Origin of the sequence: Butyrivibrio sp. VCB2001, assembly GCF_000423965.1 — a bacterium.
Classification (GTDB): Bacteria; Bacillota; Clostridia; order Lachnospirales; family Lachnospiraceae; genus Butyrivibrio.
On the sequence record NZ_AUIZ01000001.1, the window covers coordinates 461,371 to 519,041 of the forward strand.

54 protein-coding genes, 1 tRNA gene and 1 pseudogene (2 of these 56 only partly in view) are annotated in these 57,671 nt (G+C 43.1%); 12 read left to right on the top strand and 44 right to left on the bottom strand.

Features of this window, described 5'->3' with window-relative positions:
• Together G589_RS18575 and glyA are read right to left on the bottom strand one after the other, a co-directional pair.
• Positions 1 to 1,031, bottom strand: the 5' portion of a protein-coding gene (locus tag G589_RS18575) for a glycoside hydrolase family 3 N-terminal domain-containing protein (RefSeq protein WP_051192122.1). Its footprint begins 256 nt before the window's first position; 1,031 of the gene's 1,287 nt are visible here — the first part of the coding sequence; its start codon is at positions 1,029 to 1,031; its stop codon lies beyond the left edge, outside the window.
• Positions 1,032 to 1,758: 727 nt separating this feature from the next.
• Positions 1,759 to 2,997 carry a serine hydroxymethyltransferase gene (glyA, locus tag G589_RS0102100; protein ID WP_026520916.1) on the bottom strand — a complete coding sequence of 413 codons (1,239 nt, stop codon included), beginning with the start codon at positions 2,995 to 2,997 and terminating at the stop codon, positions 1,759 to 1,761.
• A 155-nt stretch (positions 2,998 to 3,152) separates the two neighbouring features.
• On the opposite strand from glyA, the gene G589_RS0102105 reads away from it, so the two are divergent.
• Complete coding sequence (locus tag G589_RS0102105) at positions 3,153 to 4,130, top strand: diacylglycerol/lipid kinase family protein (RefSeq protein ID WP_026520917.1); 978 nt, start codon at positions 3,153 to 3,155, stop codon at positions 4,128 to 4,130.
• Between the two features lie 41 nt (positions 4,131 to 4,171).
• On the opposite strand, the gene G589_RS0102110 is transcribed toward G589_RS0102105, so the two are convergent.
• From G589_RS0102110 to holA, 4 genes are all read right to left on the bottom strand, one after another.
• On the bottom strand, positions 4,172 to 4,888 hold the full coding sequence (locus G589_RS0102110; RefSeq protein ID WP_026520918.1) for a serine/threonine protein phosphatase: 717 nt from the start codon (positions 4,886 to 4,888) through the stop codon (positions 4,172 to 4,174).
• 132 nt (positions 4,889 to 5,020) lie between these two features.
• Entirely contained in the window at positions 5,021 to 6,046 is a 1,026-nt protein-coding gene (locus G589_RS0102115; RefSeq protein ID WP_026520919.1) for a glycosyltransferase family 2 protein, read from the bottom strand.
• A 3-nt stretch (positions 6,047 to 6,049) separates the two neighbouring features.
• Positions 6,050 to 6,664 (bottom strand): DUF1653 domain-containing protein, encoded by a 615-nt coding sequence (locus G589_RS0102120; protein ID WP_026520920.1) that lies wholly within the window; start codon positions 6,662 to 6,664, stop codon positions 6,050 to 6,052.
• Positions 6,665 to 6,739: 75 nt separating this feature from the next.
• A complete protein-coding gene (holA, locus tag G589_RS0102125; RefSeq protein WP_051192123.1) occupies positions 6,740 to 7,765 on the bottom strand; it encodes a DNA polymerase III subunit delta in 1,026 nt (341 codons plus the stop codon).
• Between the two features lie 99 nt (positions 7,766 to 7,864).
• Here holA and G589_RS0102130 point away from each other — a divergent pair, with 99 nt between their 5' ends.
• Complete coding sequence (locus tag G589_RS0102130) at positions 7,865 to 8,554, top strand: anaerobic ribonucleoside-triphosphate reductase activating protein (protein ID WP_026520922.1); 690 nt, start codon at positions 7,865 to 7,867, stop codon at positions 8,552 to 8,554.
• A gap of 166 nt (positions 8,555 to 8,720) precedes the next feature.
• On the top strand, positions 8,721 to 11,129 hold the full coding sequence (locus tag G589_RS0102135) for a ribonucleoside triphosphate reductase (protein WP_026518757.1): 2,409 nt from the start codon (positions 8,721 to 8,723) through the stop codon (positions 11,127 to 11,129).
• Between the two features lie 71 nt (positions 11,130 to 11,200).
• On the opposite strand, the gene surE is transcribed toward G589_RS0102135, so the two are convergent.
• The 13 genes from surE to argC all read right to left on the bottom strand — a co-directional run bounded on the left by surE (position 11,201) and on the right by argC (position 25,949).
• Positions 11,201 to 11,923, bottom strand: coding sequence for a 5'/3'-nucleotidase SurE (surE, locus tag G589_RS0102140; protein WP_026520923.1), 723 nt, complete (start codon positions 11,921 to 11,923; stop codon positions 11,201 to 11,203).
• Between the two features lie 32 nt (positions 11,924 to 11,955).
• Positions 11,956 to 13,344, bottom strand: coding sequence for a sodium-dependent transporter (locus tag G589_RS0102145; RefSeq protein WP_051192124.1), 1,389 nt, complete (start codon positions 13,342 to 13,344; stop codon positions 11,956 to 11,958).
• A 40-nt stretch (positions 13,345 to 13,384) separates the two neighbouring features.
• The gene (locus G589_RS0102150) at positions 13,385 to 15,667 is read right to left on the bottom strand and encodes a DNA internalization-related competence protein ComEC/Rec2 (RefSeq protein ID WP_081668900.1); all 2,283 of its coding nucleotides are present in this window, start codon (positions 15,665 to 15,667) and stop codon (positions 13,385 to 13,387) included.
• 21 nt (positions 15,668 to 15,688) lie between these two features.
• Complete coding sequence (locus tag G589_RS0102155) at positions 15,689 to 16,606, bottom strand: GerMN domain-containing protein (protein ID WP_196811833.1); 918 nt, start codon at positions 16,604 to 16,606, stop codon at positions 15,689 to 15,691.
• Positions 16,607 to 16,639: 33 nt separating this feature from the next.
• On the bottom strand, positions 16,640 to 18,139 hold the full coding sequence (locus G589_RS0102160) for a sensor histidine kinase (protein ID WP_026520927.1): 1,500 nt from the start codon (positions 18,137 to 18,139) through the stop codon (positions 16,640 to 16,642).
• Between the two features lie 3 nt (positions 18,140 to 18,142).
• A complete protein-coding gene (locus G589_RS0102165; protein ID WP_026520928.1) occupies positions 18,143 to 18,823 on the bottom strand; it encodes a response regulator transcription factor in 681 nt (226 codons plus the stop codon).
• Positions 18,824 to 18,843: 20 nt separating this feature from the next.
• Complete coding sequence (locus G589_RS0102170) at positions 18,844 to 19,494, bottom strand: helix-hairpin-helix domain-containing protein (protein ID WP_026520929.1); 651 nt, start codon at positions 19,492 to 19,494, stop codon at positions 18,844 to 18,846.
• Between the two features lie 63 nt (positions 19,495 to 19,557).
• Entirely contained in the window at positions 19,558 to 21,069 is a 1,512-nt protein-coding gene (locus G589_RS0102175) for a sugar ABC transporter substrate-binding protein (RefSeq protein WP_026520930.1), read from the bottom strand.
• A complete protein-coding gene (locus tag G589_RS0102180) occupies positions 21,066 to 22,265 on the bottom strand; it encodes an aspartate aminotransferase family protein (RefSeq protein WP_330366630.1) in 1,200 nt (399 codons plus the stop codon). The genes G589_RS0102175 and G589_RS0102180 overlap by 4 nt, the downstream gene beginning before the upstream one ends.
• A gap of 17 nt (positions 22,266 to 22,282) precedes the next feature.
• Positions 22,283 to 23,179, bottom strand: a complete 897-nt coding sequence (gene argB / locus G589_RS0102185; RefSeq protein ID WP_026520932.1) for an acetylglutamate kinase — start codon at positions 23,177 to 23,179, stop codon at positions 22,283 to 22,285.
• Positions 23,180 to 23,190: 11 nt separating this feature from the next.
• Positions 23,191 to 24,414, bottom strand: a complete 1,224-nt coding sequence (gene argJ / locus G589_RS0102190) for a bifunctional glutamate N-acetyltransferase/amino-acid acetyltransferase ArgJ (RefSeq protein WP_026520933.1) — start codon at positions 24,412 to 24,414, stop codon at positions 23,191 to 23,193.
• A gap of 9 nt (positions 24,415 to 24,423) precedes the next feature.
• Complete coding sequence (locus G589_RS0102195; RefSeq protein ID WP_026520934.1) at positions 24,424 to 24,867, bottom strand: GNAT family N-acetyltransferase; 444 nt, start codon at positions 24,865 to 24,867, stop codon at positions 24,424 to 24,426.
• Between the two features lie 29 nt (positions 24,868 to 24,896).
• Positions 24,897 to 25,949 carry an N-acetyl-gamma-glutamyl-phosphate reductase gene (gene argC, locus G589_RS0102200; protein WP_026520935.1) on the bottom strand — a complete coding sequence of 351 codons (1,053 nt, stop codon included), beginning with the start codon at positions 25,947 to 25,949 and terminating at the stop codon, positions 24,897 to 24,899.
• A 212-nt stretch (positions 25,950 to 26,161) separates the two neighbouring features.
• Between argC and G589_RS0102205 the strand changes: the two genes are divergently transcribed.
• Genes G589_RS0102205 through G589_RS0102220 form a run of 4 tightly spaced genes read left to right on the top strand, consistent with a single transcriptional unit; the run spans position 26,162 to position 28,957 of the window.
• Complete coding sequence (locus tag G589_RS0102205) at positions 26,162 to 27,385, top strand: argininosuccinate synthase (protein WP_022767381.1); 1,224 nt, start codon at positions 26,162 to 26,164, stop codon at positions 27,383 to 27,385.
• A 3-nt stretch (positions 27,386 to 27,388) separates the two neighbouring features.
• Positions 27,389 to 27,682: a DUF1294 domain-containing protein gene (locus G589_RS0102210; RefSeq protein ID WP_022767382.1), complete on the top strand. Its 294-nt coding sequence runs from the start codon at positions 27,389 to 27,391 to the stop codon at positions 27,680 to 27,682.
• A gap of 12 nt (positions 27,683 to 27,694) precedes the next feature.
• Positions 27,695 to 28,435 (top strand): LytR/AlgR family response regulator transcription factor, encoded by a 741-nt coding sequence (locus tag G589_RS0102215; RefSeq protein WP_026520936.1) that lies wholly within the window; start codon positions 27,695 to 27,697, stop codon positions 28,433 to 28,435.
• Positions 28,436 to 28,459: 24 nt separating this feature from the next.
• Positions 28,460 to 28,957, top strand: a complete 498-nt coding sequence (locus G589_RS0102220; protein ID WP_026520937.1) for a DUF5721 family protein — start codon at positions 28,460 to 28,462, stop codon at positions 28,955 to 28,957.
• A 9-nt stretch (positions 28,958 to 28,966) separates the two neighbouring features.
• On the opposite strand, the gene G589_RS18580 is transcribed toward G589_RS0102220, so the two are convergent.
• The 5 genes from G589_RS18580 to rpmE all read right to left on the bottom strand — a co-directional run bounded on the left by G589_RS18580 (position 28,967) and on the right by rpmE (position 32,701).
• On the bottom strand, positions 28,967 to 29,326 hold the full coding sequence (locus G589_RS18580; RefSeq protein ID WP_022767385.1) for an Hpt domain-containing protein: 360 nt from the start codon (positions 29,324 to 29,326) through the stop codon (positions 28,967 to 28,969).
• A gap of 110 nt (positions 29,327 to 29,436) precedes the next feature.
• On the bottom strand, positions 29,437 to 30,507 hold the full coding sequence (gene prfA / locus G589_RS0102230; RefSeq protein WP_026520938.1) for a peptide chain release factor 1: 1,071 nt from the start codon (positions 30,505 to 30,507) through the stop codon (positions 29,437 to 29,439).
• 51 nt (positions 30,508 to 30,558) lie between these two features.
• Positions 30,559 to 31,398, bottom strand: coding sequence for a peptide chain release factor N(5)-glutamine methyltransferase (gene prmC, locus G589_RS0102235; protein ID WP_026520939.1), 840 nt, complete (start codon positions 31,396 to 31,398; stop codon positions 30,559 to 30,561).
• 6 nt (positions 31,399 to 31,404) lie between these two features.
• Positions 31,405 to 32,412, bottom strand: coding sequence for a DUF1385 domain-containing protein (locus G589_RS0102240; RefSeq protein ID WP_026520940.1), 1,008 nt, complete (start codon positions 32,410 to 32,412; stop codon positions 31,405 to 31,407).
• Between the two features lie 82 nt (positions 32,413 to 32,494).
• Positions 32,495 to 32,701: a 50S ribosomal protein L31 gene (rpmE, locus tag G589_RS0102245; RefSeq protein WP_022765874.1), complete on the bottom strand. Its 207-nt coding sequence runs from the start codon at positions 32,699 to 32,701 to the stop codon at positions 32,495 to 32,497.
• A gap of 269 nt (positions 32,702 to 32,970) precedes the next feature.
• Between rpmE and G589_RS0102250 the strand changes: the two genes are divergently transcribed.
• Positions 32,971 to 34,125 (top strand): hypothetical protein, encoded by a 1,155-nt coding sequence (locus G589_RS0102250; protein ID WP_026520941.1) that lies wholly within the window; start codon positions 32,971 to 32,973, stop codon positions 34,123 to 34,125.
• Here G589_RS0102250 and sigH read toward each other — a convergent pair.
• From sigH to G589_RS0102320, 14 genes are all read right to left on the bottom strand, one after another.
• A complete protein-coding gene (sigH, locus tag G589_RS0102255; protein ID WP_026518741.1) occupies positions 34,122 to 34,751 on the bottom strand; it encodes an RNA polymerase sporulation sigma factor SigH in 630 nt (209 codons plus the stop codon). The two genes, G589_RS0102250 and sigH, sit on opposite strands and share 4 nt — an antisense overlap.
• A 9-nt stretch (positions 34,752 to 34,760) precedes the next feature.
• The gene (rlmB, locus tag G589_RS0102260) at positions 34,761 to 35,516 is read right to left on the bottom strand and encodes a 23S rRNA (guanosine(2251)-2'-O)-methyltransferase RlmB (RefSeq protein WP_022767391.1); all 756 of its coding nucleotides are present in this window, start codon (positions 35,514 to 35,516) and stop codon (positions 34,761 to 34,763) included.
• 20 nt (positions 35,517 to 35,536) lie between these two features.
• Positions 35,537 to 35,971: a Mini-ribonuclease 3 gene (locus G589_RS0102265; RefSeq protein ID WP_026520942.1), complete on the bottom strand. Its 435-nt coding sequence runs from the start codon at positions 35,969 to 35,971 to the stop codon at positions 35,537 to 35,539.
• Positions 35,956 to 37,386, bottom strand: a complete 1,431-nt coding sequence (cysS, locus tag G589_RS0102270) for a cysteine--tRNA ligase (RefSeq protein ID WP_026520943.1) — start codon at positions 37,384 to 37,386, stop codon at positions 35,956 to 35,958. The genes G589_RS0102265 and cysS overlap by 16 nt, the downstream gene beginning before the upstream one ends.
• On the bottom strand, positions 37,379 to 37,882 hold the full coding sequence (gene ispF, locus G589_RS18585) for a 2-C-methyl-D-erythritol 2,4-cyclodiphosphate synthase (protein WP_022767394.1): 504 nt from the start codon (positions 37,880 to 37,882) through the stop codon (positions 37,379 to 37,381). The genes cysS and ispF overlap by 8 nt, the downstream gene beginning before the upstream one ends.
• 33 nt (positions 37,883 to 37,915) lie before the next feature.
• Complete coding sequence (locus G589_RS0102280; RefSeq protein WP_026520944.1) at positions 37,916 to 38,221, bottom strand: AzlD domain-containing protein; 306 nt, start codon at positions 38,219 to 38,221, stop codon at positions 37,916 to 37,918.
• Positions 38,218 to 38,946, bottom strand: a complete 729-nt coding sequence (locus G589_RS0102285; protein ID WP_026520945.1) for an AzlC family ABC transporter permease — start codon at positions 38,944 to 38,946, stop codon at positions 38,218 to 38,220. The genes G589_RS0102280 and G589_RS0102285 overlap by 4 nt, the downstream gene beginning before the upstream one ends.
• Positions 38,947 to 38,980: 34 nt before the next feature.
• On the bottom strand, positions 38,981 to 40,162 hold the full coding sequence (locus G589_RS0102290; protein ID WP_026520946.1) for an alanyl-tRNA editing protein: 1,182 nt from the start codon (positions 40,160 to 40,162) through the stop codon (positions 38,981 to 38,983).
• A gap of 54 nt (positions 40,163 to 40,216) precedes the next feature.
• Entirely contained in the window at positions 40,217 to 40,735 is a 519-nt protein-coding gene (locus G589_RS0102295) for a CarD family transcriptional regulator (RefSeq protein WP_026520947.1), read from the bottom strand.
• A 106-nt stretch (positions 40,736 to 40,841) separates the two neighbouring features.
• The gene (locus G589_RS0102300) at positions 40,842 to 41,408 is read right to left on the bottom strand and encodes a GNAT family N-acetyltransferase (protein ID WP_026520948.1); all 567 of its coding nucleotides are present in this window, start codon (positions 41,406 to 41,408) and stop codon (positions 40,842 to 40,844) included.
• 11 nt (positions 41,409 to 41,419) lie between these two features.
• Complete coding sequence (locus G589_RS0102305) at positions 41,420 to 41,857, bottom strand: hypothetical protein (RefSeq protein WP_026520949.1); 438 nt, start codon at positions 41,855 to 41,857, stop codon at positions 41,420 to 41,422.
• Positions 41,854 to 43,683, bottom strand: coding sequence for an EAL domain-containing protein (locus tag G589_RS0102310; protein WP_026520950.1), 1,830 nt, complete (start codon positions 43,681 to 43,683; stop codon positions 41,854 to 41,856). The genes G589_RS0102305 and G589_RS0102310 overlap by 4 nt, the downstream gene beginning before the upstream one ends.
• A gap of 79 nt (positions 43,684 to 43,762) precedes the next feature.
• Complete coding sequence (locus G589_RS0102315) at positions 43,763 to 46,207, bottom strand: hypothetical protein (protein ID WP_026520951.1); 2,445 nt, start codon at positions 46,205 to 46,207, stop codon at positions 43,763 to 43,765.
• Positions 46,208 to 46,319: 112 nt separating this feature from the next.
• Entirely contained in the window at positions 46,320 to 47,624 is a 1,305-nt protein-coding gene (locus tag G589_RS0102320; RefSeq protein WP_026520952.1) for an alpha-amylase family glycosyl hydrolase, read from the bottom strand.
• Positions 47,625 to 47,806: 182 nt separating this feature from the next.
• Between G589_RS0102320 and G589_RS0102325 the strand changes: the two genes are divergently transcribed.
• A tRNA-Met gene (locus G589_RS0102325) sits at positions 47,807 to 47,880 on the top strand.
• A gap of 148 nt (positions 47,881 to 48,028) precedes the next feature.
• On the opposite strand, the pseudogene G589_RS0102330 reads toward G589_RS0102325, so the two are convergent.
• Both G589_RS0102330 and G589_RS18590 read right to left on the bottom strand, forming a co-directional pair.
• Positions 48,029 to 48,247 (bottom strand): annotated as a pseudogene (locus tag G589_RS0102330) (DegV family protein); the annotation flags it as partial.
• A complete protein-coding gene (locus G589_RS18590) occupies positions 48,243 to 49,730 on the bottom strand; it encodes a radical SAM protein (RefSeq protein WP_022767405.1) in 1,488 nt (495 codons plus the stop codon). The pseudogene G589_RS0102330 and the gene G589_RS18590, both read right to left, overlap by 5 nt.
• A gap of 164 nt (positions 49,731 to 49,894) precedes the next feature.
• Between G589_RS18590 and G589_RS0102340 the strand changes: the two genes are divergently transcribed.
• Both G589_RS0102340 and G589_RS0102345 read left to right on the top strand, forming a co-directional pair.
• Positions 49,895 to 50,479: a TetR/AcrR family transcriptional regulator gene (locus tag G589_RS0102340; RefSeq protein WP_026520954.1), complete on the top strand. Its 585-nt coding sequence runs from the start codon at positions 49,895 to 49,897 to the stop codon at positions 50,477 to 50,479.
• 520 nt (positions 50,480 to 50,999) lie between these two features.
• On the top strand, positions 51,000 to 52,376 hold the full coding sequence (locus tag G589_RS0102345; RefSeq protein WP_026520955.1) for a sensor domain-containing diguanylate cyclase: 1,377 nt from the start codon (positions 51,000 to 51,002) through the stop codon (positions 52,374 to 52,376).
• Between the two features lie 67 nt (positions 52,377 to 52,443).
• Here G589_RS0102345 and G589_RS21815 read toward each other — a convergent pair whose 3' ends face one another.
• From G589_RS21815 to G589_RS20840, 4 genes are all read right to left on the bottom strand, one after another.
• Complete coding sequence (locus G589_RS21815) at positions 52,444 to 52,581, bottom strand: hypothetical protein (RefSeq protein WP_155832485.1); 138 nt, start codon at positions 52,579 to 52,581, stop codon at positions 52,444 to 52,446.
• 114 nt (positions 52,582 to 52,695) lie between these two features.
• Entirely contained in the window at positions 52,696 to 54,159 is a 1,464-nt protein-coding gene (locus G589_RS22060; protein ID WP_051192127.1) for a GDSL-type esterase/lipase family protein, read from the bottom strand.
• Positions 54,160 to 54,316: 157 nt separating this feature from the next.
• Positions 54,317 to 56,473, bottom strand: coding sequence for an ATP-dependent helicase (locus tag G589_RS0102360; protein ID WP_026520956.1), 2,157 nt, complete (start codon positions 56,471 to 56,473; stop codon positions 54,317 to 54,319).
• A gap of 211 nt (positions 56,474 to 56,684) precedes the next feature.
• On the bottom strand, positions 56,685 to 57,284 hold the full coding sequence (locus G589_RS20840; RefSeq protein WP_026520957.1) for a hypothetical protein: 600 nt from the start codon (positions 57,282 to 57,284) through the stop codon (positions 56,685 to 56,687).
• 314 nt (positions 57,285 to 57,598) lie between these two features.
• On the opposite strand from G589_RS20840, the gene G589_RS0102370 reads away from it, so the two are divergent.
• Positions 57,599 to 57,671, top strand: the start of a protein-coding gene (locus G589_RS0102370) for a sensor domain-containing diguanylate cyclase (RefSeq protein ID WP_026520958.1). Its footprint extends 1,679 nt past the window's final position; the window shows 73 of its 1,752 coding nt (coding positions 1-73); the start codon lies at positions 57,599 to 57,601; the stop codon falls past the right edge of the window.

The following is a 57,671-nucleotide window of genomic DNA, read 5'->3' on the forward strand; positions in this document are numbered from 1 at the left end:
TTAAATCCAAGTGCTCCTCTAAGTTCATCCTCCACGATCTTATCTGAAAGACAAGCCGGTGTGTTGTCTCCGGTAAGTTCCGGGAGTGAAATGTTTGATACCATCATTGCTCCGATTCCGGAATCAATGGCGTTTTTGAAAACCTCATACTCTCCTATGACTAGATCTTCTCTTGTGGCTTCACTAGTTGCCATTCCCGAAGCCGTATCGCCTTTTAGCGGGAACAGATATCCGCAGGAAGTAACTCCTGCATCCTGCATACCTGTCATATAAGCGCTTGTCAGCTCTTTTACCGTATCTATGTCAGCTCCGAACAACGCTTCTTCAGATACTTCCATATCAGGCGTTATTGCGAAATTGAAACCGTTCTTAAATAGTTCAGAACCTGCTTTATTGCCGGCATTCATCGATGTTTCCGTATCGGTTATCTCTGCATCCGGCTCAGTCCCCAAAGTGGTCTTAACCGAATCTGCCGCAGCCGATTGTTCCGAAAGGATGGTGAATATCGGATACTTACTCATCGTAGCTGTGGTCTCCAGCATCTCTTTTATCTGATCTGTAGACTTTATATTCTTGGGAGCATATATCACTCCGCCAACTGCGTATGATGCAAGAGCTTCCTGTGTACCGGTTCCTGCCTTGACAGCTGTATCAACTCCCGTCAGCTGCTCAGGCGTAACCAGGAAAAGACCTGCCACCTTATCCTCTAAAGTCATCTCCGAGAGAATATTTCCGAGCACCTCGTCCATCAGTTCTTCTTCGGTGTATTCCTGTACTTCTTCCGTTTCCTCAGGAGTTTCTATTACTGCAGGCTCAGAAGATACCTCTTCTGTTGCCTCCACTGTAGCCTCTTCTGCAGCAGGCTTGCTGCCCAAAGCTTTCCTCAGCATGTGAATGCCGAATATCAGGAGTCCTAATACTACTACAACGATCACACCCAAGGTTATATATGCAGCCATCTGGCTCTTTTTTCTACGCGCTCTGCGAGCCAGTCGCTTCTCATCAAAGTCCTGTTCGTCAAATCGTGCCATCTGTTTCCCCATTCAAACTTTTTTCTCATATATATGATAGCACAAATTTAGCACTGCGCATATATAAAGCAAGCATGACGTTTTTTGACTTTGGATTCCTATATGCGCGCAAAAATCGAGGGCAGAAGCTTCATCCATATTACCTGCTTCTGCCCTTATGCCGAGTACTCATCAAATTCAATTGTTATTACGTCCAACGGACTAATCCTCCAATTCTCAGCCTCATCGTTCCATTAACTTTTGCATTCATATGCTGTGGTTGCAAGGTGGAGATATTGTCATAACCACTAATCATGTACTTGAAGTGCTGTAGTTCTGATACTTACTTTCTTTCTAACTAAATACTTCTAAAAACTTTTTATAAAACTAACTTAGTATGCTGGTGGAGTGTACCATCCTTTCCTTGAATATTTTAATTACCTATCCCTTTGGAGTGTACCTGCCTTTCTTTCTCCCCGGCTCTGTTTGTTCTATATACCTGGGGCGAAGTATTTTCGATATCTTATAAGTATCTCTTGATGGTTTTATTATATTCACAGCCCTCTAATTTGTCAATACATTTTTTAATATTCTGGTGATTATTTAGAAACTATCGTTTAAATTGTAGTATTTTCTGTTATTTATTCTAATTGTATATTCTTTTTGTACAATTCTGTAAATAAAAGAACTGCTACATCAAAGCCTTGATATAGCAGTTCAAATATTATGTCAATTCAGATTTGATAAATTAGTCAAGGGGATATTTGTCAGTCAATTTTTTAATAATTGCTCTTGCTTCGTCGTTCTTCTCACCCTTGTTCTTGATAACAATTGCGATAGCCTCTGCGATCTGATCCATATCCTCAGTGTTCATGCCTCTTGTGGTTACAGCAGGTGTTCCGAGTCTTATACCGCTTGTAACAAATGGAGACTGCTGCTCGTTGGGAATTGTGTTCTTGTTGGCTGTGATATGTGCATCGTCAAGCCAGGCTTCAACTTCTTTTCCTGTAAGACCAAAGTTTGTGAGGTCGATGAGCATAAGGTGGTTATCTGTTCCGCCTGATACAATCTTGATTCCACGGCTCATAAGTCCGTTGCAAAGAGCCTTTGCATTGTCGATAATGTTCTGAGCGTACTGTTTGAATTCAGGTGAAAGAGCCTCTTTGAAGCAGATAGCCTTAGCTGCTACTACATGCTCAAGTGGTCCGCCCTGGATACCAGGGAATACAGCCTTGTTGAACTTGTACTTATCCTGAGCTTCCTGATTCCAAAGGATAAGTCCTCCTCTTGGTCCACGAAGAGTCTTGTGAGTTGTTGTGGTTACAACATCTGCGTATGGGAATGGGCTTGGATGAAGTCCTGCTGCAACAAGTCCTGCAATGTGAGCCATATCTACCATGAGAACTGCTCCGCAGGCATCTGCTGCTTCTCTGAATTTTTTAAAGTCAATTGTTCTGCAGTAAGCTGAAGCACCTGCGATGATGAGCTTGGGCTTATGTTCTACTGCAAGCTTGTACATATTGTCGTAATCAAGAATTCCGTTATCATCTACACCATAAGGAACAATGTTGTAGTATGTTCCGGAAATATTGGCGCTGCTTCCGTGGGTAAGATGTCCGCCCTGTTCAAGGTCCATACCCATGATAGTGTCGCCGGGCTTAAGGAGTGCAAACTGAACAGCCAGATTTGCCTGAGCTCCTGAGTGAGGCTGAACGTTAACGTAGTCGCAGTGGAACAGCTCTTTTGCTCTTTCTCTTGCTATGTTCTCAACCTTATCTACAACATAGCAGCCGCCATAGTATCTTTTCCCCGGGAGACCCTCGGCGTATTTGTTTGTAAGCGGACTTCCCATAGCTGACATAACAGCCTTGCTGGTCCAGTTCTCTGATGCGATCAGCTCGATGTGGTCATTCTGGCGAGCTACTTCTTCCTCGATCAGGGAAGCAATTTCCGGGTCAACCTTCCTAACTTCTTCCAATGAATACATTTACCAAATCCTCCTGAATCTTTACATAAGACTTTACGCATTTACAGTTTAATGCGTTAAAGCAACATCCCCGTTATAGTATCATACTCTCTCTAAAAATTCTATAGTTTTTATGCTACAATTTAATACGAAAATATTTCGATTGGGGGATGAGCATGTATTACTGTATAGTTAACCCTTCTGCCAGATCCGGCAAAGGAAAAGATATCTGGGAATTACTTGAAAAGAAATTCATAGAAAAAGGTCTTGAGTACAGAGCTGTATTTACCAAGGGACCCGGGCATGCGACAAAACTTGCAAACAGCCTTACCGAGCCCAAGTCTTCAGACAGTGATGCAGATTCACCGATCAAACTCATTGTCCTTGGCGGAGACGGAACTCTGAACGAAGTCATAAACGGGATACAGAATTTCGAGAAAACTCTCGTGGGCTACATACCCATCGGCTCCAGCAATGATTTTGCAAGGGACTTGTCATTTCCAAAAAAGCTCGATGACCTGATCGCACAGATCCTAAAGGCCGAAAATGTAAGGACGCTGGATCTTGGAAAGCTCACCTATAACTCAATGTCCAGGGAGACTTCAAGACTTCATGAGGATCGCATATCAGTCACAAGGCTCTTTGACGTCAGTGCAGGAATCGGATTCGATGCTGCAGTATGTGAACAGGCTCTCTCATCAAATACCAAGAATTTCCTCAACAAGATAGGGCTTGGCAAACTCACCTACGGCTCCATCGCTTTAAGACAGCTCTTTGGCGCCGAGAAAGTAGCCTGTGAGATAACCCTTGATGGCAAAAAGACAATTCGCCTAAATCGCTTTATCTTTATAGCAGCCATGGTTCATCACTACGAGGGCGGAGGTTTTAAGTTTGCTCCGGGTGCTGATCTCACCGACGGAAAGTTTGATCTTGTCTATGCCGGCGATATGCCATCAGCCAAGATGCTCCTTGCGCTTCCTTTATCCTTTATAGGTCACTACTTCTGGATAAAAGGCATTGGACATCACGTTGTTCAGAAGGTATCCATAAAGACACAAAAGCCGCTGTGGGTTCATACAGACGGAGAAGTATCAGTTAAGTCTGACCATATAACTTTCGAGTGCCTTAAGCAAAAACTCAGAATGATGAATTAATAAAAAAGCTCCCTGCTTGTTCTTAAGCAGGGAGTTTTAATTTAATCCAGGTTATATCGAACTGCCACTCTCTCTTCCTGCCTTGAGCAGAAGTTCTCGAGAAATGGTGAGTGATAAAATACCATATAGAATATTGTTGCCATGATGAAGGCTGTGATCACATCATATACAGAATGCTGTTTGATAAACATTGTAGAGAGAATAATTGAAATGCCAATAAGATCACTTACTATCTTGGCTGCCTTATTGCATCTCTTGCAGTGGTGAACAGCAATCATTGTTCCGAGTGAGTTATATACATGGATGCTGGGCCAAAGGTTTGCCGATGAATCCGTACTGTATATTATCTGCACAAGGTGTGTAAATACATTGTCCCTTGGCATCACTACAGGTCTTAAGTGGTGCATATTCGGAAACAGTGTTGATACGACAAGGAACACTGTCATTCCGGTTGCCAGGAAAATGAAATTCTTGTAATAGTCCTCAACTTCAAACGAGAAAAGGAAAAACAAGAGTGTCAATGATACATACAAAAACCATGTATAGTAAGGTAAAACAAAAACTTCTACAAATGGGATCACGTCATCGACAGCTGTATGTATGATTGAATAGTGTGTAAATGTGTGCTTCTCGATGGCAATAAACCAAATCATATAGATGGGCGCATAAATCAGGATAGGCAGGGCAAGATGCAAAATATCGGCCATCCATGCCTTATCTACCGTCCTTCCGGCCCACTTTTCGTATTTCTTTTTCATAATATTCCTCAATAACAAATTCTAGCCAAAACACAATGATGAAGTTTATTCTAGCACTTTAAACGGTGATGTAAATCATCAGAATCACCATAAAATATGCTAAATAGCGTTAAGTTTTAGGAAAATTATCCATTAGTTGAAGTGGAAAATCTTCTGTAATAACTTATATCCGGCCAGTGTGATCTTTCTTCCTCCCTTGCCGGGCAGATAGATGTAAGTACCCTCAATACTGTATCTGATCTTGGTATAGAGCAGGAAATTCTTCTCTTTTATGTAGTCAAGGAGCTCCTGTCTCTTGGCCAGATTCTCTTTTGTATCCTCTGTGATCAAAAGAACTGATGAAATAGCTGTTATTATCTCGAGATAATTGAACATATATTTATGGCGCTCTCTCTGTGAACGGATCATGCCATAGTTCTCTACATAATAATCAACCATGAGCTTGTTGACCTTGAGCTGCTGATCTATACGGGAGAGCATGATCTGCTGATTAACCGACTGATCTTCTCTTCCGATGTAGTAATAGTAGAAGTTCACATCAAGGTAGTACATGTTCTTAACAAAAGGAAGCGGATTAAACACGTAAATATTATCTACATAGAAGGTATGCTCAGGAAGCTTAAGTCCGCACTGTCTAAGAAGCTTGGTCCTGTAAATAACCGAATGCATAAGAAGGTAATGTCCCTTTGGAGTTCTCTTTACATCCTTCCAGGTAAAGAGCTGTTCAATGGGGAACATTGACTTATAGCGCATTACCTTGTGGCGCTTCTCTCCGACTTTGTTGTATACGAAGTTACTGATAAGAAGATCAAGCTGCTTATCACCGCCTGCAAGCTCAGCAAGGGTGCTGAGTATCTTTCTGTATGCAATCTCTTTTACCCAGTCATCGGAATCCACAACCTTAAAGAAAAGTCCTGTGGCATTCTCAATACCGGTATTAACAGCTGAACCGTGTCCGCCGTTGGGCTTGTGGATAGCTCTGCAGATTGTGGGATACTTAGCCTCATACTGGTCTGCTATCTCTGCTGTTCTGTCCTTGGAACCGTCATCAACAATGAGGATCTCAACCTCTTCCCCGCCAACTAGCAGTGAGTCGATGCACTTCTCCATATAATCCTGTGAATTGTAACAAGGTACTGCAATTGATAATAACTTCATTGATTAACTCCTTAATCTGGTACTCTCAAATTTCTCCATGGTAGTAAGGCAGGTGCGAAGGTCATTGTATCTGTCATACACATCTCCCTCATTGACCACAACTCCGACCGAAAGGGCCATGATATCAATCATATCATTTGTTATTATTGGCCTTAGTTTAGCTAAAATGTCGTTCTTCTCAGATGCAAGATCCGCATCCATAAACTGAATGACCAGCGGATCAAGGTTCAGCTCCTGAGCTTCCTCATCCACACTCTTTTCCATGATAACGGATTTCTCGGTGGGTTTGAAGTTGAACATAGGCTTCTTGGCCGGCTGCTTCTCAGGTTCTTTTTCCGGTTCTTCTAAAGGCTTTGGTGTAACCACCCTTTCTGATCTGTCATCTGTGGGAGTTACCTTTTCAAACCTCATCTTCTGTTTGACATCCGGATACTTGTCTCTGTCAACCTCCGACATGAACATATCAAGAGGTCTTACATAAACCTTGTAATCTCCGTACAAAGCCTGATACACTACCATCTCTTCTCTGGTCTCGGAATGAATTGCGATGGTAAGGACCTGGTACATATTGCCCTTAAAATGTCTGTAAATCTCTTGTGGTCTTGGTCTGTCTGCCATAAACACCCCTCTTTGTGGCCCCCGGCCACACGTTTATATAGTATAATTCAACATTTGCACATTTTCAAATATCTTTTATCCGGCACTTCTCTTGGAAGTGGAGCCAATGATCACCATCTCCACGCTGATGATGTAATCCAGTTTGCCGGACTTTACCGCTTCATCGTTGGATGCACATAATTCAAGCGCATCCTTAAGCTGCTTGTATGAATAGCTCCTGGCCCAGTTCTGATACTTGCCAACAAGGAATGGCGCCAGCTTAAGCGATGATGCTATCTGTCCCTTATCCCTTCGGTTGTCTGTCATCTCTTTTACCTGAAGCATCAGATTAAACTGTCTTGTGATAAGAGAAAGTATCTTGGCCGGTGGTTCCTTGAGTGCCAGAAGATCATAGTAGAGTTCCATGGCTCTCTTCTGGTCCTGAGCAGAAATAGCATCTGTCATGGCAAAGATCCGGCTGGTAAGATAGTTAGCGCATACACTCTCTATGTCTGCTTCGGTTATCTCATTTCTGTCTATGCAGTAGCAAACAAGCTTTTCAATTTCAGTTGCTATGTTTGACATGTCAGTACCCACGCGATCTATAAACACTGCCTGAGCTCTTGGAGATATGGTTTTTCCGTCCTGGGCGAACTTAGACTTTATCCACCTCATCAGTGTCTCATCGCTCTGCACATCACAGTCAATCTCAAATCCGAGTTTACTTACCGCCTTGTAGATGTCTTTTCTCTTATCTACTTCCTTCTCCACAAAGATAAAAAGTGTTGTATCGGACGGCTCCTTAAGATACTCGGCAAGTTCCGGGCATCCGTTTTTAAAAAAGCCGCTGTCCTGGACGAGAATAACTCTCTTATCAGCAAGAAACGGCATAGTCTGCGCCATATCTATGATCTGTCCCGGAATATTGCCATCGCCTTCATACCTGTTAAAGTTCATGGACGTTTCATCGCATCCAAGAGCCTTTAAGAGTTTGTCCCTGTTCTGAAGACGAAGATAAGCCTCTTCACCATATATAAGGTAGCAGGGCTTAAAATTTCCGCTGGCAATATCATCATTTAATTGTTTTTGTTTAGCCGGAAAATCCGTAGTTTTTGCTGCCATCTAAAAACACACCTCGTTTTCTATGTTAACATAATTGGTCTTTTTTTGATATACTAGATGAGCGCATAATTTTCTTTTAATAAGTTGAGGAAACACTATATGTTGATACATGGCCTTCAAAAAATGACACTTCTTGATTATCCGGAGAATGTCGCCTGTACCGTGTTTTTTGGCGGATGCGATCTAAGGTGTCCATATTGTCACAACTTTGAGCTGGTAGACGGCACAGCGGAGCCGATCATGGATGACGAGGAGTTCTTTTCCTTCCTAAAGAAAAGAGTAGGACTCCTTGACGGTGTTGCCATTACAGGAGGAGAGCCTCTTCTTCGCAAGGATCTGCCTGAGTTTATCAGAAAGATCAAGGAACTTGGCTTTAAGGTCAAACTTGATACCAACGGGAATCATCCGGACGAGCTTAAAGCTCTTTTAGATAAAGGGCTTGTTGATTACGTGGCCATGGATATCAAGAATTCTCTTCCAAAATATGCCGTGACAATAGGTCTTCCTGATTTTGATACTTCAAATATTGAAAGAAGCATCAAAATCATCATGGACAGTAGCGTTTCCTATGAGTTTAGAACCACAGTGGTAAAAGAGCTTCACGACGATTCTTCGTTTGAAGCTATCGGAAAAATGATTAGAGGTGCTTCTCATTATTACCTACAAGCATTTGTGTCAAGAGAAACTGTTCCAAATAAAAATCTCTCCTCTCCGGATCCCGAAGAGATGGACAGGTATCTGAAAATCGCCCAAAAATATGTGCCGGGCGCACAGCTGCGTGGAATGTGATTTTTTGACTACAAACCACAATATATTGTGTTTATGCTTTTTTGTTTATCTATATATTGACAGAAGGATTTCGTTGTGCTATCCTTGTTTTATCGAAAGTGCCAAGGCAATTGGCACTTTTAATTTCAGAAAATCTTATGGTTAGTTTTGTTTAAGGGGGTTTCTTATGTATCAGGTTGTAAAAAGAGACGGAACAGTTGCGGAATTTAATATATCCAAGATTTCAGCTGCTATAACCAAGGCCTTTGTGGCTCTTGAGAAGGATTATCACTCAAGCGTGATCGATCTCATCGCCCTCAGAGTTGCTTCAGACTTCGAGAGCAAGGTAAAAGACGGTAAGATCACCGTAGAAGAAATTCAGGACAGCGTTGAGAAGGTCCTTTCAGAGGCAGGCTATTCAGATGTATCCAAGGCATACATCCTCTATCGTAAGCAGCGTGAAAAGGTTCGTAACGTAAACTCTGCCCTCCTTAACTATAAAGACCTCGTTGATGATTATCTCAAGATCAACGACTGGAGAGTTAAAGAGAATTCAACAGTTACATATTCTGTAGGAGGACTTATCCTCTCTAATTCGGGTGCGATCACAGCTAATTACTGGCTTTCAGAAGTTTATGATGAAGAGATTGCAAACGCTCACAGAAGCGCTGCCATCCACATCCATGACCTCTCAATGCTCACAGGTTACTGCGCAGGCTGGAGTCTTAAGCAGCTCATTCAGGAAGGTCTAGGCGGAGTTCCCGGCAAGATCACATCTTCACCTGCAAGCCACCTCTCTACCCTCTGCAACCAGATGGTTAACTTCCTTGGAATCATGCAGAATGAATGGGCAGGCGCTCAGGCATTCTCATCATTTGATACATATCTTGCACCTTTTGTTAAGGTGGACAACCTCTCTCAGAAAGAGGTTAAACAGTGCATCCAGTCCTTCGTATACGGCGTAAATACACCTTCACGTTGGGGAACACAGGCTCCATTCTCAAATATCACACTTGACTGGACCGTTCCTAATGACCTTAAGAACCTCAACTGTATCGTAGGCGGAAAAGAGCTCGACTTCACATACGGTGATTGTCAGCACGAAATGGATATGGTAAACAAGGCATTCATCGAGATCATGATCGAAGGAGATGCCAACGGACGTGGATTCCAGTATCCTATCCCTACATATTCAATAACGCGCGATTTCGATTGGAGCGAGACAGAGAACAACAAGCTCCTGTTTGAAATGACAGCTAAGTATGGTACTCCATACTTCTCAAATTACATCAACTCAGACATGGAGCCTTCAGATGTTCGTTCCATGTGCTGCAGACTTCGTCTCGACCTCAGAGAGCTTCGTAAAAAATCCGGCGGATTCTTCGGTTCAGGTGAGTCAACAGGTTCTATCGGTGTTGTTACCATCGATATGCCTCGTATTGCTTATCTTTCAAAGGACGCTGATGAGTTCTACAAGAGACTTGATCACCTTATGGATGTTGCAGCACGAAGCCTCCACACCAAGAGACAGGTTATCACCAAGCTCCTTGATCAGGGTCTTTACCCTTACACAAAGAGATACCTTGGATCCTTCTCAAACCACTTCTCAACCATCGGCCTTATCGGCATGAACGAAGTTGGTCTTAATGCAAAGTGGATCCAGGCAGATATGACAGACAAGAGAACTCAGGAGTTCTCTAAGGATGTCCTCAACCACATGAGAGAGCGCCTTGGTGAGTATCAGGTAATGTATGACGGAGAGCTCTTTAACTTAGAGGCTACTCCTGCTGAGTCAACAACTTACCGCTTTGCTAAGCACGACAAAGAGCTTTATCCTGACATCATCACAGCTAATATGAACGGAACTCCTTATTACACCAACTCATCTCACCTTCCTGTTGGTTACACTGAGGATATCTTCTCCGCTCTTGATATTCAGGATGAGCTTCAGACACTCTATACATCAGGAACCGTATTCCATGCATTCCTGGGTGAAAAGCTTCCTGACTGGAAGGCAGCTGCTACATTAGTAAGAAAGATTGCAGAAAACTACAAGCTTCCATACTACACAATGTCACCTACATATTCAGTATGTAAGGAGCATGGCTACCTCTCAGGTGAGCAGGCAGTTTGTCCTCACTGCGGAGCCAAGACTGAAGTATACAGCCGTATCACAGGCTACTACCGCCCTGTTGCTAACTGGAATGATGGTAAGGCTCAGGAGTACAAAGATCGTAAGGTTTATAACATCGGTCACTCCAAGCTCACACATACAGGCCCTAAGCAGGCAAGCTTTGTAGAGGCTGCTGTTAAGAAGTCAAATACAGAATCAGGAAGCAGCGCCGCAAATCTCGATGAGCAGACAGTAATGCTCTTCAAGACACAGACCTGCCCTAACTGCAAGATCGCAGGTTCACTTCTTGATAAAGCAGGTATTAAGTACAGCACACTTGATGCAAACGAGCATCCTGACCTTGTTGAGAAATTCGGAATCATGCAGGCACCTACACTTGTAGTTAAGTCAGGTGATGATTTCCAGAAGGTTCTTGGTGTTTCAGACATTAAGAGCTGGATTGCAGACAGTCAGGTATCATAACATTAAAGCATAAATAATGGGACAGGCTAGAATAGCCTGTCCCGTTTTTATTACAATATTTTGTTTATTTATCAGCACAGATTCTTGACTACGCCCACAGATACATAGTTATCTAAAACTGCTCCGTAATCCGTATCATCTTCATGTACAGGGCTATAGATGCCGTCCACCATAAGGCTCACACCACCGTTTTCAAGATCAGCCGTCTTTTTGTATCTGTCTGTGTAGAACGGAGTTCTTGAAACTGTTCTGTCTCTTAGTACTCCCTTGCACTCTGAAAGCTTGCATCCGGGGAAGTTTATACTATCAACATATCCCGGCACATATTCTCTCTTTAGCATTTCTTCCATAAGCTCTTTTAAATAATAATCTGTTACCTCATGGATTCCATTGTTGGCCTCTGAAAACGCTATCGAATGATAGCCCTGGAACTCACCCTCAAAAGCAGCTCCAAGTGTGGCCGAATACTGTATGTCTGAAGAGACATTATATCCATAGTTAATTCCGGACATTACTACATCAGGTTTCTCAGGCATTAGATAAAGGCTTCCTACTCTCACACAGTCACTGGGTGTTCCCGAGCAGGTATAGGCTCTAACGCCCTCTATTCCGAAATCATACGGATAGCAGTCGACACTGTGACGAAGTGTCAACGAATGGGAAGCTGCACTTCTCTCACTCTCAGGAGCAACCACTGTAACTTCTCCGAACAAAAGGGCACACTCCACCAGCCTTCTCAGACCGTCAGATTTTATTCCGTCATCGTTGGTTATCAGAATTTGTCTTTTCCCCAAAACATTCTCCTCGCATTCATAATAATCTGTTATTACATGGATATGATACCAAGTACGTTAAGGATCGCGCTGACAAGAATTATCAATACAAACAGAGGGCACAAAAACCTGATCATAAATGAAAAGATGTGCTTTCTCTGGAATGGATGTCCATCCTGCTCTACTTCCATGGTAAGCTTCTCCATGCCCATATATCTTGTGATAAGAAGACACGTTGCAAGCGCTGCCATCGGCATCATTACCGAATTGGTAATAAAGTCAAAGAAATCCAGAAACTGCATTCCGATGATGGTCACACCTGAAAGAGGCCCGTTGCCGAGAGATGAAAGACTTCCGAGAGCTATCATCACAAAGGCCATTATAAGAGTTCCGTTTCTCCTGCTCCATCCGAATTCATCAGAGAAGGTGGAAACAGCGCTCTCTGTCAGGGCAATTGCACTTGTAAGAGCCGCAAATAAAACCAGTGCAAAGAACAAAAAGCCAATGATCCTTCCAAATCCCATGCTGGCAAATATCTTGGGCATAGTGATAAACATCAGTGAAGGTCCTGCCTTAAGCATTGACTGATCTCCATTGTAGAAAGAGAAAACTGCAGGAATTATCATAAGGCTCGCAAGAATGGCGATAGCTGTATCAAAGAACTCCACCTGTCTTGTGGACTCATCGATGCTGACTTCCTTCTTAACGTAGGATCCGAAAGTGATCAGGATTCCCATGGCAATGGAGAGCGAGTAAAACATCTGTCCCATGGCTGTTACCAGCGTCATTATTGAGAAGTTCTGAACATTTGGGATAAAGAGGAATTTAACTCCTTCTAAAGCGCCGGGCCTTGTTACCGAATACACGCAAATGATCAGCGCCAGTACTACAAGTACAGGCATCATAAGCTTGGACACACGCTCTATTCCGTTCTCAACGCCCATGAAAATAACGCCCAGTACAAGAACTGCAAATACTATGAACCAAAACTCAGACTTTGAACCATCCGAAATAAAATCTACAAAGAAGCTGTCTGATGCAACGGTAGCTGCATCATTTCTTATGTATTCAAACAGGTATTTGCATACCCAGCCACCTATAACCGAATAATAAGGTACAATCAGGATTGGGATGATAGCATTTATCCATCCGCCCACAGACATAAACTTGCTGTTACTAAGAGCGTTAAATGCTCCTACAGGGCTCTTTTTGGTGTTTCTTCCTATTGCTGTCTCAGCCACGATCATAGTGTAGCCAAAAGTAAGAGCCAATATTATATAAACAAATAAAAAGATTCCTCCGCCATACTTGGCACACAGATATGGGAATCTCCATATATTTCCAAGTCCTACCGATGCTCCGGCAGCTGAAAGTACAAAGCCGATCTTTCCGGAAAAAGACCCGCGGTTATCATTCTTCAAAACATTTTCCTCCGATATCATTTTTCGCACAGTGTTTAGTATAGCACAAAATTTTAAAAGCTTAAAAATTTGCAGGACAATATGCAGTTACTTTTCCGTCGTTTACCTCTACTGTAACCATGCCACTTTCATCTGTGCGATATATCGCAGAGCCAATGTTCTCAAGCCTTTGAAGCACTTCTTCATGCGGATGGCCATAGCTGTTTCCTACTCCGCAGGAAATCAGGGAAAGCCTTGGCCTTGTCAGATCCAGGAATTCTTTATCCGTAGTGTATTTTGAACCGTGATGGGCAACTTTTAGGAGCGTTACGTTGTCCGGGTACTCACCGCCGCCTGACCAAAGACTTTTCAGAGCCTCCTTCACATTTGTTAGCCCCTCATTTTCCACATCCCCAGTGAAAAGAGCTGTGAATTCCCCATATTTCATATAAAGCACCGTCGAATAGGCATTTGGCTCCTCTGTCATCATGCCTCTTTCAGGATTAAGACAGATAAAAGTTGCGCCCGATAAAGAAAATGATTCACCGGTGTTTATGTAGTCAATAGGAATCCTGAGCTCACCGGCTCTTTTCTCTAAAAGATCATAGTTTTCTCCCTGAGATGATGTGGAAACCTCCGGAAGAAAAAGCCTGTCAATCCATATCCCGCCCTTCTCCATATCATCCATTATGTCAAGGATTCCACTGATGTGATCCTCATCTTCATGGGTCATTACCACCGCATCCAGTTTTCCTATTCCTTTGTATTTCAGAAACGGAATTATTCTGTACTTTCCGACATTTTTAGTCGAGGTACTTCCTCCGTCGATGAGCATGTGCCTTCCTCCGCAGGAGATCACTATCCCATCGCCCTGGCCTACATCGACCATATCGATTTCAAGATCCGGCTTAACATGAAAAGTAAGGGCAAAAACCGCCGCAGCAAGAATCAAGACTCGTGTAACGCTCATCTTAAGCGGCGGCAGATTATCCTTATCCGAAAGCCATACAAAGGCAGCGACCAGGGCTATATAGATCAGCACCTGCCACTTCTGTGAGTGCCCCATATACCAGGTGCTTCCCCTGATAATGCCTTCCGATGAGCCAAGAAGCCTGTACAGAGACAAAATGATGTGAACAGCCATCCCGGGTATTACCCCAAGTGCGCCTCCGAATATCGCAAGGAACATGGTTATGATCCCAAGCAGCATCAAGATGCCCATAAGTGGAATGACTGCAAGATTAAGCAAAATAGAATGCAGAGGGTATGTGTAATAAAAACTTGCATAGACAGGAAGTGTTGCCAAAAAGACACTCCCCCCGCTTGTAAGGCCATCCGAGAGCTTTATCAGTATCTCTTTTGCAAAAGAGATCTCGTCATCCGCAAACTTCATCTTCTCGGATGTCACGCCTTCAAGAATAGCTTCAAAAGAGAGCGCCGGGCGGATTACAGTCATACCGATCACCGCACCGAAAGAAAACAGGAATCCGCTGTTATACATATACAGAGGCTGATCAAGCAAAAGAAGTATCTCAGCAAGAGAAAGCCCTGTTAAAACATCGTAGGTTCTGCCCACCACAGGAGCAAAGAGCCTTAGCGCAAACATGCAGATTGCCCTGAAGGAAGATGTTCCCATTCCGCACATGATCCCGTAGGAATACATGAACGCTATAGGAAAGAGCGTTGTCACCACCTTATTAAGGCCCAGCTTTCTAAGCAGCTCGTAAAGCCCCATTCCGATCATGGAGATATGAAGGCCACTTACCGCCAATATGTGCATGATTCCATTATCCTTGTACATATCTTTGGTCTCTTCATACATAAAAGCCTTATCTCCCAAAAGCATAGCCTTCATTATAGCTGAATCCTGCTCTGACAAAGCTCTGTCCAAAGAGCTCTCCAAAAAGCGCCTTGTCTTATAAAGCGCCTCCCTATACCTGTTCGGCTCTCCCCCGACCTTAAGTATTTTAGCTCCTGTTAGCCTGTATGAAATTTTCAGAGTTGAATAATATAGCCGGCTGTCGAATTCGCCGGGATTTGTAGGTGCAGAAAAGGTCTTTACCTTGCCTGAAACCTCAATATACTCTCCTATGGCAGGAAGGGCCTCATCTCCCGACTCCAGATAACACTGGATCAGCTTTGAATGTTTGCTTATTTGCTCAGTTGGAACAATATAGATTACCGGAAGGAATTCGCCCTGATAGCTTCTTCTGACCTCTTTGGACTGAACCCGTCCAATCAACGTCTGATAAGAGCCATCCGGGGCTAAGTTCATATTTCCGGTAATGTCAGATAAAAACAATTCAAGATAGATACAGACAGCCGCACTCAGCAGAATTGCCAAAAGACATAACGGCCGTTTCAAAGAAAAATACTCCTAACAACTTTATTCCATAAGATCAAGATTTCTCTCGTATGGTCCTGAAATTGAGAAATCCATAAATGTAAAATTAGCTTCACCGTTTACAGAGAAGGCAACCTTATTTACATCCGTAAGCTCTACGATGCTGTTTACCAGTGAGTAAATAGCAACCTCAGCAGTTACGTTATAAGGCTCTGTCAAAAATGAAGAATCAAAATCAACATAGCATACTCCGTCTTTTACGTTAACACTGTTGATCTTGGTGTCCTTGGATATTGTCGGATAGCAGATATCAGTCTTAGGACCGGTTATTATCTGCTCTACCGCCAGTCTCTCCATTGAAATATTACTGTTATAAACTACAGAACGATAAACCGGAACCAGCCTATCTCCTGTTTCATTAGCAAAATAGAGCTTAAGCTCAACCCTTTCATAGGTGTTGATCTCGTTTCCGACATTAAAGATAAATGTATCCGCCGACATATTGCCGATGATATTGCCGTAGTGGTCAGACAGAGGCGTTCCCTCTACCTGGAAGGATACATACTCTATCTCATCAAGCTGCGTAAATGTTCTTACAATCGCTGCTCTGTCCAGAATCTCCACGGTTCTTCCGATATCTGCATACTTGATGTCAAAATTAAGGGTCAGAACCTTATCGTTGAGTGAATACCCAAGAAGGGTTACTCCTCCCGTCAGGGGAGCTTCGTACTGAAGTCTCTCAGGCATTGTGCCAAGCTGCCCTATCAGTTCACGAATCACTGCATCCGTATCCTGCATGGGGCTTGTAATGTCATAATTTACTGCCACAATACCGGTCTCACTGTTGTTGACGTAAAAGAGCTTGAAGCTATCCGGATCGACTGCTTCTTTCCTGCCACATCCCGCCATTAAAGCCACCATACACACAATAAGGACAGCACATGTTATTCTGTTTTTCAAATAATTAATTCTCTTCATATGACAATCCAATTGTTATTTTGCCGTAGTATTAACCGTCGCTGCTGTAAGCGGAATTGATATTGTAAAGGTTGTTCCTTCGTCCAGTTTACTCTGCACATCGATACTTCCTCTGTGCATCAGAACCGCGTTCCTTGCTATTGACAGACCAAGTCCCGTTCCGCCAATCTCACGTGATCTTGACTTATCAACCCTGTAAAATCTCTCATAAATATGGTCAAGGGATTCCTCGGGAATACCATAGCCCGAATCCATGACTTTGACATAGAAATTCTGATGGTCGGCATCAAGTTCAACCTTAACCCAACCCTCGTCCCTGTTGTATTTGATAGCATTTTCAACAAGGTTCATGATAGCAAGTGATATCTTAACCTCATCAATCTCTGCAACGATAGCTCTTTTACTCTCAAGTGTGAGCTCAATATTGTGTCTTCTGGCTATAGGTCTAAGTCTCTTTAAAATAACCTCTGTCAGGCTCACAACATCTACCGAGGTAATGGTAAGTCCCGATGCCTTCTTGTCCATCTTGACCAGGGATAAAAGATCGTTGATGATCTTATCCTCTCTGTCGATCTCGGCACCGATATCCGTCATGAACTCCCTGTAGACCTCATTGGGAACATCCTCCTGTGCAAGAAGCGAATCCGCCAGAACCTTCATGGAGGTAATAGGAGTCTTAAGCTCATGTGAGACGTTGGATACAAACTCCTGTCTTGAGTCATCCAAAACCTTCATTCGCTTTAGGAGCGCATTGAAAGCCTTGATGATCTGCTCTGTCTCAAGGTAGTTAGGTCCGGTAATAGGCTCATCTGTGTAACCTGCCTTTACATCATTGATGGCTGCTGTAATTCTATCGAAGGGCTTTAGCAGCGTATGTGATACCCAGGCTGCAAATGCAAGGATGAAGAGGATTATCACAACCTCAAGGCTCTGGGCTCTTCTGCTGAGGATATTAAGCGTAGTTGCAATCGTGTCGGTAGATACACTGGTCAAAAGAACTCCACGCACCACTTCACTGCTCTTACCGATCGCAGATACATCCTCCTCCTGAATGAGATCACTCTCAATGATGGGAGTAACAATCTCAATGTATCCGTTGGCCTGGTCATACTTTGAAACCGTTCCCTTGGATCCTGTCTTTAGGCAGTTTACAACCTCTTCTGAGATGATGGTCTTACCCTGACTTATGTTATAAGTGTCTTTTACCACCTTAAGATCATCGTTGATAACGATAACACGGCCATCATAAAGATTGGCAAGCATATCCAGCTCGGCATTTATTACTTCTGATGATGTATCAAGAAGGTAATTGGAAACAATGAGGTGATTTGCGAGAATTCGCAGCTGTGTCTGTACCTCGGTCGATCTTACATTGACAGCACGATCCTCATAACTGGTCAGAATGACAGAATGCATAACGAGGCATGAAACAAGCCCCGTTATAAATACAATTATGAAGAATCGCACTCTTAGACTCTTAAGAATGTCTTTTAATTTAAACTTACTTTTATCCATAAGTTATGCCTGGAAGTAATATCCGGCGCCCCACTTAGTTCTTACATATCTAGGCTCGCTTGGGTTAGACTCAAGCTTCTCACGAAGTCTTCTGATGTGAACATCCACTGTTCTCTCATCACCGGGATAATCTGTTCCCCAGATGGTCTCAAGAAGTTCTTCTCTGGTATAAGTCTTGCCGGGAGTAGACGCCAAAAGCTCCAGCAGCTCATACTCTCTGCTGGTAACATTGATCTCTCTGTCACCCATAAACACTCTTCTGTACTCTTCGTTGAGCTTAAGGTCGCCAAAGGTCATAACCTGATTGGTATCGGCAGTTCTTCCGGTTCTGCGGATAATAGCCTTGATCCTGGCCTTCACCTCAAGGATGTTGAATGGTTTTGTGATGTAATCGTCTGCGCCGTACTCAAGACCAAGGATCTTGTCCATGTCATCTCCCTTGGCTGTGAGCATGATAATGGGAACATCCGAAAACTCCCTTATCTGCTGGCAAACTTCAAAACCGGTGAGCTTAGGAAGCATTACGTCGAGAAGGATAATATCATAATTGCCGGTCTTAGCCTTATCAAGGGCTTCCTGTCCGTCATACGCACAGTCAACAACAATGTCATCCTGCTCCAGAGAGAACTTTATTCCCTTTACAATTGCCTTTTCGTCGTCTACTACAAGCGCTTTCTTGCTCATTTCTTCACCATTCCTATAAATCAGACAGTTATTAGATCTTTTATCTTAGAGAACAGCTTATCCTTGATCCCTGATACCTTCATGATATCTTCGATATTTTTAAAAGAGCCGTTCTCGTCTCTGTATTTTATTATCTTGCCGGCTATTCCCTCTCCTATTCCCGGGAGCGTAGCCAGTTCCGTTTGCGAAGCGGTATTGATATTGATAAGACCGCCTCCAGCTGATGCACCGGACTTAGAACCGTTATCTTCTATGTCAAAAGAATCTATGCCTTTTACAACAGCTTCATCAGAAGTCTCTGATATTGTCGGTATCTGCAGCTTAGTGCCGTCACTTATCCTGGCTGCCAAATTGACATAAGTTCTGTCGGCATCCTCAGAAAAACCGCCGGCAGCGTTAACTGCATCATCGATCCTTCTTCCATCAGAAAGCTCATATACTCCGGGGTTTACCACTGCTCCACAGACATATACCACAACACTATCAGGAAGTTCACTATCTAAAGTCTCCGGTAGTTCTATCTCTTCTCCGGACTCTTCCTGCGAGCTAAAAGCCTCAGCTTCCAAGGTATTATTAGCAGTGTTATCGGATAAGATTATCTCTTTGTTTGCAGATGTGCATCCGGTCAGAAACATCAGCACAAGTGCTGATATTGGTAATAATTTTTGCATGTTTCCTCCTAAAAAAGAGGACCCCACCATGCTTTTTTATTCTATGCGATTGAAAGAAATAATTCAATCATTATCTTCACTATCTTCTGTAAGTCCTGCAGTTATCGCATCATCATCGGGATCAGGAAGTGCCTCAGCCGTGTAAGGTGTACCTGTAACCTGAGTCATTATGCTCTCACAAACGTCTTTAAGCGTTGAATTACAGTCCTCTCCGTTCCAGATCTTGGTAAAAGCGATCTCAAGCTCCATCCAGAGGTTGCTGGTCTCAATTGTCTTGGGCATTGGAACCGAATCTGCATAAACGCCCACAAAGGTTGCAAGGTTGGCATTGTCATACTTAACGCCGTAATGAGCTGCTACCTTTCCGCCGAGCTTGTAGATATCTCCAGAATTGTCAGAGCACAAAAATCTGGCCACTTCATTGGCCTCTTCGGCATTTTCAGAAAGTCCGTTCACAACGATACAATCTGTCACTGACATGGTTCTTGATCCGAAATCAGCTGTAAGGCCGGGCATATCAGCAACTGCAAACTCAAAATTGCACTCGCCTGATGCCTTGGCATCGTCAATCTTCTTGATGATATCTGTTGTAGCAATGGTAAATACAACCTTACCGTCGATAAAGTCCTGAACCACCTTGTCATAGTCAATTGAATCGGCATCAATAGCAAAGAACTGATTAAGCTGCTGATAAATCTTCATGCAGCTGATGGTGTCTGTATTGTAAATATCGATCTGGCTGACATCATCTCCTGCTTCTCCGCCAACGTTCATGTAATTACCAACAAAAAAGTAATTGTAGAATATATCGGTAACGTCCCACTGGAATACCGCTTCTACCTGCTCAGGAGCATTGTAGCTCTCGGCAAACTTCAGAATATCAGAGATATTAAGAGGAAGGCTCTCAGCAACAACTTCATCGATCATACCCTGAGTGATCTCAGGGTTTACATCTTCTGTTGTAACCTCGTCTTCTTCAGAGAGTTCTCCTTCTTCCTCAGCCTTTTCAGTCTCTTCCTGGGCAGCTTCTCCCTCAGCAGTATCTATCTCTGTCTGCATGGTCTCAACAGCCATGTTCTCAAGATAGGTCTTGTTGTAGATAAGAGAACTGGTCTCAAAGTAGAAGGGATATGCTATCTTTTTCCCCTTATAGGTTACGGAATTAATAGCAGCTTCAGGGAAAATTCCCTTTGAAAGGAATTCATCTCCGCCTTCAATCTCCATTGCAAGGCCGGCTAAATAGGCCTTCTCAAGAGAATCATTTGTTATTATATACAGATCCGGGTAATTGTCTTCATCCACGGAGGCCTTGTTGATGGCCTCCAGGTATTCAAGACCAGAAACAAGCACAGGCTCGATACGAACCTTGCTGTTAGACTCAGAGTAGGCAACAGCCTTACTCTGGAGATATGGAGTCAGGGTATCATCGGTATACCACAGCCTCACGGTAGTTTTATTTCTTGCAAAAAGAGAATAATCCTCAAATATGCTCCTGTCAGAGCGGGCATAAACGTAAGTGCCCAGCAGCGCACAGGCAACAAGTATTATTGATATTATTCTAATTCTAATTCTCATAAAGACTCCAGACATGAATCCAAAATCTCGATCATGTCATCTACATTCTCCTTAGTTATAACCAGCGGAGGAACAAATCTGATTATCTCTGTTCCCGCATTTATAAGGATAAGTCCCTTCTCAAGTGCCTTATTGATAACTTCACCGACAGGTCTGTTAAATACCAGTCCCTGCATAAGACCGGCTCCACGCCTGTCTGTAATGAAATCATACTTATCCTTAAGCTCATCAAGGCGCTTCTCCAAATAAGGAGCCACCTCATTCACATTCTCTATTATATTGTCCTGTTTAAATAAATCAAGGACTTTGTTTATAGCCGCGCAGGCAAAAGGATTGCCTCCATAAGTGGTTCCGTGGTCACCTGCAACCAGTGAATTCTGCCCTACTTTTTCAGTCATAAGGAATGCTCCAACCGGCACTCCGCAGCCAAGAGCCTTGGCAGTTGTCATGATGTCAGGCTTAATTCCATACTTCTGCCATGCAAACATATATCCGGTTCTTCCCATTCCGCACTGAATCTCGTCCAGGATAAGAAGGATGTCTTTTTCATCACAAAGAGCTCTTACCTTGGTCAAAAACTCTTCAGTTGCCGGATAAATTCCGCCCTCTCCCTGAACGGTCTCAAGGATTATTGCGCAGGTCTTGTCACTTACGCACTTAAGAACTGAGTCAAAGTCATTGAGATCAGCAAACTTTATGTTGCCGATCATAGGCTCAAATGCCTCTCTGTAATGCGGATTTCCAGTTACTGAAAGAGCACCGAAGGTCCTTCCGTGGAAGGAATGATTCATGGCAATAATCTCATGATCATTTTTGCCATCCTTAAGGAAAGCATATTTCCTTGCTGCCTTCAAAGCTCCCTCAATGGCCTCTGCTCCACTGTTTGTGAAGAATACCCTGTCCATTCCGGATACTTCTTTTATCTTCTTAGCAGCCTCTATTGCAGGAACATTGTAATAGTAGTTAGAGGTGTGCAGAAGCTTATCAATCTGATTCTTGAGCGCATCATTGTATTCTTTATTGTTATATCCAAGAGCAAATACAGCAATACCTGACACGAAATCCAGATATTTCTTGCCATCTATATCATAGAGATAAACTCCGTCACCTTTGTCCAAGACGATCTGATATCTGTTATATGTGTGTAAAAGAGCTTTCTCCGCCTCTTCAATGTACTTCTGCATCATCTCACTCATTTTAATATCTCCTGTTATTAAGCATTTGCTGCTGTTTTCTCGTGGTCAGGCATAAACATGGTTCCGACACCCTTATTGGTAAAGATCTCAAGAAGAAGACAATGAGGAATTCTTCCGTCCAGTATATGCACTCTGTTAACACCGCCTCTAACTGCATCTGTGCAGTTTCCAAGCTTTGGAAGCATTCCACCGCCGATATTTCCACTGGCGATAAGAGCATCTGCCTCAGAGCAGGTAAGCCTTGAGATAAAGGACTCAGGATCCTTGATATCCTTATAAACTCCCTCAATATCTGTAAGGAATGCCAGCTTGTCAGCACCCACTGCCTTGGCGATGGCACATGCAGCATCATCTGCATTTATATTGTAGGTATCGAAGTTATCATCAAGTCCGATGGGTGCAACAATAGGCAGATAGTCGTTGTCGAGAAGGTCATATAAAACCTTGGGATCTACATTGTCAATTTCGCCCACATATCCGATATCCTTACCATCGGAATATTTCTTGGTAACGTGAAGAAGACCTGAATCCTTGCCACTGATACCGATAGCCTTGACGCCCAGCTCCTGAACCATTGTCACAAGCTGCTTGTTTACTCTTCCGAGAACCATCTCAGCGATCTCCATGGTCTCTGAATCGGTAACCCTGAGTCCGTTTACAAATTCAGCCTCTTTGCCGACCTTTGATACCCAGGAGCTGATGGCCTTTCCGCCGCCGTGAACAATGATTGGCTTAAATCCGACAAGCTTTAAAAGAGTAACATCTGTTATTACATTCTTTTGCAGCTCTTCGTTGCTCATGGCACTTCCGCCGTATTTAACAACTATGATCTTCCTGTTGAACTTTTGAATATATGGAAGCGCTTCTACCAGTACCTCCGCTTTCTTAAGTACATCCTGCATCCCCTGATCCATGACTCTCTCCTTTAACTTCTGTAATCTGCATTTATCTTGACGTAGTCGTATGTGAGATCGCATCCCCAGGCTGTAGCCTCTTCGCTTCCCTCATGCATATCGACAAATACTGTTACTGCATCTGCCTTCATAATCTTAAGGGCTTCATCCTCATCAAATACAATAGGTGTTCCCTTATCAAATACCTTCAGTCTTCCGTTTGCGCTCTCAAAGAACAGCTCCACATCATTCTGATCAAAGTCTGCTCCGGAATATCCCATGGCACAAAGGAATCTTCCAAAGTTTGCATCACACCCGAAAATAGCGGCCTTTGAAAGGTTTGATCCGACGATTGCCCTTGAGAGTGTTCTTGCATCCTCCTTGGACTTTGCGTTTACTACCTTTGCTTCAAAGAGCTTACTTGCTCCCTCACCGTCTGCTGCCATCTTCTTGGCAAGGAAGGTACATACAAAGCTAAGCGCTTCCTTAAAGGTATTGTAGTTATCTGATTTATCCTTAATAGTCTCATTGTCTGCTTTGCCGTTAGCCATAACAAGAAGCGTATCGTTTGTTGAGGTATCTCCGTCAACGGTTATCATGTTAAAAGAGTCTTTTACCACCTCTGAAACTGCTTCCTGCAAAAGAGATTTCTCAATGCTTAAATCTGTTGTAAGGAAAGCAAGCATAGTGCACATGTTGGGATGGATCATGCCTGAGCCCTTGCTCATTCCGCCGAGGGTGATCTCTTTCCCGTCAATTTCGAAAGTAACTGCCACCTCTTTGTTGACGGTATCTGTAGTCATGATAGCCTTTGAAGCTGCTGTTCCGGCGCTTATGCTATCATCTAAGGTCTTGCTCATAGCTTCAACTCCGGCAACTAATTTTTCAACCGGAAGCTGCATACCGATAACACCGGTAGATGCCACGGCAACTGATGAATATGGAACTCCTAAAGCCTTCTCTACAGCCTTTGCTGTAGCTTCGCAGGCATCAAAGCCCTCTTTTCCCGTGCAGGCATTTGCAATTCCCGAGTTGATGACAACTCCGTGCATAGGCTCACCGGAATATACGATCTTCTGATCCCACTGAACACAGGCAGCCTTTACCACGTTTGATGTAAATGTACCTGCGCTGGTACATGGCGTTTTGGAAAAAACAAAGGCCATGTCCGTTCTGTTTTTATACTTGATACCGGCTTCGCAGCTAGTTGCGCTAAAGCCCTTTGCTGCTGTTACGCCGCCTTCTATAACCTTCATAATGCCTCCTCATTTATTAAATACTGTAAGATTGCTATCATTAAGTACAAAGTCGTAATAGTTCATATCATCTCTGAGGGTCCAGCCCATCTTCTGCCAGAACTTGTTTCCTACCTCATTGGTGACAAAAGCATTCAGGCAGACCTTATTGATGCCCTCTTTCCTCAGCTGCTCGCAGCAGAACTCAACCATTTTCCTTCCAATGCCGTGCTTTCTGTACTCCTCGCTTACACATACGTGGTAAAAACATGCTCTTCTTCCGTCATTGCCACATAAAATAGCACCGACTATTTTTCCGTCCTGCTCATACACTGCGCTGGTTTCAGGATTTCTTTTGATAAATCTCTCTATCCCCTCCCTGGAATCATCCATGGTCCTTATACCGAATCCATGAATGGACATCCACAGCGCATACACCTTGTCATAGTCTTCTATTGTCATCTTGCGAACCATATCAGTTTTCTCCCCAGATCTATCAGTAATTACGGGAAACTGGGAACAAGCTCAAGTCCCTTGGCCTCATCAAGTCCAAACATGATGTTCATGTTCTGGACCGCCTGTCCTGCTGCTCCCTTTACCAGGTTATCAATTGCTCCCATCATGATAACTCTTCCGGTTCTCTCATCGATCTTAAAGCCGATATCTACAAAGTTGCTGCCCTCTACCCATCTGGTCTCGGGACATACACCGTCATCTAAGAGCCTTATGAATTTCTCATCCTTATAATACTTCTCATAAGCAGCTCTTATATCGGAAGAAGTAGGAAGCTTGCCGTCCTTCTTAATAAGAGTAGCGTATTCTGTAGCAAGGATTCCTCTGTTCATTGGGACAAGGTGAGGTGTAAAGTTTATCACCATCTCTTTTCCCGCTGCGTAGCCAAGCTGTTCCTCAATCTCAGGAGTGTGTCTGTGAGTGGCAACTCCGTAGGGCTTTGCAGATTCGTTGACTTCGCAGTAGAGGTTTGCAACCTTGGCTCCTCTTCCTGCTCCGGACACTCCCGAGAGAGCATCGACGATAAGTGTATCTACATCTATAAGACCTTCCTTAACAAGAGGATACGCTGTAAGGATTGAGCAGGTGGTATAGCATCCCGGATTGGCAACAAGTCTTGCACTCTTTACCTTATCTCTGTTGATCTCGCAGAGTCCGTAAACTGCTTCTTCTATATACTGAGGTGCCTTGTGCTCTATCTTGTACCACTTCTCATATACAGAAACATCTTTTAATCTGAAGTCTGCTGAAAGATCGATTATCTTTACTTTATTAAGAATATCTTCATTAACAAGTGATGCACACAGTCCCTGTGGAGTCGCCGTGAAGATGACATCCACCTGTGATGCAAGTTCTTCCATGTTGTCATCCATGCACTTTGCATCAACCAGTTTAAAGAAGTTTCCATATATATTACTGTACTTCTCATCGATAAAACTTCTGGATCCGTACCACACAACCTCTGCATCGGGATGACCCTGGATAAGTCTTACGATTTCAGCTCCCGCATAGCCTGTAGCACCGATAATTCCTACTTTGATCATAATGGTTTTCACCTCTCATATATGTATAAACTTTTTTAAGTATACGACCCATGCATGAATAATGCAATAGAAATTTAAATATTTATGCAGAAAAGGAAAGATTTTTAAATATTTATGCAATTTAGTGTTGCATTTTATGCATCGAGGGTTTATATTTATATCCAACGAGCAACAATAATTATAACATACTAAGAAAGTTGAGGAGTGTTTCAATGGCAAAAGAAAAGGTTATTCTCGCATACTCAGGCGGACTTGATACTACTGCTATCATCCCGTGGCTTAAAGAGAACTTTGATTACGAAGTTGTTTGTGTCTGCATCGACTGCGGACAGGAAGAGGAACTTGACGGTCTTGAGGAAAGAGCTATCAGCTGTGGAGCCAGCAAACTCTATGTCCTTGACGTTGTAGATGAATTCTGTGACGAATATATCGTTCCCTGCGTAATGGCTCACGCTGTTTACGAGAACAAGTATCTGCTCGGTACATCAATGGCTCGTCCACTGATCGCCAAGAAGCTTGTTGAGATTGCAAGAAAAGAAGGCGCTGTTGCAATCTGCCACGGTGCTACCGGTAAGGGTAACGATCAGATCCGTTTCGAGCTTGGTATCAAGGCTCTTGCTCCTGACATCAAGATTATCGCTGCATGGAGAAATGATAAGTGGACAATGGATTCACGTGAATCTGAGATCGCATACTGCAAGGCTCATGGCATCAATCTTCCATTCTCTGCAGACTCCAGCTACAGCCGTGACAGAAACCTCTGGCACATCTCTCATGAGGGACTTGAGCTTGAGGATCCTTCACTTGAGCCTAACTACAAGCATCTCCTCGTTCTTGGTAAGACACCTGAGGATGCACCCGATACACCTACAACCGTTACCATGACTTTCGAGGGCGGAGTTCCCAAGTCAGTTAACGGAAAAGAGATGAAGGTCTCCGATATCATCCGCACCCTCAATAAGCTTGGCGGTGAGAACGGCATCGGTATCGTAGATATCGTAGAGAACCGTGTAGTTGGAATGAAGTCCCGCGGCGTATATGAGACACCCGGTGGAACCATTCTCTATGAGGCTCATCAGCAGCTTGAAGAGTTGATTTTGGATCGCGATACCTATACAATGAAGAAAGATATGGGCAACAAGTTTGCCGATCTAGTATATGAAGGGAAATGGTTCACTCCTCTTCGCGAGGCCGAGCAGGCATTCATTGAGTCAACTCAGAAGTATGTAACCGGAGAAGTTACATTCAAGCTCTACAAGGGCAACATCATCAAGGCTGGTACAAAGTCACCTTACTCTCTCTACAACGAGAGCATCGCTTCCTTCAAGACAGGTGATCTTTACGACCACCACGATGCAGAGGGCTTCATCAATCTCTTTGGCTTATCATGCAAGGTTCGTGCTATGAAGATGCAGGAAGTTGAAAAGAACAAATAATTAATGAAGACCATCTTTATTCTTGGAATATATCTGCTAATACTTAACATTTTAGGGTTCGCTTTCATGGGAATCGACAAAAGGCGCGCAATACGCAGCGCCTTTCGTATCCCGGAAGCGACCCTTTTTGCTATCGCAATTCTTGGAGGAAGTATCGGAAGCATCCTTGGCATGCACCTTTTCAGGCACAAGACCAAGCATTGGTATTTTCTCTTTGGAATGCCTATAATACTTATATTACAGATTGCACTTGTAGTTCTTCTTTATTTTAGTCCGATAGAATTTAACTTTATGTAAAGGAGGTATCCTATGCATATAGCCGTTTGTGATGACAATATAGCTGACAGAAAGCAGACAGAGCGCCTTTTGGGACGCCAGTCCGACAGATATTTTAAGGAGACCGGAGAGAGAATCTGGATCGATTCCTTTGGTAACGTCGAGGCCTTCATGCAGAATCCTCAGATGTACCAGGGTCTTTTTGTCGATATGCATGATGATGAGTGCAACGGCTTTAATATCCTGAAGATGCTTCTCTACGCAGGTATCGAGAGTCCCATCGTAATGTGCTCTTCCACCATCGACTACAAAGCCCTGGTGGAAAAAGAAGGCATCACAGCTTCTAACATCATGTTTCTTGAAAAGCCTATCAAAGTGGCTGAAATAACTGCCATCGTTGATAAGATTGCAGAGCTTGCTGTAAACGGCGAGCCTTCCATAGAACTTCGTGGCAAAGATGAGACCATCTATGCCCATGGGGACGATATCATCTGTGTCAAAAGAGTCCGCTCCGAACTTGAAGTTCATCTCACAGGAAACCGCGTAGCCTGCGTTCTCGATGACATAGTAAACTTCTATGATCAGTGCAATATCTTCCCGCAGATCTGCCCTGTAAATGACAACGGCCTTGTAAATGTCAATCACGTTAAGAAGACGTCCTTTGGTAAGGTCACCATGGACAACGACATGACTCTTCCTGTTTCCTTTACCTACAGAAGCGCCATCAGTAAGGCAAGGCAATATGCCAAGGAAAGCGGGAATTTAAGTAGTTAATTCTTTTGGGGGATTTAAAAAGATTTGATAGCACTAAAGATTAAGCAGCAGAAAAACTTCATGGCCAAGCTTCTGACAACTGAGCTGTTTGACAGCTTTCTCGTTGAAGAAGTCACCATAGATACCTTTAATACCTTTACTATAGACGGAAGGATTCATAAGGAATTCTACAAAGACTCAGAAGAGGCTGAAGGGGCTTTAAATAATGAATTTTCAAATTGGGCCAAGATCCGTCCCATCGCTCTTAGCCTTATAAAGGGAAAGCATACGCCACTTAGTTTCAAGTTCATATTACACCTAAGCGATTCTGATAAACTCACGCTCTTACAAAATGCTGATATGGATATTTCTCCGGATCAGATATCCCTTGGTATAAATCTAAGATTCTCCCAGGGCGAGGTGATCATCACCACAGGCGTAAGCTACAACATCTTTACCCTGGATAAAAGCGCAGAAAAAGCCTGGGACGAATACATCCCAAGCTTTTTAGAATCAAACGGTATTGAGGCAGATCTTCTATGATCTGCTTTTTTATGCCTGATACTTTTGCAAAATACCTATCAGCGCATCATACTTTGGCTTTATCTGGTCGTACTTTTCCTGATAACCATCCATGGAACCGGCTCTCAATATCTCAGTCAGTTCGCATACCGGAGTAAGGAAACCTTTAAGTCCCAGGTTAGCTCCTACGCCCTTGAGCGTATGAACAGCTTTAAATGCCTCTGAAACGTTACCTTCATCCAAATACTTCGTAAGATCATTCATGCTCTGGTCATTTAAAAACTTGAACATGAACTTGGCAATGAGGTCCTCATTTCCCATGAATCTGTCCAGTATCTCGTTCCAGTCTACGCCCCATTCAATTAGTTCAGTCTTAAATCCAGCGTCCATATGCCTCCATACGTGTAGTCATACTGACAAACATACGATGTAACATATAATAATTTTACAACATTTGGTTTTTCACATCAACGAAAAGGCTCATTTTTATGTAATTTTAATTATTCTTCAACTGAGGCAAGCTTCTCTGCCTGATCCGCAGCGATAAGGCTGTCGATGATCTCGTCCAGATCTCCGTCCATGATCTGATCTATCTTGTAAAGAGTAAGTCCGATCCTGTGATCAGTTACTCTTCCCTGATGGAAGTTGTAGGTTCTTATCTTCTCTGATCTGTCTCCGCTTCCAACCTGGCTCTTACGCAGCTGCGCCTCATCATTGTGCTTTCTCTCCTGCTCCATCTCATAGAGCTTGGCCCTTAGCACCTTTAAGGCCTTGGCTTTATTCTGCTGCTGGCTCTTCTCATCCTGGCAGGAAATTACGATACCTGTAGGAAGGTGAGTAAGTCTTACGGCAGAATCCGTGGTATTTACACACTGCCCACCATTTCCTGAAGCCCTGAAAACATCGAACTTACAATCATTCATATCGATCTCGACTTCAACGTCCTCAACTTCGGGCATGATAGCTACGGTTATGGCTGAGGTATGGATTCTTCCGCCTGACTCTGTCGTAGGAATTCTCTGAACTCTGTGAACACCACTCTCAAACTTTAGTCTTGAGTATGCTCCGTCACCCTTTATCATGAAGCTGACGGTCTTGATACCACCGATACCTATATCTTCAACGCTCATGGTCTCTATCTTCCAGGCACGTCTCTCGGCATATCTTGTATAGAGCCTGAACATATCGGCAGCAAACAGCGCAGCCTCATCTCCACCGACACCTGCTCTTATCTCAACGATAACGTTCTTCTCATCATTAGGGTCCTTGGGAAGAAGAAGTATCTTAAGCTTCTCCTCAAGCTCAGGAATCTTATCCTTGGCATCCGAGAGCTCTTCTCTTAGCATTTCCTTCATCTCAGGATCGCTCTCTTCATCAAGAAGCTGCAGAGAATCCTCGATGGTCTGCTTGGTGTCCTTATATTCTTTGTAGCATTCAACCAGAGCCTCGAGGGACTTCTGCTCCTTCATAAGGCTTCTGAATTTCTCCTGATCTGAAACAACTGAAGGGTCGCCCAGCATCATGGTTATATCTTCATATCTTCTGATAATATCTTCTAATCTGTCAAACATATTCATCTCTCCCGATAACAATCATAGTTACAGTTTCCAGAATATGCCCGGCTAATAAAAGCAAGCCTTCACAACTCTGTCGTTTCCGGAGAAATCCTTAACCACTTCTATATCGTGGTACTTACCGTTTTCTTTCAAAAGACCTGTTACCGCCTCTGCCTGATCGTAGCCTATCTCCAGTATGAGATATCCGCTGGAGAAGAGATACTCTCCCGCCTTGTCAGCAATCCTTCTGTAGAATAGGAGGCCATCCTCATCTCCGTCCAGTGCAAGGCGTGGCTCATGATCCTTAACTTCAGGCGCAAGGCTCTCTATTACTTTAGTTGCTATATATGGCGGATTTGATACCACAATATCAAATTTATCATTCTTCTTTGGGAAAAGATCTGTCTGCTCGAATTCACACCTGTCAGATAGCCCAAGGCTATCCGCATTTTCTTTTGCCACTAAAAGAGCAGCCTCTGAAATGTCAGTACAGTGAGCACTTGTTCCATTAGTGTAGTTAAGGATACTAAGACCGATGCAGCCCGAACCCGTACACAGGTCAAGGACCTTCATACCGTCTTCGCAGTGCCTTAGAGCTTCCTCAACCAAAAACTCGCTGTCCTGCTCAGGGATAAGGACGTTACTGTTTACCGTAAACTCCAGTCCCATAAAATCCCATTTGCCAAGGATATAGGCAACAGGCTCTCTGTTTGCTCTTCTGTCAATGTAAGAGGTATATAAGGACTCTTCATCCTCCGTAAGCTCTTTATCCGGATGAGCAAGGAGCGTACTGTGGTCGGTAGAACATACACATTCTAAAAGGAGCCGGGCATCAAGTGCATACTCGTCTACTCCGGCTCTCATAAGCTTTTCTTTTCCGTTTTCGAAAGCATTTAGATAGTTCATAATAATTTACTCAGCTGCCTGATCTGCCTTATCATCATCAGCAAGCCAGCTCTCATCAATCTCGTATCCAAAGGAATCAGAAAGGAATTCCTTCCAGTCAAATACTGCCTCAACAGACTTGATGGCAACTTCTATCATGTCATCATCAGGCTCCTTGGTTGTAAGTCTCTGAAGCCAGAGTCCCGGAGCAGAGATCATTTTAACCAGGAAGAAGTTTGTTCTTCCGGCAAGTCTTATGATCTCATAGGATATTCCGGAAATTACCGGGATCAGAAGTATCCTTATGGCCACGCGCCAAACATAGGAATCAACCCTGATAAAGAAGAACAGAATGATACTGATGAGCATGACAAACAGCATGAAGCTGCTTCCGCATCTCTTGTGAAGTCTTGAGCTCTTTCTTACATTGCTCACTGTAAGAGGTCTGCCCTTTTCGATACAGTTGATGCACTTATGCTCTGCCCCGTGGTACATGAAAAGTCTCTTTATATCTCTTATCCTTGATATTATAAGGATATAAAGTACAAAGATAAAGATCCTGAGAACGCCCTCAACGATTGCTACCAGTGAATCATTTCTCGCATACTTGGAGATGACCTCTGAAATCGCATAAGGAAGAACCATAAACAGCGCGATAGCAAACGCAAATGATAAAAGCGTTGTAAATACCATAAGGAAAGTATCCTCATGTCCGCTTGATACCTTATCGATCTCCTCGTCGAGCTTAGTAGGCTTCTCATTGGTCTCTTCATAGAATGAAGATGAGTAATTAAGGGATTTAAGTCCAAGGATAAGGGAATCAATAAATACAAAGATTCCTCTTACGAAAGGAATGCTAAGGAGCTTGCTGCCGTATCCAACGCCGTGGTACTCATCATGCTCAACCACTATCTCACCGTTTGGCTTTCTGACAGCAACAGCGTACATATCCTTATTTTTCATCATTACACCTTCAAGAACAGCCTGTCCGCCTATTCCGGAATAGTGTCTAATCTTTCTCTTACGTCTCTTCATCTTAGTTTACCGCCTGTTAAAGAAAAAGAGGCCAAGGCGTAAATGCCTGGGCCTCACTTGTTTCTTGATCTCAAATTGTATATTACTTGTTGTCCATGCCGTATTTCTTGTTGAACTTATCAATACGTCCACGAGCAGCAGTAGCCTTCTGAGTTCCTGTGTAGAAAGGATGGCACTTTGAGCAAATTTCTACGTGGATTTCGCTCTTTGTTGATCCTACTGTAAATGTGTTACCGCAGTTGCAAGTAACTGTTGCCTGATGGAATTCTGGCTGGATGTCCTGTCTCATTTCTTATCACCTCACTATATCTGAATACTTCATCTGTTTCCGACAGACGTTGTCAGCGCTAAAAGCACCTGACATCAATGTGTTCACGTTTACTGTTTTACAACAGCTATATAAATATAGCACACTAATGAGTATATGGCAAGGATTTTTTATTTACTGGCTTTTTTGAAAAAAGACTAATGATTCTAATAATATATGACGATAAATGATATGGAAGGTTATGCAACTCTGAAAAGGATTTTCAGCCACAGGCATCAAGGAGGATGCGTATGAGTATTAGCATAAACGCCAATCAAATATACGCTTCCATCAGAGACAGGGGCCAGACGCAGGCAGATGCCTGGGCAGGTCAGGCTCGTGGTTTTGGTGCGCCTACTAATAATAAGTCCGCTTCCAATAAGTCTTCAGGCTCTCCCACTTCAGTAAGATCACTGGAATATCAGCAGCGTACCCAGCAAAAGAAAGACAATTCAATAATAGGCCAGAGTCAGAGCTACGCTGATTCCTTAAGAGCATCAAGAGCCAAAGCAAAAGAAACCAATCTGGAAAAGAAAAAGCTCCAGTACAGCTATAAAAAGATATCCTCCCAGATTGTAAGAAGCAAAACCTCCGTAAGTGCAAGGAAAGCAGCATCCGCAGCAAGGCGAGAAGTTCAGCGCCTAAAAAGGCTTAGAAACAGCGGCGAATATGACGAAGAAGAACTTCAGATTTCCATCGAGCACGCCAAATCCATGGAGAGAATAGCCAAGAAGAAAGTAGCTCACCTTCAGCAGGAAGAGATGATAGAGCGCGGTCAGAACGGCGCCATGGCAGCTCTTGAGGAAAAGGAAGAAGAACGTGAAGAGGAAAAAGACCTCGAGGAAGAGCCTATAGAGGAAGAAATCCCTGAGGATCAGGCATACACCGAGCAGGATTATGCCGAAGAAATGCAGCTGATGATGGCCGATATGCAGGAGGAAACAGCTGCAAGAATGGAAGAACTCTCAGAAGAGATGGAACTCGCCATTGCAGAAGTAATGGAAAACAATAAGGATTCCATGGAAGAAATGACCTCTGAAATGATGAAGATGGTTCAGGATGCCATGGAAGAAATGGATGAGGTTTTGGATCTGGATGAACTGGCAAATACCATGGCAGCTCCCGATCCAAACATGTCGGAAGACGACCTCAAGATGCTGAAATTAAAGCACCGTACAAAGGAAATGAAAGATATCGCCAAGGCTGACGGTGATTATCTAAAGGCAATCATGGATAAATACGAAAAAAAGGGCATCGCCGGCACCGGACTATCCGGAGCTGCATCTTCTACTCCCGCCTTTAGCGGAGCTGCAGCCATATCAAGCTCTCCTACGCCGATAACCGTTTCGGTTCCCTCAGCCTATGGCTCAGGTGGCGGATCAATGAGCTTTGATGCCTTTGCTTAACCCTTCTTTTTAAGATATTTCTTTAGTTTATTACGAATTCTCTGCATTGCGTTGTCAGTGGACTTCTCATCCCTACCGAGCACTGCAGAGATTTCTTTTACGCTCATGCCTGTAATGTAGAGGTCCAAAACCTGGCGCTCTAAGTCGCTGAGTTCTCTGTCTATCTCTCCCTCAAGATCCTGAAGATTCTCCTGGTCGATCACGTACTGCTCCGGAATAAGATTTGCATCGGATTCCAGTACTTCCTCCAATATGGATTCACTTCCCTGCTCAGCATCCTCTCTGCTGGCATATATAGATATGTAGCTGTTAAGGGGAGCATGTTTTTTCCTTGAAAGGGATTTGATGGCAGAATACATCTGTCTTGAGATACAAAGCTCCGCAAAGGTGGCAAAGCTTGCATCTCTTCCGCAGTCATAGTCCCTGACCGCCTTGAAAAGACCTATCATACCCTCCTGGATAAGATCATCCTTATCTGCGCCAAGGATGTACATGGAAGCAGCCTTTTTGCGGACCAGGTTCTTATATTTGTTCATGATGTAGTCGGTTATATCGTCCTGACCTCCGTCATGTATACGGACGATAAGCTGCTCATCATCAATATCGCTGTACTTTCCCTTGCTCATATAATGACCTCACGAAAGTCTTTGTCTTACAACCTCAAAAGCAAGCACACCTGCTGCAACAGATGCGTTAAGTGAATCAATATCCCCCTTCATTGGGATAGATGCGATCATGTCGCACTTTTCTTTTACAAGTCTTGATACTCCGCTGCCTTCATTGCCGATAACAAGTCCGATGGCACCCTTTAAATTGAGCTTATACATGGTGGTACCGTCCATGTCGGCACAGGCAAACCAAAGGCCGCGTTTCTTAAGGTCTTCGATGGTCTGAGCTATGTTGGTGACCTTAACAACGGGAGTGTAGTTTAATGCTCCCGCTGAAGCCTTGGCAACTGTAGCTGTAAGGCCTACTGCCCTGTTCTTGGGAATGATAACTCCGTGTGCACCGGAGAGATTGGCTGTTCTGATGATAGCCCCCAGATTGTGAGGATCCTCGATTCCATCCAGAACAAAAACAAATGGATCCTCGTTCCTTGCCTCTGCAAGCTCGAATATATCCTCCATCTCAGAGTACTTATAAGCTGCAGCTATAGCTATTACGCCCTGATGCTTGCCGGTTTCGGATATCTGGTCAAGCCTCTCCCTGCTGACAAACTTTATAAGTGAGCCCTGTTTCTTGGCTTCTCTTCTGATGGTGGATACCGGTCCATCCTGGCATCCGTCAAGAATATAGATCTTGTCTATGGTCTTTCCTGATCTATAGGCTTCTATTACGGCATTTCTGCCCTCGATTTTCTCCTCATTGGGAGTCAGTATTTCTTTTTCCATTTAAATTCCTCAAATATTGATCACAGCTCAAGACTATTGCGCTCAAGTCCGAGCTTTATAAGGTTTAAGGCTCTGTCCATGTCGCCCTTAAGATATAAGAATCCGACAACAGCCTCAAGTCCTGTAGCCTCAAGGTACTCTATTGTAGATGCGTTCTTGGCTTTTGTGTGGGGCTTGGAATTCCTGCCTCTTCTGTAGATGTCTTTTTCCTCATCGGTCAGATCATCCATAATGGAAGCCACAATCGCAGCCTGGGAGGGCGCTTTTACAATAGCGCTTGCTCTCTTATGGAGGTTGTTGACCGCAGTATTGCCCCTGTTTACAAGGACTGACCTTACCACCAGGTCATAGACTGCATCACCGATATACGCCAGAGTAAGGGGTGAGTATGTCCTTATGTCCTTGGAGGTGATATCGAATTTCTCGTTTATATAATCATTTAAACCAGCTGCCATTTAACTCCCTCACGGGTATCCTTGATCTCAACGCCTTTTTCCAAAAGCTCATTTCTTATGGCATCAGCAGTTGCAAAGTCCTTGGCCTTCTTGGCTTCTGCTCTCTTCTGAATCTGCTCATTGATATACTCAAGAAGCTCAGGATCTACATCCGGGCCGGCGTCCTCCAAAAGACTCTTTGCATGTCCGATAAGATCAAGAGAAAGAACCTTGTCAAAGCTCTCTACAAGAGCAAGCTTAGTAGCATCGTTTGTATCTGCTTTAAGAGCATCATAGAGGATTGTTATAGCCATTGAAGTATTCAGATCGTCTGAAATAGCCTCCCTGAACTTATCCTCAAACTCCTTCTTAACATTTTCATCAACAGCGCCGTCAGCCTTAAGCTCAGAAACTCTCTTAACAAGCTTATTGTAAGTTCCCACATTGCTGTCAAGAACATCAAATGAGAACTCAAGAGGCTTACGATAGTGAGACTGGAGGCAGAAGAATCTGTAAACCAATGGATCATAGCCTTTTTCCGCAAGGACTGAAACTGTAAGAACAGCTCCCTTGGACTTACTCATCTTGCCGGCTCTGTCATTTAAGTGATTGCTGTGGAACCAGTAGTTGCACCACTTGTGTCCCAAATAGCTCTCAGACTGGGCAATCTCATTGGTGTGGTGAGGGAACATGTTATCAACACCACCGCAGTGAATATCAAGTCTCTCACCCAGGTGCTTCATGGAAATGCATGAGCACTCGATGTGCCATCCGGGATATCCAACGCCCCATGGGCTCTCCCACTTAAGGGCCTGGTCTTCAAACTTGGACTTTGTAAACCACAGAACAAAGTCAGTCTTGTTCTTCTTGTTTGAATCCTCTTCAACGTCATCTCTTACACCGATCTGAAGCGCTTCCTTCTCGACGGCTGATGAGAAAACGTAGTAATCATCGAGCTTACTGGTATCGAAGTAGATATTTCCGCCTGCCTGATATGCATAACCCTTCTCAAGAAGAACTTCAACCATGTGAATAAACTCGGGAATGCAGTTTGTTGCAGGTTCAATAACATCCGGTTTCTTATTTCCAACCGCATCAAAATCCTTGAAGAATGCATCTGTATAGAACTTGGCAATCTCCATTACGCTCTTATGCTCTCTCTTGGCACCTGCGAGCATCTTGTCCTCACCGGTGTCTGCATCGGATGAAAGATGTCCTACATCAGTGATGTTCATGACACGCTTAACATCATATCCTGCATATTCCAGTGCCTTGACCAAAACATCCTGCATGATATAGGTTCTGATATTTCCGATATGTGCATAGTGGTAAACGGTAGGTCCACAGGTGTACATTGACACCTTTCCTTCTTCATTTGGAACGAACTCGTCCACTTTTCTTGTTAGTGAATTGTAAAATCTGAAATCGTTACTCATTGCTGTGCTCCTTGCAGGTATAAATTTTATTTGTTAAAAGACATATCGCCTGAGATGAAATTCCTTCTCCGGTTCCGGTAAAGCCGAGTCCCTCTTCAGTTGTCGCCTTAACGTTAACCTGTGACATTTCGATTCGAAGAGCATGTGCTATATTAATTCTCATCTCATCTATGTGAGGTCTCATCTTGGGTGCCTGAGCTATTATTGTGGCATCGATATTCTCCACAACATAGTCATTTTTATCAAGGAGCTTGTAAACCTCTTTTAGAAGGTCCAAAGAATCAGCTCCCTTGTATTTAGGATCCGTATCGGGGAAGTGTTTCCCGATATCTCCAAGAGCTGCTGCTCCAAGAAGTGCATCCATTATAGCATGAAGAAGAACATCTGCATCAGAGTGTCCAAGAAGCCCTTTTTCATAAGGAATCTTAACTCCGCCTATTATAAGGTCTCTTCCTTCTACAAGCTTATGAACATCGTATCCCATTCCAACGCGCATAGCAATATCCCTTTCATTATAAAAAATCAATTATCAGTGCAAAAAAAGCTCAACTATAAAGGCCGCTGCACAGGAAAAAGCCGCAACAGTAAGAAGGCTCTTTTTATTGAAAGCAAGAACCAGTGCCACAGCAAATCCGATAACAGATGAAAGAACATAATCTGTCGCGCTAAGAATTGCCGGGAATGTCATTGCTGCCAGTGTAGCATAGGGAACATAGTACAAAAACGACTTTATGAACCTGCTCTTTATCTCTTTTCTGATAAGGGTAAGAGGAAGCGCTCTTATCAGATAAGTAACCACAGCCATTAGTATGATGTAAAGATATACTCTGCTCATTCCTTGTCACCTCCGTTCTCATCCGAAACAGGTGCAAGAAATGCAGCAGCTGCAGCAGCAACAACTGTTATTATAATGATCCTGAAGCCTGATGAAATGGCCGTTCCAAGGATAGGCGCATAAGTAAATACCGTGCTGAGCGCCATTGCTGAAAGAACAACAGCCATAACAGCCTTGCTGGTTCTGGTATCAGGAATGATTATCGCAATAAACATACCGTAAATGGCAAGTCCGAGGCAGCTTATAAGCCTCTCCGGCATGATCTGTCCGGAAAAAGCACCGAGTGATGTTCCAAGAACCCAGCCAAATACTGATGTGACTATAAGTCCATAGGAATATGCCGGATAGAGTCGTCCCTTTCTAAGAACGCTCACACCAAAGATCTCATCGGTCACACCATAAGAGATTCCCATTCTGTGACCCGTTCCCAGCTCAGGATCGAGCTTCTGTGAAAGGGCACAGCTCATAAGCATATATCTGAGGTTGATGATAAACTGCAGAATTGCCAGCTCTATAAAGCTTCCGTTTCTGGCTATGATCTCCAGTGCGGAGAACTGACCGGCACTGGTCACATTAAGAAGTGACGTCATAGCGGCCTGAAATACACTCATTCCTATTTTTGAAGCTTCAATTCCGAAGGCAAAAGACACAGCCATATATCCGAGACAGATTGGCAAAGCATCTCTGCATCCTTCCTTGAAGTCCTTAAAAGTCCCAACTTTCATACTCATTCCCCTGATTCACCCTGACGAAAAGTCTTCAGAATGACTCACATTTTTTAATAACATCCGCTACATTTACAGGACCCATGCTGCCTTGCACCATGGCGCTGCTTCCGCCGCCCTTGGCACCGAACTCTTCTCTAAGCATGTTCTGAAGGGCTTTTAGATCCTTTCCTTCACCCTTTGTAGCGATTATGTATTTATAACCCGCATTATCATCTCCGGAGAATACTCCGCAATAACCGCTGCGAGTCTCGATCAGCGCATTGACAACCTTTCTCATAAGATTTCCGTCAAGCCCTGCCTCTTTCTTTAAAAAGACATTTTCTTTGTTTTTATCTATGCTGTCAAGTTCATACTCTATGAGCTTTTCTCTACAATCTGAGAGTTCGCCCTTCAAAGCGTAGTTTTCATCCGAAAGCTTTTTTACAGAAGACACAATACGATCATAACCGGTTGTCAAAAGACCTGTGAGCTGCCCTACAACCTGTAGCTGATCATTTATGTATTCAAGAGCTCTTTTACCGCATAAAATACTTACACGGACTCCGCCTTTGTAATTCTGACAGCTGACAACCTTTAAAAGTCCAATTTCTCCTGTTCTTGCAACGTGTGGTGCACAGCAGGCGCAGGTATCGTAGCCTGTCACAGTGACAATTCTCACATCGCCGGTAAGTTCCTTCTTACTTCTGTACTGAAGGCCATCCAGGATCTCTTTTGCCGGGAATTCGCACTTAACTTCAACGTTCTCCCAGATTGCCCGGTTCACCAAAGCTTCTATTTCATGAATATCGTCATCACTAAGGACTCCGTTGTAGTCCATGGTGACCTCTGAGTCACTGAGGTGAAAGCCGACGTTGTCATAGCCGAATTTTGAATTAACGATTCCGGAGAAGATGTGTTCTCCTGTGTGCTGCTGCATATTGCTGAATCTGTGGTCAAAGTCAATTATGCCCTTTACACACTCTCCTACAGGCAGCTCCCTGTCAGTTACATGAGTTATTATCCCGTCTGTAATACTGACGTGAGTAACTACTGCATCAGAAATAGACCCGATATCAGAACTCTGTCCTCCCTGTTCCGGGAAAAAAGCTGTTCTATCGAGCACCACTAAAAAGGAATCACCTTTTCCCTTTTCACAGGATAAGACCTTCCCTTCAAACTCCTTCAAATATGCATCCTGATAATAAAGTTCCTCTGTTTTAACCATAGAACACATTGTAACACATTTGCCCTGCCTTGCCCATAAACATGCAAAAAAAAAGAGACTGCATTATGCAGTCTCAAGTGGTAACTGTGAAAGCTCTTCAAAAACTCTTTTCTTTATGTCATCCTTCTCAACTTTAAGTGAGAACGCTAATTCCGTATACAAAAGTTTTTCAGCAATGTTTAAGTATCTCTCGTTAAGTGAAGCAAATTTCTTGCCTTCTGAAAGGCGAATGGCTTTGATCTTGTGAAGGGTCTTAACAAGACTCATCATCTCATCTACCATGTTGCGTTTAATAACTTCGGAAATAACCGGCTCAGCCTTTTTACCTTCAGGAAGCTCAATTTCAGGAGCATATTCAATCTCATCAATGAGCTCTTCTGCACCATCGGCGCTTATCACATCACGGATCTTGCTCTCAGCACCTTCGACAGGAACATACAGCACACTTCCCGCATCTACCGCTGAAACCATCTGGTAATACTCCTTCTCCTTCCCTCTCTCAAGGAAAGACGGAACAAGAATATCACGTACGCTGCATAAACCATGGCTGCCATAAATAACGCACTCTCCAATATTTAACATCGTGTTCCTCCTTGTTTTTTTCAGACCGCATACTGTAAGCGTTTTCACGCCGCCAGTACGTAAATTATAGCACAATATTACGTTTTTTGTAATATTTAAATTTGAATTAATTATGTTTTTTTTGTGACTTATAACCTGATTCCCAGCTATCCCTTGTCAGACAATTGATACACTCAACACGGGTCTCGCCAAGCATGATGACACGGGACTTTGCATTGGTATGGTGGTATATAAAACCGCATTTTTCCTGAACTCTTTTTGACCTGTTGTTGCCAAGAAAGTACCCTGCGTAGATCCTCTCAAGTCCAAGGTCTGCAAAGCCTCTTTTTATAAGTATTTCAGCAGCCTCAGGAGCTATTCCCATGCCCCAGAAGGGAACTCCGACCCAGTATCCAAGCTCAGCCGCCCCTTCCTCCAGGGGCCTTTCGGGACTTCCTTCTAAAGTCAGTCCAATACTGCCAATGGGTTCGTTGTTCCTCTCTTTAAGGCAGATGGCATAGGTCTCATCCCCTGAGAGAATGGTCCTGATCACAGCCCTTGAATAGGCCTCATCCTTATGGGGAAGCCAACCGGCAACAGGACCTACCCTGTCATCTTTTGCATAATTAAAGAGGCTGGGAGCATCTTCATCTCTCCAGCCTCTAAGTATCAAACGCTTCGTTTCCAGTATCATAACTATCCCTGTTACAGACTCATATAATTAAAGCCTGTCCTGTTTATAAACTGGTCGAGGTTTTTCTTAAAGAATATGAAGTACGCCTCTTCTTTGTGTTTTGCCTCAGGCTTAAGATAAAAGATAACCTGTCCGCTCTTAATGTCCCATTCGATATCATTGGTAGGATCAAGGGCGTCAATATCCTTGAAGGAAAGCCCAAATTTCTCCCTGCAGTATGCATCTCTGTTATCAAGATCCATAGACTCCTCGATTGCCTTACCCTTGGTCCTGATAAGGTCATCAAGCTGTTCAAGCATGATCTGATGGACAATGTTAAATGAATTCAGCTCATATCCGACCAGCTTCATATCCGATATGATCCTGTCAAAATCCACATAGCATTTGGCAAATGGGTCAACCTTGTTTTCACCGTAACAAAAAACTGCATCGTATAGGGCTTCGTTCATAGCCTGTCTCCTTTCTGTGCCTTCAGAAACTCAATGTACTCATTTTCGGGTAAAGGTCTCGAATAGTAGAATCCCTGTAAATATTCTACACCTTTTTCTATTAAAGTTTTAGCCTGTTCTATGGTTTCTACACCCTCGGCAAGAACGTGAAGTCCATAGTCCTTTAAGAAATTTATGGAGTATTCAAGCATCCTCATATTCTCAGGCTTATCAAGGTCCATACAATTCCAGATAAACTCTTTGTCCATCTTGACCATGACGTAATCCATTTTCAGGAGCTCCAAAAGATTGGAATAGCCTGAGCCAAAGTCATCCATGGAGAATGTACTTCCAAGTTCTTTAAGCTTTTGAACATTATGCTTGAATGCATCATCATTGTTGATATAGGCTGTTTCAGTGATCTCGAAGTTTATCATCTTGGCAGGTATATGGTATTTTTCCATCTTACCGATAAGCCTTGCATAGGTCTTTCTGTCAACCACTTCATTTCCGGAAAGATTAACCTCAACCTTCCTGATCCCGTAGCTGGATAGGTTTTCTCTTGCGATGAATGAACATACCTTCTCAAATACCAGATCATCAATTTCCTGTATAAGCCCGCATTTCTCGGCAATGGGAATGAAATCCTCGGGAGATATGTAGTTATCGCTGTCAGCTCTTTTAAGCCTTACCAGCGCCTCGGTTGAGATAAATTTGCCTTCCTTAACACTCAGGATTGGCTGATAGTATACTTCAAAGGCTTTATCCTTAACTGCTGCTCTGACAACATCTTCGATGGTATTCCTGTAAACCATCTTGTCGATGATCTTGTTATCAATGACCAGATTCGGTGAATAGTGAGTATATATGTATTCGCCTGATACGTAGCGCAGGATCTGTAGCGCTTCATCTGCCTTTTTAGTGTGTTTAGGGACTTCAAGCACCGCGTATGTCAGTTTGTAGCTGCCACTGTCATCTTTGTAGTTGTTTATCAGTGACATCAGCTTCTCTACGCTTTCCGGATTCTCAATAATGTAAGAGAGAGTATTCCAGCTTGATAAGTACGAGCTCTCTTTTGTAGCTTCCTCAGCCATCTTGGCTATTTCTCCCTGAAGAGAGTAGAGTTTCTTTCTGTCTTCTCCATTAAGGATCATAGTCTTTCCTGTAAATATGACCGATACTATAAAAAAGCTCTTGCTAAGTCCAAATCTCTCTGTAATGACCAGATCAAAAGCATCTTCATTCTTTACACCGGGAATATCCTTTTCATAGTACTCTCTCGGGTTTTCGCTTGATAGAAACAGTATCAGAGCCATCAGCATTATAGCTATGGATGATACCTGATATCCATGGAACTTGAACTGGAAGAATGCAAGAATCGCCCATGCCAAAAGGCCTGCGGTAATAGCCAATGCATCGTCTTTTCTGAGCCTGTCCCTGAATGTGATCGACAGGAGCATGGTTCCGAATATATAAAGAAATCCTATGAAATAACAAAGGAGTACAACAAATCCAACGTTGTAATATTGCCCGGATTCGGTGACGGTATAATTAACTCTGCCAAATAAAAGCGAAATAAGTCCTAAGACTCCCGGAGCTGCGATCAGTCCGATAATGATGGGAGATGCCTTTTTACCGTGCAATATTTTGGCGTAGACATAAAGTGCCATGACAAAAGCGCATATTATAAGGGTCCCAACATAGATAATCTGAGAAATGCCTCTCAGCGAAGAAAAGGTGTTATCAAGATAATCAAAGACAGCGCTCTGAATGATATCTCCGAGAACATTTATGTACGCCACCACCAGAAAGATGAAAAAAACGCGCGTAGAAAATACCCGAGGCATGTTCCGCCTCAGGTATACAATGATCAATATGGATAATACCAATATTGCAACAATAGGTGTACGTATTTCCATAAACTGATTATAATACAGTTCCGTTTGCAAGTGCAAGTTGCACGTAATAGCTTGTTATCGGCAAAAAGCTCTGAGCAAAATTCTTGGTTGGTCCGCTTCCGACAATGACCGCATCCTCTACAATCTTCTTGCCTCCGACCGAGGCAGGCGAAACATCTATGGCCCTTTCAAAGGTTTTTTTACCGTAATCAAGATATCTCTTATCCTGCGTAAGTTCATACCCTATGGCCATAGCCTCCAAAAGGAGTGTGTTTGTGCCGTTTCGTGAAAGGCTTGGCAGCTCCTTGTAGTAGAACAGCCCCTGGGGCGTCATAAAGTTTTCCGTCAGGTCATCTATGGCATCAAGCATCATCTTCTTTAATTCTTCAGAAGGGAACACTCTGTAATAACGCATAAGAGATCCAAGGGCAACGGATATCATAAATCCAACTCTTATTGTGGTGTTGTCCATATAGGGTGAGAGCCACTTGCCATACCTGTCATTCCAGGCAGCGAACTGTGATACTATCCACTCGCATTTATCTACCCATTTCCTATCACCCGTTTCGATGAAAAGAGCTGTCAGCGTCCTAAGGGCCCATCCGGTCTCTCTGGCGCTTGCTTCACCCGGAACCTGATACATAGGCGTATCAAGGAGTCTTAATACATTCTCGCCAATGCCAAGAGCAGTGCTTAGCGCCCTTTCATCGCCGGTAAAGTGATAGAAATCAAGAAGACCCTCTACCCACTCATGACTGCAGACCATCTCTCCCTTGCAGCCCCTTCCTTCTTCGGAGCCTCCGGTGTGCTTTCTTGTGTGTTCCCACTGTCCGCCCATTCTAAGAGGATCAGTGCTGTAATGGCAGACATCAACATCCATCCAGTGAGACGCTGCCACATTTGCGTAATCAAGGAACCTTCGAATGCCTGTCCTTGCATACATCATGTACATCGCATGGGGATAGTCATACTCATTATTGGTCCAAACAAGATTTCCGCCACCTCTTCCCTGAGCTGTATATCCGGGATCCGGCGCATCGCCGAAATTAAGCATTCCGTAGCACCTTGCATGGGAATCTGCCTTCTCAATAAGGGCTATCTCAACATCATCGTTTTGTTTATCCCTTGGTAAAAAGACCTTAGGAAATACCTTTGCTTTCTCAAACTCATCAGGTGCAATATAAGGTCTGTCGGGCATTTGGTAAATAAGGCTCCTGTTATCAAGCTCATATATTGGCTCCTTAGCATCATGGAAGTGTAAAAGAAATCTCGTCTCCCTTGCCATTCCTGAAGTAAATACTACAGGTTCTGCCTTGGAAACTTTGCTGTTTTCGTTCTGATCAGGAATGATATATACCACAACACCGTTTTTATCGGCCTTTACAGCCTTGGGGAAATTCTGGAACGCCTGAAAAACTGTAGCACAGACTCCTACGTCCTTTGACTTGTCGGTATAATCAGCAAAAAACGTTCCGTAGAGTACTTCTGCGAAGTGCTCATTAGCCTCTTTTTCAAGCATTTCGGCAATAATGGTATTCTCCACCTGTGATGCGGAGAAAGAAATCTTAAACTCAGTTCTGTAATTGGACTTTCCTGTAATTGTTCTTACAGCTTCTGTCGCTGCAGAACCTTCTGTTCCAAAGTCATATTTGGGAAGTTCCTTAATTCCTGTGGTTGTGACAATATCACCTGATACAGAAGTTTTCTTTGTATCACCACATCCTGTTGAATCAACTATCATATTGCCTATGGCAGGGCTTGAAAGATCAATATCCGCTCCTGCGGATGACTTTATTGCAAATACAATATCATCCGGTTTTATATTTCCATCGGTGCAGTTTATGAACCTGAAGTCCGTGTCAATCCAGGGTTTTCCGGCGGTTATAGACAGCCTCATTTCGAAATGTATTCCCTCACCGGAAAAGGTCTTTTCATCAGTCGGAAGACATCTTCCACTGCCTTCTATGACTGAGAAGAGCTTGCCTTTCTTGGCAACTGTCCATTTATCAAATACGGTTTTCAGCCTTTGACCTGATACTGTTACGAAAGGTCCGATGAACTGCTCTTTGTCAAAAGACCTATCGGAGTATTCAAATTCTTCGAAAAGTTTTTCGGAATTATTTCTGACACAGAGTTTTATTACTCCGTTTGAAACGCTTATATCTTCAGGATTTTCAATAATATCAACCGTTTCCGAATACTCGGGCCTTAAATCAGAGTCTGTTACCAGTTCAAATTCTTTTTTATCATTCCCCGGAAGATCAGCGAGAAAATAAAGATATGCAAAACGAACAGACCCATCATCCCATTTCGAGGTCACTTCGACCTGAACAGGAAGGGGTCTGTCTCCATCTAAGATAGTAAGCGCATCTGCAGAAGACGCTTTTAATAAGCCTTTTTCAAAAGGCACACAAAGACCGCATAGTTCCTTTTTTCTGTCATCCTTGTAAAGCTTGTCAAAATATATTTTCATTATTTCATCCCCGTAGTTTTATTGTTGTTTGCTATAGGAATATTGTACAATAATGCGCTTTTTTGAAACTATGGATTCATATCATGTGTAAACTGTAAATTATGATTTCATGTTAAATTTGAAGGAGGTATGAAGTACATCCGGGGATTTCAAGTCCTCCTCCAAAGTCAATCATTTCTCCGGTTATAAGGTCTGTTGCTCTTCCGGCTCTGGCGTCAAAATGAGCAACGAAAGGCTGATCGTCGGCATTAATGGCAACAATGACTCTGTCATCTTCAGCTTCTCTTTCAAATACGCACTGTCTGTTTGTGAGGACCAGTGACTTAAAGCCGCCGTAGTTAAGGGCTTTTGACCCTTTCTGTCCCTTGCAGAGTGCTGCTATGTGATCTGTAAGCTCTGTCCACTGCGGACTTTCAAAGCAAGGGCGAAGTGCCGGATCACCCTGAGACTTATCTGCCTTCTCTCCCCACTCACTGCCGTAGTAGATGGTTGGGATTCCGGGCATTCCAAACATAAGGGTATAGATGAGCTTTAGGTGCGCAGGATTGTTTAAAGTGCTTGCAATCCTTGATACATCGTGATTATCAACGAATGATAACATGTGCTTTCCTTTGTATAGAGTCCAGTTCTCCGGGCCAAACTGACGGAGCAGCGAATGGATTATCTCAAACATGTTCATACTGTTAAAGGATGAGAACATGCCTTTGTAGCATTCATAGTTTGTGGCACTGTGGCACAGATCATCACCCATGATGCGATTGTAATCTCCGCCTATCATCTCTCCCATCAGGAAGAAATCCTCTTTCCAGTTGCCGGTCTCATATCGAAGGCGCCTTAAAAAGTCGCTCTCAACGCAGTAAGCCACGTCCAGTCTTAGGCCGTCTATGTCGAACTCATCTATCCAATATTTTACGCTCTCCAATAAATAGTCTGTGACCGCCGGATTACGCAGGTTGAGCTTTACAAGATCAAAGTTGCCTTCCCAGCCTTCGTACCAAAGCCCGTCATTGTAGCCGTTATTACCGTCAAAGCTGATATGGAACCAGTCCTTGTAGGGTGAGTCCCATCTCTTTTCCAAAACATCCTGAAAGCCAAAGAAGCCACGTCCTGCATGGTTAAATACACCATCGAGCACAATCTTTATGCCCTTTTTGTGAAGTGCCTCGCAGACCTTCTTGAAATCCTCATTTGTTCCGAGCCTTGTGTCAATCTTCCGATAATCCCTTGTGTTGTATCCGTGGGTGTCGGATTCAAAGACAGGGTTAAAAAGAACTGCACCCACTCCGAGCTTTTCAAGATGAGGTATCCAGTCAAGGACCTTTAGTATCCTGTGCTCTAATTTCCCGTCATTCTCAAAAGGTGCTCCGCAAAATCCTAAAGTGTAGATCTGGTAAAAGCTGGTCTCATAAGCCCACATATCTTTTTCTCCTTATCATTATCAAAACTGCGAAGCCCTAGGCTCCGCAGCTGCTTGATCATATATATAATTATATCAGAATTATTGAACTTAACTAAAAAAAGTTTAATTATTAATGTTGACAACTCCCCCACTTAAGAGGTATATTATTCTAGTCGCTTGTGATTGACGAGCGAGCATATGGCGAGGTAGCTCAGCTGGCTAGAGCACGCGGTTCATACCCGCGGTGTCGAGGGTTCAAGTCCCCCTCTCGCTACTAAAAAGGAAGCGTTTATCGCTTCCTTTTTTTGTGTCTTCTGGCGTTGCTAATTTGCATCGCAGCTTGCTCGTCACCCCTGCAATCTCTTCCGCCGGCGTCACTTGGAAATATTCCCTGAAAAAAGAAAAATATTACCTTGTTCCCATCATTTTGAGATAAACAGTACTCCCAATGTTCCTGGACCACAATGAGATGAAACAACGCTTCCTGCGCGGGTTTCAAGGATTTCTTTAAACACGCCGAGGCCGCTAAGATACTCTCTTACAGCTTCAACAACTTCCCTGTCGCATCCTGAATGGGTTATGAACACACGCTCAGGTCTGGCATTCTCTAGATCAGCCTCCATGTCTTTGACATAATCAAGCGCCTCTGTTCTCTTCTTTCTTGATTTCCAAAGTCTCAGGAAATTCCAACTTCTCGGCGCTTTCTATATTTTCTTTTGCATAGTTTTCGTATGCTTTTCTATAGTGCTTCTGGCGAGCCCAGATATCATCTGCTACAGGTCCCCACTCTTTTGAATAATTATCACACTTTGCGCAGAGGTGTTCAACGCTTTCCTCTGATTCTTCATTGGTACCATGGGCTCCAGATCTTGCCACCATCTCACGAAGAAGCTCAGGATTTTCAAGCATTGGGCATGGTCTTAAATGGTTCTTATTGAAAGGCTGTCCCTTGTGATATTCCATGAAAAGAGGGCTCTGAAGCATCTCAAGTATTGAATGAGTATGAATATTAGTGTTGGAGAAGTGGATAAATACGCAGGGCTCTGCATCTCCACTTGAATTGATGTGGAAGTAGTTCCTTCCGCCAGCGATACAGCCACCAACTGCCTCTCCATCATTCTGGAAATCCATAGGGAAGAACCCTATATCGCACTTGTCACTTCTAAGGTATCTGATTTGATCTACCATCTTTCTTCTCTGCTCTACAGTAGGCATAAGCTCTGGTACCGCATTATTTCCTACTGGCATATAGTGGAAAAAGAATCCGAATCTTGCGCCTTTTTCAGCTATGAACTCGATGAACTTAGGGTCAGTTACTGCCTCGATATTATTTCTTGTATAGCAGATGGAAGTTCCATAGACAATTCCGTATTTCTTAAACAGGTCCATGGCTTTCATTACAGCGTCATAATGACCAATTCCACGTCTCGCATCATTTGTTTCAGGAGTACCCTCGATAGAAAGCTGGAACGTGATATTTCCAAGTCTTACAACTTCCTTACAGAAGTCCTCATCAATTAAAGTGGAGTTGTCAAAAATTGAGAACTCAACATCATTGTGCTTTTCAGCAAGACGCAGTACATCCTTTTTTCTTACAAGAGGTTCCCCGCCTGTCATCATGTATAGGTAAACACCAAGCTCTTTTCCCTGGGTAACGATCTTATCCATGTCTTCAAAAGACAGGTTGTGCTTAGGGCCATAAGTACCGGACCAACAGCCCTGGCAATGCATGTTGCAGGCACTTGTAGGATCAAAGAGAATAAGCCATGGGATATTGCATCCGTACTTTTCCCTGTTTGCCCTGATCATCTTGGTACCTCTGAAAAAGGCCTCATAACCAAGGTTGAGCATTGTCATCTTGGCAACGTGAGGATCTGTCTCATCAACTACTTTATTTATAAACTTGACCCATCTATTGTCAGGGTCCTTGAAAGCTGCTCTTACCTGATCAAGCTTGTCCTTTCTTGCTCCATCTTTCCCCCAGAATTTCTCTGCCTGATCTACGAGTTTTAAATACGTTTCTGTTCTGTTCTCAGCTTTGTCGAGATTTGCAAGAAATCTATCGATCAATAGGCTAAATGCCTGTCTCTGCGCTTTGTGAGATAAGTTTTCTACTAATTCCATACTTGTTATTCCTCCCCTTTAAGTGTTACAATCGTTTTGATGTTACAAGTGTAACGCCGCAGGAGATGCAATACAACGGCTCTACTCTCGGACATGACAGTAGAAGTGTCAATTGGCGCGGCGTGACATAATCACTTATTTTGTAACAACAGGGGAAAAGAAATATGAAAGCCACTAAAGAGCCTTTGACAGAAATGCAGAGAAAAGAAGTTCTGCGAATGAATAACAAAGAGTCTAACCAGCTGACCAGAGAATGCCTTCAGCTTGCGCTTATGCACCTAATGGGCGAACACCCGTATGAAAAGATCACTGTCAGTGAGATCGTGCGTCGTGCTGGAGTTTCACGTACTGCCTTCTACCGCAACTATACTGACAAGGAAGATATTTTGCATGAACTCGGTAACAGACTGATAAAAAGAATAGCAGAAATTTGTGAAAAACCAGAACTGCATGAGAATCCTCATCAGTGGTTTGAAGATGTTTTCCGTACCATCCGCGAGGATAAAGAAACCATTGCCCTGTTTGATCAGGCAGGTATATTGAAACGAGAGCTCTTTTCCGGCAGGTCCATATCAGAACTTCTGTATCCTACAACAGATACAGAAATCAAATACATCAAGCTTGCTACAGAAGCAGCTTTTTTCCAGATACTTATCAGCTGGTTCAGAGAAGGGATGCAGGAAAGCGAACAGCGCATGGCTGATATATGCGTAGAAATGTTTGATAACACATTGAAAAAACTGTCATAAAACAAATGTTGATGATAATTTGATGATTATCATCAGATGATGAAGCCGCAAGCCTTGTATTTATGCAAGTTTTAGAGGTGCGACAATGGTTCAAGTCCCCCTCTCGCTACTAAATGTTTGATACAGGAATCGCACATTATGCGTTTCCTGTATTTTTTTGTTTCTGGTTCAGTTCTTTCGATTTCTAAGAATACTTATGGTTTATTTATTTGCAGTTAATATATATACACAAACTTCGACATCGTATAAACCAATATCAAAAAGGAATTGTTAAACTAACTATAAAATGGAGGTTTCAAACATGAGCAATGATATCAAGACTATGGGGATCGTTGTTCAGATAATCACGAAGGGCCTCGCTAACAAAACATTATCATAATAGCAATCAAATACGGTCTTGAAGCATAAGCTGCTTGGGACGCAGAAACAGAAATGCGTGGAATAATATTCACAAAAATATGATAAAATATAAATAGAAGTTTCTTTTGATTAGTTAGTTGGAAATTTTTTGAGGATAGATATGCTTAAAAAACTAGGAACATTAAAGATCAAATTCCCTTTGATCAGTTTTTTTACATATTTTGTTCTTGTAGGCGTGCTTCTTTCAGCATGCTATATAAGGTTTTCCGACAACATGATAGAGACATACGAAGAATACGGAAAAGAGATACTCAATCTGGCAGCAGAGGATATCGTCATAGACCACATCCCCGACTATCTGAGCGGAGATTACGACAAGGACGAGTATGAAGCAACTGTAAGAAAGCTGAATCTGTATCCGAGATATTTTGATGATGTCTTTTATCTTTATGCCTATCAGCTTAATGGTGATGGAGCCAATGCGACATATCTCTTTGATGCAAAGGTAGACCATGATGATCCTATGGAGCTTGGCGGTAATTATGAACTTGAAGATGATATCAAAGCGCAGATAGAAAAACACGGTGCAGGAGAGTCTCTTGATACGGTAACAGATGATACCGAATGGGGATATCTGTTGACAGTTTCCAAACCACTTTTAGATTCTAATGGGAATTTTCAGGGCTATCTTCTTGTTGATTTTGATCTGACCAGGGTCAGGGCTGCAAACCGCCTGTTTATTTTCAAGCTTTTTGGACTGGTATTTGCGCTTATGATGGGAGTGTTTGCTCTTGGTATGCAGGCAGTTGCTGTAAGGATCACAACTCCCATTGAGAAAATGTATCTTTGTCTGTCCAAATTTAAATATGCAACCTACCAGGACAGGGAAGAAAACCTGCGTAGCCTGAAAGAACTTGATATTCATAGTAACCATGAGATTCAATCACTGTATGAAGCGCTCCTAACAAGTGCTGAAAGCAACCTGCGATATATGGATGAGTACAGAAAGGTTTCGGAGAAGCTCGGTGCAGTAAACGAAAAAGCTCACACCGATGCACTGACCGGTGTCAGGAACAAAGCCGCTTTTGAAGAAATGGCTATGGTGCTTCTGGGAAAGATGGATCATGAAAAATCACCTGAAATAGCAGTCATAATGGCTGACATAAATAATCTGAAGTGTATAAATGATAAATATGGCCATAAGGCAGGAGATGAATATATTATTGGCTGTTGCAGGGTCATCTCTGAAATGTGCACGAATTCAAAGCTATACAGAATCGGAGGTGACGAATTCGTTATCATTCTTGCCGGAGATGATTATAAGAACAGGCAACTGCTATATCAAATGCTGCGGTCGCAGTTTATTGACTTGTATAATGATGAAACAAGAGAGCCCTGGAATCGATATTCAACATCTTTAGGTCTGGCAGAATACAGGAGCACTGATTCGGGATTATCAGATATCATGAAGCGTGCAGATGAAGCTATGTATGCCGAAAAGGCTGCCTTCAAGGAAACCTATGGAAGCTATAGATAATAATAACGGGAAACGCTTAAATCTGGAGTTTCCCGTCTTTTTGTGCTCATATGAAATTGTTATCGCGTTATTCAGCTAATTCCTGAGAAATCTGGTTAATGGTCTCTGACATAGCGCTGAGTTCTTCTATATTGGCATTGATCTCTTCCATGGCAGTGCCCTGTAAAACGATATTCTCATTTATACCAACAGTCTTTTCAACCATGGCTTTGATGAAGTCCCCCTCTCGCTACTAAAAAAGGAAAGCATTTGTTGCTTTCCTTTTTTGTTGCTCAAAATGAGCCCTGGGGACGGAGTCAAGGGCTCATTTTCAAAGTAATCAATCTCCTTCCGGCTGATTCCCGTTTTCTCCATCGGACTGATTGGACGAATCTCCTTCGGTCCCTTCTGAGCTGCTCTGACCGCTTTCATCCTTTTCAGATCCTTCTTTCTCTTTTTCGGCCTCTTCTTCCGCTTTCTTTTTTTCTTCCTCTTCGGCTTTCTTTCTCTCTTCCTCTTCTGCTTTCTTTTTCGCTTCCTCTTCTTCGGCCTTCTTTTTCTCTTCCTCTTCAGCTTTCTTTTTCGCTTCCTCTTCTTCAGCCTTCTTTTTTGCTTCCTCTTCCTCGGCTTTCTTCTTTTCTTCCTCTTCAGCTTTCTTTTTCGCTTCCTCTTCTTCGGCCTTCTTTCTCTCTTCCTCTTCTGCTTTCTTTTTCGCTTCCTCTTCTTCAAGCAGTTCTTCTTCCGTTTTCTCGTTTTGAGTGTCGGTATCTGAGACATTCTGATTTTCCGGATTTCCAATCATCATGTCCATAAGATCCTGTAGCTTACTTTCGTCAATTCCAGACTCATTATCCATCGTAACCTTGATCCTGTTTGGATCGGGCTTGATATACTTAACTACATATTCACCTTCATCAGATATTTGGGGCACAGGATGCTCTACTATGTACCTGAATATCGCCTCGCATCCCTTTCCGGAATAATGAAGTCCGTCACCGCCGTTATACTCAGACTTAACCTGTCCGTCAGATCCTTTTAGGATTTCGGCGATATCGAGATAGAAAATATGTTTTTCCTTTGCTGTTTCCAGTAGGAAATCATTGTATTTATCTATCCATGCGTTTTGAACACTGTTTTTATAAATTCCGTTATCATCTACGGGACCTATCGCCACAAGTACAAGATTGGAATTAGGCGCCATCTCAGCCACACTGTCTATAAGAGTCAGAAATGTATTCTTATAATGCGTCTCACTTGGATCATTGATCCCGTTAACACCCAGAAGAATATAGATGACCGGAGCCTGGTGAGATGCCAGATAAGATTTTAAAGTATATTCTTTACCGGCATTGTTAATGAATTTATTGGATGCAAATGCAGGATGAGATATGCCAATCTGCGCCAATGCAGCATCATCGTTGAAAAAGCCATAGTTGACCATCGCAACCGTTCTGGAATCGCCGAGGAATACACATCTGTTAAGATATCCTTCCTTTGCGCCGTCTTTTTTTGCAAGTACAGTTGTATCCGGAGTTGATTCGGCTTTAGTCCCTTCGGTTGCTGTCTCGACTACAGGCATATTTTCCCCGGCTGCATCTTGAACTTCACCTTCGGCAGTTGTTTTCTCCCAACTGACTTCATTAAAAGCATTGTCCAAGGAACCTAGTTTTAATACAATAAGCACAATGATTGCAAGGATAGCTGCGAGCATGATAAATAAGCTGATGATCAACTCCCTTTTACCAAGGCCCTCCATCATCTTCTCAAACAGGTTACTTATTGTCCCTTTCTTTTTACCGCTCATCTCTTCGCCTCTCATATATTGTACATACTTATTATATCAGATTATTATTCATACATTTTGAAACATATCACTGTGCTTATGTATTAGACGCAACAAAAAAGGAAAGCATTGCTGCTTTCCTTCAGAGCGTATTAAATGTATTATGAATCGTTCTACTTCACAAAACCTTAAGTCTGACCTTCATTGCAATCTGCCTCGGGGTAGCCATTCCATCAAACTGAACCAGATAGCTTTCTTCATCAAGGTTGATATCGAGAATGGTCCCTGCTCCGAGAATTGCATGCTCGACTCTCTGGCCCTTCTCAAGCAGGTTAAGCTTTTGCGCTCCCTTTAGGTGTCTGCTTTCGTTCTCGATATATTTCCTGACCATGGTCATCATCTTATCCGAAGGTTCCTCAGTATACTCAAGGCAGTCCCTGTCAATATCAAGGATAAATCTGGAAGGATACCTTGGTATTCCTTCAAAAGTCTGACCTCCTGCTTCTGAAATGAACAGCCTCTTTTTTGCCCTGGTCATTGCAACAAACGCAAGCCTTCTTTCTTCCTCCATGCCTTCTAGAGTATGGATCTTTCTGGAAGGGAAGATTCCTTCGTTCATGCCACATAGAAAGACATAGGGAAACTCAAGCCCCTTAGCTGCATGTACGGTCATGAGCCTTACCTTGTCGCTACCTTCTGTGTCTGAATCGGCATTGGTAAAGAGCGCAATATGTCTCAGATAGTCTTCCAGGCCCACTTCTTCTCCGCAGGTAGTCTCATATTCAAATACAGACTGCTTGAGCTCCGCCAGATTATCAAGCCTGTCCTGAGCTCCCTCTGTGCGCAGCATCTGTTCATATCCGGTGTCCTCAAGGACTTTAGTCAAAAGCTCTGATACAGGAATGCCCTCGTAATTGCCGGCATATTTTTCAATGACATCAACAAACTCTTTTGCCCTGGTTCCGCGGAGCGTCTCATTTTCAAGATTCTCACTAAGTGCCATGTACAAAGAGCAGCTGTTATCCCTTGCATACTGTTCCAAAAATGCCATACGTCTTTTGCCCAGATTTCGCTTGGGCACATTGCAGATTCTTCTAAAAGAGACATCATCTCTATACAGGATCATTCGAAGATAGCAAAGCGCATCCTTTATTTCCATGCGTCCGTAGAACTGCACTCCCGAATAGATGGTATACGGAATCTTCTCTTCTATAAGCCCCGTCTCTATTGTTCTGGTTACATAGTGCGCTCTGTAAAGAACTGCCATGTCCTTGTATGGCACGCCCATTCCCTTAAGAACAAGCATCTGTCCTGTTATCCAGTCAGCTTCATCTGCCGTATTAGGAGCAAGATGGCATAGAACGCTCTCACCGGGCTCGCCAACGGAAACCAGTTCTTTTTTCAGTCTCTGTGTATTCTTATCGATAAGGCTGTTACACGCGGCTATGATCTGCGGAGTTGATCTGTAATTGTCATTCATGTAGATTGTCTTTACATCAGGATAGTTCTTATCAAAGTTCAGAAGGTATCCCACACTGGCGCCTCTCCAGGTATAAATGGTCTGATCCGGATCTCCTACAATGAAAAGATTCTTATGGTAAGCCGTAAGAACATCCATGAGCTCATACTGAAGTCCATCTATATCCTGGAACTCGTCGATCATTACATATTCCAGGCGCTTTTGCCATTTAAGCTTTATATCTTCATGTTCGCTAAACATGTACAGAGTAAATTTGATCAGATCATTATAATCCAGGCCGAAGCATTTCTTCTCCTGATACAAATAGCCATAGAACAAGATATCATCTACAGAAGATGCCATGTCATACTTTTCCTTGAGCGCATCAACAGACATGTTAAGCATATCCAGATAATACTCCGGTTCGTCCTTGCACTTACGTATTTCAAACATATCCCTTGCTGCACTGAAGGTCTTATCTCTGAGGGAAAGCCCTCTTTCTTCATAAATAATCTTCAGGATATCATCTATGTCAGAATTATCCAGGACCAGAAAGCTCTTAGGGTACTGGAGTGCATGTGAATCCTCCTGCAGCACAGAGACGCAAAAGCCATGGAATGTATTGATATAGCCGGTATCATTATCTCCGGTTAAAAGATGTATTCTCTGCCTCATCTCATTCGCAGATTTATTGGTGAATGTAACGCAAAGAATATGCCCCGGCATAATCCCCAGCGCATTTACAAGATATGCAAATCGATATGAAAGCGCTCTTGTCTTACCGCTTCCGGCTCCGGCCACAACCCTGATGTAGCCTTCAGTACTGGTGACAGCCTCTTTTTGCGCTTCATTTAGCTCATCTAAAAGTTCTAACATAAACTCTCCAATTCAACACAAACATATATTCGAATATATTATAGCAAACACAGGTTTGTTTTTCTTCTTTTTTTTAGCCAAAACTATAAAGTTCGAAAGGCCTTAAACCGATATTATTAATAACTAAAGAAAGGAGGAGGATACATGAGAAACAATCTTCCTAAAAGATAAAGCACCTTCACTGAGGCAGGATCCCGGTGGAGGTGCTTTTTTATGCTGAAATATTCAGAAGAAGGTACAGCCCAATACAGATAACAGCTGCACCAAGGTGCATAAGCAAATATGAAACAGGCCATTTACCATTTCTGTTAAAGCCATAGAAATCATCCCAGCGCTTTCCTTCCGGAGCACGGAATATCTTATAGTAGTACAGCGGAGCATACAGTGCGACAGGGATCATTCCGATAAACGCCATCTCCAGGCTTATACCGGCTCTTTCAAACACGCACAAAGAAACAATTGCCATAAGCGGCGTAATCAGATGCATAAAAAGGTCTGACCCTTTAAACATGTGCTGATACCCATACGTCGGGCCAAGGAACAACAAGACAGTCAGCATCGTCACAGTCACTCCGGACGTTCCAATGATCTTCAAATAATATGTCCACTCCGCGTCAGGAAACAGCATCATTAAAAGAGCCGTAAGCGCACACAGCGCATTGCTCTGTACCGTGAAGTACTTAAAGGCATTCCTGGCCCGCTGCGGACACCATTTGCCGTCTTTTCTAAAGTATAAGATTATCAGCACAGTGGTCACGGCAAATATTATGAAGTTCAGGGCAAAAGAAATAACAGAATTAGTATTTTCCATATCTGAAATAAAAAAACGGCCTTTTGGCCGGTAACTTTTGGGAGGATGAGCTGCCGGCTTCCGCCGACAGCTCGTTATGAAAAAGAAGTTTTACTTACTATGTTTCTGTTTCGTTATAAATATATTAACTAAAATTCTTTTCCACTCCTTAAACAAAATGTGAATGAATTGTAACTGAACCCTAATAAATTTATAAAACCTGTATTTCAAAGTGTTTCACCTCCCCGGCATTTAACAGTCCCTGGGAGACATCTTTTTAAAAATCCATTATTACGCTATAATATAATCACAATACAGTATGTGAGGGATAGCAGTTGAAACTTTTAGAAACCGGCTATAATGAAAACTTCAATCAAACAATACATGAATGGGCTGTCGAGTTTGGAA

Excerpts from the sequence above, each read along its gene's own strand:
- glyA (WP_026520916.1), bottom strand. The coding sequence starts at position 2,997 with ATGTATTCATTGGAAGAAGTTAGGAAGGTTGACCCGGAAATTGCTTCC.
- G589_RS0102105 (WP_026520917.1), top strand. The coding sequence starts at position 3,153 with ATGTATTACTGTATAGTTAACCCTTCTGCCAGATCCGGCAAAGGAAAA.
- G589_RS0102110 (WP_026520918.1), bottom strand. The coding sequence starts at position 4,888 with ATGAAAAAGAAATACGAAAAGTGGGCCGGAAGGACGGTAGATAAGGCA.
- G589_RS0102115 (WP_026520919.1), bottom strand. The coding sequence starts at position 6,046 with ATGAAGTTATTATCAATTGCAGTACCTTGTTACAATTCACAGGATTAT.
- G589_RS0102120 (WP_026520920.1), bottom strand. The coding sequence starts at position 6,664 with ATGGCAGACAGACCAAGACCACAAGAGATTTACAGACATTTTAAGGGC.
- holA (WP_051192123.1), bottom strand. The coding sequence starts at position 7,765 with ATGGCAGCAAAAACTACGGATTTTCCGGCTAAACAAAAACAATTAAAT.
- G589_RS0102130 (WP_026520922.1), top strand. The coding sequence starts at position 7,865 with ATGTTGATACATGGCCTTCAAAAAATGACACTTCTTGATTATCCGGAG.
- G589_RS0102135 (WP_026518757.1), top strand. The coding sequence starts at position 8,721 with ATGTATCAGGTTGTAAAAAGAGACGGAACAGTTGCGGAATTTAATATA.
- G589_RS0102145 (WP_051192124.1), bottom strand. The coding sequence starts at position 13,344 with ATGATATCGGAGGAAAATGTTTTGAAGAATGATAACCGCGGGTCTTTT.
- G589_RS0102160 (WP_026520927.1), bottom strand. The coding sequence starts at position 18,139 with ATGGATAAAAGTAAGTTTAAATTAAAAGACATTCTTAAGAGTCTAAGA.
- G589_RS0102165 (WP_026520928.1), bottom strand. The coding sequence starts at position 18,823 with ATGAGCAAGAAAGCGCTTGTAGTAGACGACGAAAAGGCAATTGTAAAG.
- G589_RS0102170 (WP_026520929.1), bottom strand. The coding sequence starts at position 19,494 with ATGCAAAAATTATTACCAATATCAGCACTTGTGCTGATGTTTCTGACC.
- G589_RS0102175 (WP_026520930.1), bottom strand. The coding sequence starts at position 21,069 with ATGAGAATTAGAATTAGAATAATATCAATAATACTTGTTGCCTGTGCG.
- G589_RS0102180 (WP_330366630.1), bottom strand. The coding sequence starts at position 22,265 with ATGAGTGAGATGATGCAGAAGTACATTGAAGAGGCGGAGAAAGCTCTT.
- argB (WP_026520932.1), bottom strand. The coding sequence starts at position 23,179 with ATGGATCAGGGGATGCAGGATGTACTTAAGAAAGCGGAGGTACTGGTA.
- argJ (WP_026520933.1), bottom strand. The coding sequence starts at position 24,414 with ATGAAGGTTATAGAAGGCGGCGTAACAGCAGCAAAGGGCTTTAGCGCA.
- G589_RS0102195 (WP_026520934.1), bottom strand. The coding sequence starts at position 24,867 with ATGGTTCGCAAGATGACAATAGAAGACTATGACAAGGTGTATGCGCTG.
- argC (WP_026520935.1), bottom strand. The coding sequence starts at position 25,949 with ATGATCAAAGTAGGAATTATCGGTGCTACAGGCTATGCGGGAGCTGAA.
- G589_RS0102205 (WP_022767381.1), top strand. The coding sequence starts at position 26,162 with ATGGCAAAAGAAAAGGTTATTCTCGCATACTCAGGCGGACTTGATACT.
- G589_RS0102210 (WP_022767382.1), top strand. The coding sequence starts at position 27,389 with ATGAAGACCATCTTTATTCTTGGAATATATCTGCTAATACTTAACATT.
- G589_RS0102215 (WP_026520936.1), top strand. The coding sequence starts at position 27,695 with ATGCATATAGCCGTTTGTGATGACAATATAGCTGACAGAAAGCAGACA.
- G589_RS18580 (WP_022767385.1), bottom strand. The coding sequence starts at position 29,326 with ATGGACGCTGGATTTAAGACTGAACTAATTGAATGGGGCGTAGACTGG.
- prfA (WP_026520938.1), bottom strand. The coding sequence starts at position 30,507 with ATGTTTGACAGATTAGAAGATATTATCAGAAGATATGAAGATATAACC.
- prmC (WP_026520939.1), bottom strand. The coding sequence starts at position 31,398 with ATGAACTATCTAAATGCTTTCGAAAACGGAAAAGAAAAGCTTATGAGA.
- G589_RS0102240 (WP_026520940.1), bottom strand. The coding sequence starts at position 32,412 with ATGAAGAGACGTAAGAGAAAGATTAGACACTATTCCGGAATAGGCGGA.
- rpmE (WP_022765874.1), bottom strand. The coding sequence starts at position 32,701 with ATGAGACAGGACATCCAGCCAGAATTCCATCAGGCAACAGTTACTTGC.
- G589_RS0102250 (WP_026520941.1), top strand. The coding sequence starts at position 32,971 with ATGAGTATTAGCATAAACGCCAATCAAATATACGCTTCCATCAGAGAC.
- sigH (WP_026518741.1), bottom strand. The coding sequence starts at position 34,751 with ATGAGCAAGGGAAAGTACAGCGATATTGATGATGAGCAGCTTATCGTC.
- rlmB (WP_022767391.1), bottom strand. The coding sequence starts at position 35,516 with ATGGAAAAAGAAATACTGACTCCCAATGAGGAGAAAATCGAGGGCAGA.
- G589_RS0102265 (WP_026520942.1), bottom strand. The coding sequence starts at position 35,971 with ATGGCAGCTGGTTTAAATGATTATATAAACGAGAAATTCGATATCACC.
- cysS (WP_026520943.1), bottom strand. The coding sequence starts at position 37,386 with ATGAGTAACGATTTCAGATTTTACAATTCACTAACAAGAAAAGTGGAC.
- ispF (WP_022767394.1), bottom strand. The coding sequence starts at position 37,882 with ATGCGCGTTGGAATGGGATACGATGTTCATAAGCTTGTAGAAGGAAGA.
- G589_RS0102280 (WP_026520944.1), bottom strand. The coding sequence starts at position 38,221 with ATGAGCAGAGTATATCTTTACATCATACTAATGGCTGTGGTTACTTAT.
- G589_RS0102285 (WP_026520945.1), bottom strand. The coding sequence starts at position 38,946 with ATGAAAGTTGGGACTTTTAAGGACTTCAAGGAAGGATGCAGAGATGCT.
- G589_RS0102290 (WP_026520946.1), bottom strand. The coding sequence starts at position 40,162 with ATGTGTTCTATGGTTAAAACAGAGGAACTTTATTATCAGGATGCATAT.
- G589_RS0102295 (WP_026520947.1), bottom strand. The coding sequence starts at position 40,735 with ATGTTAAATATTGGAGAGTGCGTTATTTATGGCAGCCATGGTTTATGC.
- G589_RS0102300 (WP_026520948.1), bottom strand. The coding sequence starts at position 41,408 with ATGATACTGGAAACGAAGCGTTTGATACTTAGAGGCTGGAGAGATGAA.
- G589_RS0102305 (WP_026520949.1), bottom strand. The coding sequence starts at position 41,857 with ATGAACGAAGCCCTATACGATGCAGTTTTTTGTTACGGTGAAAACAAG.
- G589_RS0102310 (WP_026520950.1), bottom strand. The coding sequence starts at position 43,683 with ATGCCTCGGGTATTTTCTACGCGCGTTTTTTTCATCTTTCTGGTGGTG.
- G589_RS0102315 (WP_026520951.1), bottom strand. The coding sequence starts at position 46,207 with ATGAAAATATATTTTGACAAGCTTTACAAGGATGACAGAAAAAAGGAA.
- G589_RS0102320 (WP_026520952.1), bottom strand. The coding sequence starts at position 47,624 with ATGTGGGCTTATGAGACCAGCTTTTACCAGATCTACACTTTAGGATTT.
- G589_RS18590 (WP_022767405.1), bottom strand. The coding sequence starts at position 49,730 with ATGGAATTAGTAGAAAACTTATCTCACAAAGCGCAGAGACAGGCATTT.
- G589_RS0102340 (WP_026520954.1), top strand. The coding sequence starts at position 49,895 with ATGAAAGCCACTAAAGAGCCTTTGACAGAAATGCAGAGAAAAGAAGTT.
- G589_RS0102345 (WP_026520955.1), top strand. The coding sequence starts at position 51,000 with ATGCTTAAAAAACTAGGAACATTAAAGATCAAATTCCCTTTGATCAGT.
- G589_RS21815 (WP_155832485.1), bottom strand. The coding sequence starts at position 52,581 with ATGGTTGAAAAGACTGTTGGTATAAATGAGAATATCGTTTTACAGGGC.
- G589_RS22060 (WP_051192127.1), bottom strand. The coding sequence starts at position 54,159 with ATGAGCGGTAAAAAGAAAGGGACAATAAGTAACCTGTTTGAGAAGATG.
- G589_RS0102360 (WP_026520956.1), bottom strand. The coding sequence starts at position 56,473 with ATGTTAGAACTTTTAGATGAGCTAAATGAAGCGCAAAAAGAGGCTGTC.
- G589_RS20840 (WP_026520957.1), bottom strand. The coding sequence starts at position 57,284 with ATGGAAAATACTAATTCTGTTATTTCTTTTGCCCTGAACTTCATAATA.